At 69.7% G+C, this 57,671-nt stretch carries 38 protein-coding genes, 1 pseudogene and 1 riboswitch (1 of these 40 running past the window's edge); of the genes and pseudogenes, 28 read left to right on the forward strand and 11 right to left on the reverse strand.

Translation table 11 applies throughout. The annotated features are described in order from the left end of the window. Window positions 1-125 precede the first annotated feature (125 nt). Together FNM00_RS00005 and FNM00_RS00010 are read right to left on the reverse strand one after the other, a co-directional pair. On the reverse strand, window positions 126-800 hold the full coding sequence (locus tag FNM00_RS00005; protein WP_143910967.1) for a response regulator: 675 nt from the start codon (window positions 798-800) through the stop codon (window positions 126-128). Continuing rightward, window positions 797-1,945: a sensor histidine kinase gene (locus tag FNM00_RS00010; RefSeq protein ID WP_143910968.1), complete on the reverse strand. Its 1,149-nt coding sequence runs from the start codon at window positions 1,943-1,945 to the stop codon at window positions 797-799. Before FNM00_RS00010 ends, FNM00_RS00005 begins: the two co-directional genes overlap by 4 nt. 196 nt (window positions 1,946-2,141) lie before the next feature. Between FNM00_RS00010 and FNM00_RS00015 the strand changes: the two genes are divergently transcribed. The 5 genes from FNM00_RS00015 to FNM00_RS00035 all read left to right on the forward strand — a co-directional run bounded on the left by FNM00_RS00015 (window position 2,142) and on the right by FNM00_RS00035 (window position 7,246). Then, window positions 2,142-2,843 carry a hypothetical protein gene (locus tag FNM00_RS00015; protein WP_143910969.1) on the forward strand — a complete coding sequence of 234 codons (702 nt, stop codon included), beginning with the start codon at window positions 2,142-2,144 and terminating at the stop codon, window positions 2,841-2,843. A 155-nt stretch (window positions 2,844-2,998) separates the two neighbouring features. Next, a riboswitch (cobalamin riboswitch) is annotated at window positions 2,999-3,110 on the forward strand. Between the two features lie 35 nt (window positions 3,111-3,145). Then, the gene (locus FNM00_RS00020; RefSeq protein ID WP_143910970.1) at window positions 3,146-4,246 is read left to right on the forward strand and encodes an energy-coupling factor transporter transmembrane component T; all 1,101 of its coding nucleotides are present in this window, start codon (window positions 3,146-3,148) and stop codon (window positions 4,244-4,246) included. Beyond that, window positions 4,243-5,835 (forward strand): ABC transporter ATP-binding protein, encoded by a 1,593-nt coding sequence (locus FNM00_RS00025; protein ID WP_143910971.1) that lies wholly within the window; start codon window positions 4,243-4,245, stop codon window positions 5,833-5,835. Before FNM00_RS00020 ends, FNM00_RS00025 begins: the two co-directional genes overlap by 4 nt. Continuing rightward, window positions 5,829-6,623: an ECF transporter S component gene (locus FNM00_RS00030; RefSeq protein ID WP_143910972.1), complete on the forward strand. Its 795-nt coding sequence runs from the start codon at window positions 5,829-5,831 to the stop codon at window positions 6,621-6,623. Before FNM00_RS00025 ends, FNM00_RS00030 begins: the two co-directional genes overlap by 7 nt. Next, on the forward strand, window positions 6,620-7,246 hold the full coding sequence (locus tag FNM00_RS00035; protein ID WP_143910973.1) for a hypothetical protein: 627 nt from the start codon (window positions 6,620-6,622) through the stop codon (window positions 7,244-7,246). Before FNM00_RS00030 ends, FNM00_RS00035 begins: the two co-directional genes overlap by 4 nt. A gap of 555 nt (window positions 7,247-7,801) precedes the next feature. Here the strand turns inward: FNM00_RS00035 and FNM00_RS00040 are convergent. Continuing rightward, window positions 7,802-9,454, reverse strand: a complete 1,653-nt coding sequence (locus FNM00_RS00040; RefSeq protein WP_143910974.1) for a sigma-70 family RNA polymerase sigma factor — start codon at window positions 9,452-9,454, stop codon at window positions 7,802-7,804. 101 nt (window positions 9,455-9,555) lie between these two features. On the opposite strand from FNM00_RS00040, the gene FNM00_RS00045 reads away from it, so the two are divergent. The 4 genes from FNM00_RS00045 (at window position 9,556) to FNM00_RS00060 (ending at window position 22,113) form a co-directional block, all read left to right on the forward strand. Beyond that, window positions 9,556-10,950, forward strand: coding sequence for a LuxR C-terminal-related transcriptional regulator (locus FNM00_RS00045; protein ID WP_143910975.1), 1,395 nt, complete (start codon window positions 9,556-9,558; stop codon window positions 10,948-10,950). Window positions 10,951-11,054: 104 nt separating this feature from the next. Beyond that, entirely contained in the window at window positions 11,055-15,245 is a 4,191-nt protein-coding gene (locus tag FNM00_RS00050) for a DUF5979 domain-containing protein (protein ID WP_143910976.1), read from the forward strand. Window positions 15,246-15,635: 390 nt separating this feature from the next. Beyond that, window positions 15,636-19,649: a vWA domain-containing protein gene (locus tag FNM00_RS00055; RefSeq protein ID WP_143910977.1), complete on the forward strand. Its 4,014-nt coding sequence runs from the start codon at window positions 15,636-15,638 to the stop codon at window positions 19,647-19,649. A 193-nt stretch (window positions 19,650-19,842) separates the two neighbouring features. Then, the gene (locus FNM00_RS00060; protein ID WP_143910978.1) at window positions 19,843-22,113 is read left to right on the forward strand and encodes a LuxR C-terminal-related transcriptional regulator; all 2,271 of its coding nucleotides are present in this window, start codon (window positions 19,843-19,845) and stop codon (window positions 22,111-22,113) included. Here FNM00_RS00060 and FNM00_RS00065 read toward each other — a convergent pair. Continuing rightward, window positions 22,092-23,279, reverse strand: coding sequence for an MFS transporter (locus tag FNM00_RS00065; protein WP_143910979.1), 1,188 nt, complete (start codon window positions 23,277-23,279; stop codon window positions 22,092-22,094). The genes FNM00_RS00060 and FNM00_RS00065 overlap by 22 nt on opposite strands. Before the next feature lie 215 nt (window positions 23,280-23,494). Between FNM00_RS00065 and FNM00_RS00070 the strand changes: the two genes are divergently transcribed. From FNM00_RS00070 to FNM00_RS00115, 10 genes are all read left to right on the forward strand, one after another. Further along, entirely contained in the window at window positions 23,495-25,579 is a 2,085-nt protein-coding gene (locus tag FNM00_RS00070) for a hydantoinase/oxoprolinase family protein (RefSeq protein WP_246065009.1), read from the forward strand. Continuing rightward, a complete protein-coding gene (locus FNM00_RS00075; RefSeq protein ID WP_143910981.1) occupies window positions 25,576-27,531 on the forward strand; it encodes a hydantoinase B/oxoprolinase family protein in 1,956 nt (651 codons plus the stop codon). Before FNM00_RS00070 ends, FNM00_RS00075 begins: the two co-directional genes overlap by 4 nt. A 74-nt stretch (window positions 27,532-27,605) precedes the next feature. Next, window positions 27,606-28,400 carry an SDR family oxidoreductase gene (locus FNM00_RS00080; protein WP_221933522.1) on the forward strand — a complete coding sequence of 265 codons (795 nt, stop codon included), beginning with the start codon at window positions 27,606-27,608 and terminating at the stop codon, window positions 28,398-28,400. Window positions 28,401-28,787: 387 nt separating this feature from the next. Continuing rightward, window positions 28,788-29,723: a carbamate kinase gene (locus FNM00_RS00085; RefSeq protein ID WP_143910983.1), complete on the forward strand. Its 936-nt coding sequence runs from the start codon at window positions 28,788-28,790 to the stop codon at window positions 29,721-29,723. Between the two features lie 49 nt (window positions 29,724-29,772). After that, the gene (bar, locus tag FNM00_RS00090) at window positions 29,773-30,885 is read left to right on the forward strand and encodes a barbiturase (protein ID WP_143910984.1); all 1,113 of its coding nucleotides are present in this window, start codon (window positions 29,773-29,775) and stop codon (window positions 30,883-30,885) included. Continuing rightward, entirely contained in the window at window positions 30,882-32,069 is a 1,188-nt protein-coding gene (locus tag FNM00_RS00095) for a CaiB/BaiF CoA transferase family protein (RefSeq protein ID WP_281281057.1), read from the forward strand. Before bar ends, FNM00_RS00095 begins: the two co-directional genes overlap by 4 nt. A 291-nt stretch (window positions 32,070-32,360) precedes the next feature. Further along, a complete protein-coding gene (locus FNM00_RS00100) occupies window positions 32,361-32,939 on the forward strand; it encodes a nucleotidyltransferase family protein (RefSeq protein WP_143910985.1) in 579 nt (192 codons plus the stop codon). Further along, on the forward strand, window positions 32,936-33,817 hold the full coding sequence (locus tag FNM00_RS00105) for an AAA family ATPase (protein ID WP_143910986.1): 882 nt from the start codon (window positions 32,936-32,938) through the stop codon (window positions 33,815-33,817). Before FNM00_RS00100 ends, FNM00_RS00105 begins: the two co-directional genes overlap by 4 nt. Next, a complete protein-coding gene (locus tag FNM00_RS00110; RefSeq protein ID WP_143910987.1) occupies window positions 33,810-34,931 on the forward strand; it encodes a vWA domain-containing protein in 1,122 nt (373 codons plus the stop codon). The genes FNM00_RS00105 and FNM00_RS00110 overlap by 8 nt, the downstream gene beginning before the upstream one ends. Window positions 34,932-34,967: 36 nt before the next feature. Beyond that, a complete protein-coding gene (locus FNM00_RS00115; RefSeq protein ID WP_143910988.1) occupies window positions 34,968-36,095 on the forward strand; it encodes an XdhC family protein in 1,128 nt (375 codons plus the stop codon). Window positions 36,096-36,174: 79 nt separating this feature from the next. Here the strand turns inward: FNM00_RS00115 and FNM00_RS19600 are convergent. Next, a pseudogene (locus FNM00_RS19600) lies at window positions 36,175-36,900 on the reverse strand (DUF981 family protein). 55 nt (window positions 36,901-36,955) lie between these two features. Here FNM00_RS19600 and FNM00_RS00125 point away from each other — a divergent pair. Beyond that, the gene (locus FNM00_RS00125) at window positions 36,956-37,609 is read left to right on the forward strand and encodes a TetR/AcrR family transcriptional regulator (protein ID WP_185972891.1); all 654 of its coding nucleotides are present in this window, start codon (window positions 36,956-36,958) and stop codon (window positions 37,607-37,609) included. A gap of 246 nt (window positions 37,610-37,855) precedes the next feature. On the opposite strand, the gene FNM00_RS00130 is transcribed toward FNM00_RS00125, so the two are convergent. The 4 genes from FNM00_RS00130 to FNM00_RS00145 all read right to left on the reverse strand — a co-directional run bounded on the left by FNM00_RS00130 (window position 37,856) and on the right by FNM00_RS00145 (window position 43,861). Then, on the reverse strand, window positions 37,856-39,292 hold the full coding sequence (locus FNM00_RS00130) for a carboxyl transferase domain-containing protein (RefSeq protein WP_246065010.1): 1,437 nt from the start codon (window positions 39,290-39,292) through the stop codon (window positions 37,856-37,858). A gap of 704 nt (window positions 39,293-39,996) precedes the next feature. Further along, entirely contained in the window at window positions 39,997-41,400 is a 1,404-nt protein-coding gene (locus tag FNM00_RS00135) for a YlbE family protein (protein ID WP_143910990.1), read from the reverse strand. Next, on the reverse strand, window positions 41,397-42,890 hold the full coding sequence (locus tag FNM00_RS00140; RefSeq protein ID WP_143910991.1) for an AllF/FdrA family protein: 1,494 nt from the start codon (window positions 42,888-42,890) through the stop codon (window positions 41,397-41,399). Before FNM00_RS00140 ends, FNM00_RS00135 begins: the two co-directional genes overlap by 4 nt. After that, on the reverse strand, window positions 42,887-43,861 hold the full coding sequence (locus FNM00_RS00145) for an oxamate carbamoyltransferase subunit AllH family protein (RefSeq protein ID WP_143910992.1): 975 nt from the start codon (window positions 43,859-43,861) through the stop codon (window positions 42,887-42,889). The genes FNM00_RS00140 and FNM00_RS00145 overlap by 4 nt, the downstream gene beginning before the upstream one ends. Before the next feature lie 229 nt (window positions 43,862-44,090). On the opposite strand from FNM00_RS00145, the gene FNM00_RS00150 reads away from it, so the two are divergent. From FNM00_RS00150 to FNM00_RS00185, 8 genes are all read left to right on the forward strand, one after another. Further along, on the forward strand, window positions 44,091-45,815 hold the full coding sequence (locus FNM00_RS00150; RefSeq protein ID WP_221933525.1) for a PucR family transcriptional regulator: 1,725 nt from the start codon (window positions 44,091-44,093) through the stop codon (window positions 45,813-45,815). A gap of 227 nt (window positions 45,816-46,042) precedes the next feature. Beyond that, the gene (locus FNM00_RS00155; protein ID WP_246065011.1) at window positions 46,043-47,419 is read left to right on the forward strand and encodes a uracil-xanthine permease family protein; all 1,377 of its coding nucleotides are present in this window, start codon (window positions 46,043-46,045) and stop codon (window positions 47,417-47,419) included. Then, window positions 47,416-48,300: an FAD binding domain-containing protein gene (locus tag FNM00_RS00160; RefSeq protein WP_143910994.1), complete on the forward strand. Its 885-nt coding sequence runs from the start codon at window positions 47,416-47,418 to the stop codon at window positions 48,298-48,300. Before FNM00_RS00155 ends, FNM00_RS00160 begins: the two co-directional genes overlap by 4 nt. Next, a complete protein-coding gene (locus FNM00_RS00165) occupies window positions 48,297-48,827 on the forward strand; it encodes a (2Fe-2S)-binding protein (protein WP_143910995.1) in 531 nt (176 codons plus the stop codon). Before FNM00_RS00160 ends, FNM00_RS00165 begins: the two co-directional genes overlap by 4 nt. Beyond that, entirely contained in the window at window positions 48,824-51,229 is a 2,406-nt protein-coding gene (gene cutA / locus FNM00_RS00170) for an aerobic carbon-monoxide dehydrogenase large subunit (RefSeq protein ID WP_143910996.1), read from the forward strand. The genes FNM00_RS00165 and cutA overlap by 4 nt, the downstream gene beginning before the upstream one ends. Further along, on the forward strand, window positions 51,226-51,873 hold the full coding sequence (locus tag FNM00_RS00175) for an SRPBCC family protein (protein WP_143910997.1): 648 nt from the start codon (window positions 51,226-51,228) through the stop codon (window positions 51,871-51,873). The genes cutA and FNM00_RS00175 overlap by 4 nt, the downstream gene beginning before the upstream one ends. Window positions 51,874-52,074: 201 nt before the next feature. Further along, window positions 52,075-53,496 (forward strand): amidase, encoded by a 1,422-nt coding sequence (locus FNM00_RS00180; RefSeq protein WP_143910998.1) that lies wholly within the window; start codon window positions 52,075-52,077, stop codon window positions 53,494-53,496. Window positions 53,497-53,674: 178 nt separating this feature from the next. Further along, the gene (locus FNM00_RS00185; RefSeq protein ID WP_143910999.1) at window positions 53,675-54,757 is read left to right on the forward strand and encodes an NADH:flavin oxidoreductase/NADH oxidase; all 1,083 of its coding nucleotides are present in this window, start codon (window positions 53,675-53,677) and stop codon (window positions 54,755-54,757) included. Between the two features lie 112 nt (window positions 54,758-54,869). Here FNM00_RS00185 and FNM00_RS00190 read toward each other — a convergent pair whose 3' ends face one another. Both FNM00_RS00190 and FNM00_RS00195 read right to left on the reverse strand, forming a co-directional pair. After that, window positions 54,870-56,354, reverse strand: a complete 1,485-nt coding sequence (locus tag FNM00_RS00190) for a S1C family serine protease (RefSeq protein WP_246065012.1) — start codon at window positions 56,352-56,354, stop codon at window positions 54,870-54,872. Between the two features lie 72 nt (window positions 56,355-56,426). Next, window positions 56,427-57,671, reverse strand: the 3' portion of a protein-coding gene (locus FNM00_RS00195; RefSeq protein WP_246065013.1) for a sensor histidine kinase. It continues 210 nt past the right edge of the window; the window shows 1,245 of its 1,455 coding nt (coding positions 211-1,455); its start codon lies off the right edge, out of view — the gene reads right to left on this strand; the stop codon is at window positions 56,427-56,429.

Genomic DNA, 57,671 nt, shown 5'->3' on the forward strand with positions numbered 1-57,671 from the left:
TCCATCCAGCCGGCTCGATGGACGCTGACTCACCGCTCGCGATCGAGAACGGACGCGTACGCACCGCCCGGGAGCCCGCGGGGAGGGAAAGGTTGATGACCTACCGCTGTCGGCGGGGGTCGGGTTCAGTGACCGCCGACGAGGTGGGTCTCGTAGGCGAGCACGACCAGCTGCACGCGGTCGCGGGACCGGGTCTTGGCCAGCAGTCGGCTGATGTGGGTCTTGACGGTCGCCTCCGCCACGAACAGCTCACTCGCGATCTCCGAATTCGACAGGCCACGCCCCACCAGCACCAGCACCTCGCGTTCGCGATCGGTGACCTCGGCGAGCCGGTCGTCGGGGGACTCCGTGGCGCCCGCGGGGTCGGGCAATGTCGTCGCGAAGTGATCCAGCAGCCGTCGCGTGGTCGACGGCGCGACCACGGCGTCGCCGCGGTACACCGCCCGGATCGCCCCCAGCAGTTCCGGCGGCGCGGCGTCCTTGAGCAGGAAGGCGGCCGCGCCGGCCTTGATCGCCGCGAAGGCGTACTCGTCCAGATCGAAGGTCGTCAGCACGATCACCCGGGGACCGTCGGCCATCGCGGTGATGGAACGGGTCGCCTCGACCCCGTCGAGGCGTGGCATCCGTACGTCCATCAGCACGACATCGCAGGAGGTCACGCCGATCAGCTGCACCGCTTCGGCCCCGTCGCCCGCCTCGCCGACGACCGTCATGTCGTCCTGGCTGTCGACGAGCATCCGGAACCCGGCCCGCACCATCTGCTGGTCGTCGACGAGGAACACGCGGATCGAATCGCTCACCAGGGAATCCTCGCATCGACCTCGTATCCGCCACCGACGACGGGCCCGACCCGCAGCTCGCCACCGTGGGCAGCCACCCGCTCCCGCATGCCGACGAGTCCGTGCCCGCCGCCGTCGTCGGCCGCGCTGGCCCCGCGACCGTCATCGCGGACCGTCAGCTTCAGCGCGTCACCGTCGCGGCGCAGCGTGACGGTCGTGGTCACCTGGGGTCCGGCGTGCTTGCGGACATTCGTGAGCGACTCCTGGAGCAGGCGATAGGCCGTGAGGGCGACACCCGGCGGAACGCCGACCAGGTCCGCCGAGATCTCGGTGTCGAGCCGCATCGACGCGGCGGCCTCCTCAAGGAGAGCCGGGACATCGTTGAGGTCGGGCTGCGGGGCGGTGCCGGTTCCGTTCTCGCGCAGCAGACCGAGCAGCGACCGCATCTCGGTCAACGCTTGCCGTCCCGTGCTCGCGATGGTCTCCAGCGCGTCGACCGCCGTCTCGGGGCGGGCGGACGCGGCGTAGCGCGCACCGTCGGCCTGCACGATGATGACCGACAGCCCGTGGGCCACGACATCGTGCATCTCGCGGGCGATGCGGTTGCGCTCACCCTGCGCCGCCAGTTGCGCGCGCTGGTCGGCCTCCCGGGCCACCCTCTCGCTGCGTTCGATCAGCGAGTTCACGTACGCCTCGCGGGTGTGCCCGAGCAGTCCGAGGACCCATGCCACGACGACGATGAGCCCGATGCCGAAGGCCTGGGAGGCGACCAGGCTCGTGCTGTAGGAGGGAGTGCCGTAGGACGGCATCCAGTCGATCGCGGCGACGACGGCGGCGATGAGGCTGAGGACCAATACCGGGATGCTCCATCGCAGCCCCCGCCATCGCGCCACCGAGTACACGGCGATGGGGAAGGCCAGCTGCCCGGGGAGCGTGGTGTCGTAGAGGAGCACCTGCGCGGCGTGCGTGACGTAGACCGCGGCGAAGACAGCTACCGGATACGAGCGCCGCCAGAACAACGGGACGATCTGCGCCGCGGTCAGCACCGCTGTGCCCGGGCTGATGCCGACGGCCGCGAGTGGCGCGACGGCGAGCAGCGCACAGGTCAGCGCGATATCGAACCACTGCCTGCCGCGCGGGCTGAGGCGGAACGGTGCCCTGTCCATCGGATCGACGGTAGCCGAATGCGCGAGTCCGCAGATCCGTCCAGGGGTGGATCTTTACCTCATAAAGGTGCTTTTTTGTCTGGAATATCAGACGATCATCCGAAAACAGCCGTTGTGGCGGCCGATGCCGCGCGCGATGCGCCGCTATCTGCTTCCATGAGGTCCAAGGAGTGGCAGACGATCGGAGGAGATCATCGTGGGCGCCACCACCCCGCCGGGGTACGAGGACCTGGAACGCGATCTACGAGAGCGTGGGCTCGACGCCTCCGCGAGCTGGCCGGCCGACGTGCTGGCGAGCCTGGTCGCGAGCGACGCGATGAGCTTCGTCGAGCTCGCCCTCGCGCACGTCCTGGCCGATGCCCTCCGCGACTCTGAGCCGAGGGCCCGGGACCGCGAGCCCTGTGACGTCCGGGGCGCGGTCTTCGCGCACCGGCTGGACGGCACGATCTACGCGACGCTTGCCGAGGCGTTCTCCGCGCTCGCCTGGGCCGGTGATCCGGGCGTGGAGCGATGGCACGTGCTGCTCGCCGAGGTCGACCACGATGCAGTGGACATCCTGCGCTGCCGGATGCTGGCCGCCCCCTCGGCGGACTCCGATACCGCGGTGGAGTGGCTGGTGGCGCATCCGGACTGGTACTCGCTCGGCTGGGGATCGAGCAACTGGCCACCGATGGACGTCGTCGCGGTGCATGCCGATGTGTGCTCGATGGCCACCTATGAGGCGCTCGAACAGGCGATCTTGGAGTTCCTGCCCGCGGTCGAGGAGCCGGCGTGCCGAGGTTTCGGACAGTATGAGCTCCTCGCGGCGCTCGGCGACGGTCATCTCTCGAGCCTGGCGCGCGACCGCCTGGTGGAGCTGCACCATCGATTCGCCGAGATGCCGGTGGCGCGAACCTGAGTCGATGCGGCAGACTGTCGATGCGGCGGCGCGAGCGACGCCCGAGACCGTTCGCGCCGCCGTCTCGTCCTAGGGCCCTCAGCGCTCGGCGTTCCGTGGCGTGACGATGCTCGCGGTGCCGTCCGCCCCGATGCCACCTCCTATACTCGTGGAGTCCACGCCAGTGGACACCTGTTCGTCGCGGGGAAGCCGGTCGGAGTCCGGCACTGTCGCGCAACCGTAGGCCTTCGGGCGAGTCGGGAGACCGGACGGGCGGGTCCATCACGACACACTGTCGCGTCTCGCAGTGGGGGGTCAGGACCATGGTCGTCACCGCCAGCCCCACGCAGCGTCGGCAGCGTCGCGCCCGCGATCTGCATCCGGGCGCCTGGTGGATCTGGGCACTCGGCCTGACCGCCGCCGCGTCCGCCACCACCAATCCCGTCGTCCTGGTCCTCGTGATCGCGGTGGCCTGCCTGGTCGTCGCCAGTCGACGCGGCGACGCCCCCTGGGCCCGTGCCTTCCGCTTCTATCTGTGGTTCGGTGCGGTCATCGTGGTCGTGCGTGTGCTGTACCGGCTGGTGTTCGGCGGCGGATCGGTCGCCGGCGACACGGTACTGATCCATCTGCCCGAGGTCCCTCTTCCCGATGTCATCTCGGGCATCAGGCTGCTGGGCGATGTCACCTCCACGGCCGTGCTCGCCGGACTCTACGACGGCCTGCGGCTCGCGGCGGTCGTCATCTGCGTCGGCGCGGCCAACGCCCTCGCCAATCCCAAGCGGCTGTTGGCCTCGGTGCCGCCCGCGCTGTACGAGGTGGGGACGGCGCTGGTCGTCACGATGTCGGTGTTCCCGCAGCTCGCCGAGAGCGTGCAGCGGGTCCACCGGGCGCGTCGTCTGCGCGGTGAGCCCGGCAAGGGGGTCGGGGCGCTGCGGCGGCTGGTCGTCCCGGTGCTGGAGGACGCGTTGGAGCGGTCGATGACGCTGGCCGCGGGCATGGACGCCCGCGGATACGGTCGTGCCGGCACCGCATCGGTGCGGGCGCGGGCCGTGACCGGCGGGTTCCTGCTCGCCGGCCTGTTCGGTCTGTGCGTCGGCACCTATGCCTTCCTCGACCAGACGGCGCCGAGATGGCTCTCCTGGCCGGTGCTCGCCGTCGGCGTCGGCTGTGCCGCGATCGGCTTCCTGCGCGCGGGCGAGCGGGTGCAGCGCACGCGGTATCGCCCGGACCGTTGGCGGAGTGCGGAGCTGGTGACCGCGTCCTGCGGTCTCATCGCCGCTGTCGGCATGAGGATCGTCGATCCGGTTGCCGCTTTCCCGTCGCTCACGACGGCGCCCGATGTCTCGATCATGGCGCTGGTCGCGGTGCTCGTGGCGGCGGTGCCGGCCTTCGCGACCCCGGAGCCACGGCGGGCGGTCCGATGATCGACGTCACCGGTGTCACCTTCGCCTACGACGGCGCGCCCCTCCCGGTCCTCGTCGGGGTCGACCTGACGATCGGCGAGGGCGAGCTCGCCCTGGTCGCCGGTCGCACGGGATCGGGGAAGTCGACCTTGCTCGGCGTCTTCAACGGACTGGTCCCGCACTTCACTGGCGGGACGCTGAGCGGGGACGTCCGGATCGACGGCGCATCGGTCCTCGGACGACCTCCGCGCGAACTGGCCGATCTCGTCGGCTACGTGCCGCAGGATCCGCTGGACGGCTTCGTGACCGACACCGTCGAGGAGGAGCTCGCCTACGGCATGGAGCAGCTGGGGCTGGCGCCGTCGACGATGCGGCGCCGCGTCGAGGAGACCCTCGACCTGCTCGGGCTGGCGGATCTGCGCGACCGCGCGCTGCGCACGCTCTCCGGCGGACAGCAGCAGCGGGTGGCGATCGGCTCGGTCCTGACGATGCACCCGCGCGTCCTCGTGCTCGACGAGCCGACCTCCGCGCTGGACCCCACGGCCGCCGAGGATGTGCTCGCCACCGTCGCCCGGCTCGTCGACGATCTCGCGCTGACCGTGGTGGTCGCGGAGCACCGGATGGAGCGGGTGATCCCGTTCGCCGACCAGCTCGTCGTGGTCGAGAACGGTACGGTCCGCAGCGGGCATCCGGCGGAGCTGTTGCGCGACTCGCCGGTCGCTCCGCCGATCGTGGATCTCGGGCGGCTCGCCGGCTGGGACCCCCTGCCGCTCTCGGTGCGCGAGGCGCGCAAGCGGGTGCGCAGCGAGCCCTTCGTGCTCACCGAGCCCGAACCGCGACCGGTGCCGAACGGGCCGGTGGAGCTGACCGCTCGCGACATCACCGTCGCCTACGGCCCGGTCGTCGCCGTCGACGCGGTGGACCTGGAGGTGCGCGGCGGCGAGGTCTGCGTGCTGATGGGCCGCAACGGGTCCGGGAAGTCTTCACTGCTGTGGGCATTGCAGGGCACCGGTCGCCGGGACGCGGGCAGCGTCGCGATCGGCCCGGACGGGACCGACTCGATGAGCGTCCCCGCCGATGAGGCGCGGATGCTCGTCGGCCTCGTGCCGCAGACCGCGAGCGACCTGCTCTATCTCGAGGACGTCGACGAGGAGTGCGCCGCCGCCGATCAGCAGGCGGGTGAGCCGCCCGGCACCTGCCGGGAGCTACTCGACCGGCTCGCCCCGGGCATTGACGGCACCCGCCATCCGCGTGACCTCTCCGAGGGTCAGCGTCTCGCGCTCGTGCTGGCGATCGTCCTCACTGCCCGGCCTCGGGTGCTCGCACTCGATGAACCCACCCGGGGCCTGGACTACCCGGCCAAGGCCGAGCTCTCGCGGGTGCTTCGCGAGCTTGCCGATGACGGTCACGCAGTGGTGCTGTCGACCCACGATGTCGAATTCGTCGCGCAGGTCGCCGACACGGTCGCGGTGCTGGCGGACGGTCAGGTGGTGTCGGCGGGCCCGGTCCGTGACGTGCTGGCGGAGTCGCCGGCGTTCGCGCCACAGGTCGCCAAGGTGCTCGGACCGCAGTGGCTGACCGTGGCGCAGGTGGAGCGGACGCGATGGTGAGCCCCACCGTGCCCGTCGGCCGTCGGTCCGCGGCCGTCCTGGCACTCGCCTCGCTCGCCGGGATCGTCATGTTCTGTTGGCCGCTGATCATGCAGCCGGCCGACGATGCGACCCGCGTCGACCAGCCCTTCCTGCTCATGGCGCTGTTGCCGATCGTCGCGCTGGTCGTGCTCGCGGAGCTGTCCGAGGGCGGTATCGACTCGCGCGCGCTGGCGATCCTCGGCGTGCTGACGGCCGTCAACGCCGCGCTGCGCACCCTCGGGGCCGGGACCGCCGGTATCGAGCTGGTGTTCTTCCTGCTGATCCTGGCCGGCCGGGTGTTCGGTCCGGGCTTCGGCTTCGTCTTCGGATGCACGACGGTGTTCGCCTCGGCGCTGTTGACGGCCGGTGTGGGACCGTGGCTGCCGTTCCAGATGATGTGCTCGGCGTGGATCGGCATGGGGGCGGGGCTGCTGTCACGCCGCGTCGCCGGGAAGGCCGAGATCGCGATGCTCGTGGTCTACGGCGTGGTCTGCGCCTATCTCTTCGGCCTGCTCATGAACCTGTCCACCTGGCCCTTCGTGATCGGCATCGACTCGGGGTCGTTGTCCTTCGTGCCGGGGGACCCGCTGCTGGAGAACCTCCGCCGCTTCGGGGTCTTCTTCCTGCTGACCTCCACCGGCTGGGACACCGGGCGGGCGATCACCAATACCGTGCTGATCGTCGTCCTCGGACCCGCCCTCCTGCTCACCTTGCGCCGGGCGGCCCGCCGGGCGCGCATCATCCCCATCGAAAGGAACTCCCTATGAAGCGACTGCTCGCAGCCGCCGCCCTCGGCCTGCCCGGCCTCGTCGCCGTCGCCGCGCCGGCCTCGGCACACGGCGAGTGCGAGGATCCGGCCGATATCCCGATCCTCGTCGACTACGGCGCGCTCGAGGCGGAGCAGCAGGTCGTGTGCGCGCAGGACGCGGCCCAGATGACGGCGCTCGCCGCGATCACCGGTGCCGGGCTGGAGCTGGAAGGCACGACCGAGTACGGCGACAGCGTGGTGTGCCGGGTCGAGGGTCGCCCCGGCGCTGATGTCGAGTCCTGCGACTCGATGCCGGCCGGCGACAGCTTCTGGGGCTTCTACATCGGCTCGGACGGTGCGTGGGAGTTCGCTCAGCAGGGCGTGGACCAGCAGATTCTCGCCGAGGGCGACTTCGTCGCGCTGGCCTATGGCGACGGCACGGCGGCACCGGCCACCGCGCCCGATGAGGAACTGCGCCAGCAGGCGCAGGAGGCGGGCGGTGAGTCCACGCCCGCCGACGATGCCGCGGCCGAGGATGCCGAGGACGAGGGCAGCAACACCGGCCTCATCGCCGGCTCGATCGTGGTGCTCCTGGTCGTCGTGGCCGCGGTCGTGATCGTGCTGCGCCGCCGCCGCGCCTAGGGAACCGCTGATTCGCCATCGCGATCGTCGGCGCCGTCCCTCGGTGCCGCTCTCCGGGGGCCGACACAGGATGTGTTTCTGCGGTTGCCCTAGCAGCCCCGGAATCACATCCTCCGTCCCCGCGGGACGAAAGCGGCGACACGCCAGCGGCTTCACCGATCCCCGGTGAAGCGAAGAACACGCCGCAGTGGTGTCCGATGAAGCCCTCCTGTGGGTATCATCCCCGCGTGTGGGGGGACCCTTCAGGTGTTCCCTTGCTGACACCGCCAACATCAAAGACGCCGTCCCCGTCTGCGCGGATTCCCCCAAGCACTCCGCTGCGCTCCGTGCAGGGAGGTACCCCCACCACCGACAGATCCACGCCGGACACGGGAAATACCGCATCAACCCAACAGACGCCATCCCCGGATTCCGACGACCCGGCACCCCCATGGAAACGCAACCACCGATGGCGACCCCAGAGGGTGATGGCCTGACGGCGGCGAGCACGAATCGTCGCGAGCAGGGTGTGCGCGTCGACCCCTTCCCCGCCTGCGGCGGCCCGGAGGGCGGCGATCAGAAGCTGGTTGTCACCGGGTCGACACCTTCACCGCTGAGGTCCACGATCCCGCTGGGCGGCTCACCGATGGTCACGGGCTGGAGCTGGAACACGAGGGGCGCCAGGGTGGTGCTGGTGTCCCAGTCCACGGTGCAGATCAGCGGCGGGCTCCCCGGGCCGAGGAACGGTGTGTCGACCGGATCCGGTACGAAGGCTGGTCCGCCAGGGGCTGCCTCGGCATCGCAGGTCCACCCGCGGGCGTCGATATCGATGAATCCCGTGGTCTGATCCGGGAAGGTGAAGACGGCGGTGATCGGGATCGTCGAGGCGTCTTCGCCGCTCACCGTCGGCACTGGGGCGAAGGGGGTCGACCAGATGCCGAGTTCCTCGGAGATCTGCTGGGAGACGATCGGTTCCCAGGCCAAGCCGGTCAGCACCATCGGCTGGGGTTCCTCGTGGGGCTCCTCCGGCTCGGGTTCCGGATCGGGACCGGGCCCCGTCTCGGGGTCCACGGCGGGCGGGTTCGTGGGCCGGGTCTCCCAGGGGATGAGCGGCAGCGTCACCTCGGCGGTGTCATCCGACGCAGGTGTCGGCTCGCCCGCCGGGGAGGACGCTGCCGGTCGAACGTGCTCGGCGGGATCGCTCGCCGGCCGTGGGGGTTGGTCTGCCGGCGTTTCACCCGGGTCACCGTCGTCCGCCAGCGTGGAGGAACTGCCCGGTGGACTCGCCGCCTCGGCATCGCTGGGCGCGGCCGTCGGGGAGAGCACGACGAGCGCCGCGACGAGCGCGGCGACGCCGGCGACACCGACCGCACCGGCGACCACGGGCCCGGAGACCGCGGACGACGCGGAGCCCGTCGACGAACCCTGGTCGCGACGCAGGCCGCCGGGCCATGCGGCGGCGGGGAGGCCGGCGAAGCCGCACAGGACGACCGGCCAGATCCAGGCGCCGAGGCGGTCGTTGATGTCGTCGAGCACCGCGTGCTGTGCCGCGCAGTCAGGACACTCATCGAGGTGGCGCATCACCTTGGCATGGGCCGAGGGACTGAGCCCATCGCGCACGAGGACGCTGAGCCGCTCCCGCGTCCACCGGCACGGAAGACGTTCGGCGGGAGCGACATGACTGCGCAGGTAGCCCCGCCGTAACGCCTCACGGGCTCGGTAGGCCCACGTCGAGACCCGGGGCGCGGGGACGTCGAGGCGCTCGGCGACCTCGGCGACGGACATGTCCTCGACATCGAGGCACCAGAGCACCTCGCGCCAGCGCTTCGGCAACCCGTTCAGAGCCTCCGCGGCCCGCCGTTCATCGACCGGATCGAGGAGATCGTGGGTGTGCGGCCGGTCCAGCAGCCAGTCGCGATCCGAGCTCGGTGTCTCGTGGTTGCCGGTGCGCTGATGATCCAGATGCAGTCGCCGGACGGTGGTGGCGAGATAGCCGAGCAGATTGCGGTCCGGCCCGCGACCGGAGCGCAGGGCGGTGAAGACCCGGGTGAACGCCTCGGAGACGAGATCGTCGGCGCGTCCGGGGTCGAGGGCCAGGGCCACGCGCCGCACGGCGGGTGAATGCTGCCGGTAGAGGGTGTCCATGGCGTCGGCGTCGCCGCTGCGGGCGGCGTCGAGCAGGACTTGATCGTCGAAGGCGAGAACCACGAGTACTCCCAGCGTGGACATGACAGGGCCAGCGCTCCCGATCGCTGGTCTCACTATAGAATGTGATGTAGATCACTTCGAAAGCGGCGTCAGATCCGCGCCCATCGACCGTCTTGTTGGCGATGAGTTCCTACGGTGATCGCCCCCTGGTCCTGGTGATCGACGACCCCTCCTCCCTGCCGGACCAGATATGGCAGGCATTGGACGCAGCCGGGGTGCGCGCCGACACGCGGCTCGTGCGGGCGCTGCGCGAGGGAGACCTCGCCGCGGCGGAGCGCGTGCTGGCCGCTTCCGGCCCCCGGCTCATCGCGGACCACCCGGGCATCCTCGCCCCCTGGTACCGCGATCCTCGGCTCCGGGAGACGGCCGGCCCTCGTCTGCGGTGGGCGCTGTGGCTCGACGGGGGAGTCGTGCCGCGGTCGCTCGGTGCCGAACGCGGAACCGAGCGGGTCCTCCTGCGCGCTCTGCGTTGCGAGATCACCGCCGCTCGCGGCCACGGCTCCGACATCGTCGACGCCCACGCGGTCGCGGCCGCGGTGCGCGACGCTCCGCCGACGGTGCGGGAGGCGCTCGGCCCCTGGCGTCCGGTGGTCCACGCCGCGTGCGCACGCCGTCTCGTCGCCGCCGGCGATACCCATGGAGCGCTGGTGACCCTCGCCGAGGGTATGGCCTCCGCGACGGACGACGATGCTCGGCGTGAGATCGGCGGGCTGGCCGTCTTCGCCGCCGCGGTGCACGGGGACATGATGGAGGCCCGTCGGCTCCGTCAGACGATCCCCTCGGTCTCCGGCGTCCATCGCGTCGACCCCACCCTGGCCGCCGCCGACGCGTTGATCGCCCTCGAGCAGGGGAACGCGCGTGAGGCCCGCCGGATCCTCGACCGCGCAGGCAACGAGCACCGTGACCTGCGAGCCGTGGACGCCTTCGTCCTCGTCGCCGAGGGGCATCTGGACGACGCGGCGACCACACGATCGCCGATGGACGGTGGCCATCCACTGCTGCGGGCCCTCGACGACGCGCTGATGTCCGCCGGGACCGCACCGCCGCGACGTCTCGTGGATCTCGCCCTCGCCCAGGACGCGCCGCGTCCCCGGTTGCACGCGGCCGTCCGTGACTTCGCGGCGGCTCGCCGGTTCGCCGGCCCGACGACGGTCGCGGTGCTGGCGCAGCGCGTCACCGACCTGGTCGCGTCACATGGGATGACCTGGCCGCTCGGACTGCTGAGTGCGGAGGACGGGGAGGCCCTGGCGGCGTTGACCGGTCGGCTTCCCCTCTCCTTCGCGCCGCCGGCGCGGGGCGTGGACCTCACCGAGGCCGAGATCTCCGTGCTGCGCGAGCTCGCCGTCGGCGGCACCGAGGCCCAGATCGCGCGTCGGCTGTTCCGCTCGATCAACACGATCAAGACCCAGCGCCGGTCCGTGTATCGCAAGCTCGGCGTCTCCACCCGCGCCGACGCGGTCGCCATCGCGCTGGAGCACGGCCTCATCCCGGCGGAGCGCGGGGTGAACCGAGGGTGAAATCCGGCTCGAAGTCACCACGCGACCGACGTTCAGACCGAGGATGGCCCTCGGATTCCGGCACGACACGTTATCCAATCACTCCGACAGGAAGTACTTTCTCGATGAGATCGCCGCACGGCATGTTGAAGGCCATCGAGGCGCGCCTGCGCTCGAATCCTGCCTCGCACCGCACGCCCGGACCGATGAGCCGGGTCTTGATGATGCTCCTGGCCGCCCTGATGGCGGTCGCCGGCATCGTGACCGTCACGAGCCCCGCAAGCGCGGCTCCGAATCCCCGTATCGTCGTCGACAACATCGAACTGAGCTGGGAGGGCGACGGCCAGGTCGAGATCGGTGACACGCTCGGTGTGACTGGTACCTGGGACGCCGGCGAAGCTGAGCCGGTGTCGGGTGACACCTTCTATGTCGGCCTGCCGCCGGAGCTGCGCTTCGACGCCGCCGTGCCCTTCGATCTGGTCGGCGAGGACGGCGCGGTCTGGGGCAGCTGCCTCACCGATCCGGCCAGCGCCCAGGCTCTGTGCACCCTCAACGACCGGGTCGAGGAGTGGGATGGCGCCCGCGGCACCTTCTGGTTCGAGGTCACCGCGAATGAGCGCACCGATGCCGACGAGGTGATCTTCGACGGTAACGGTGAAGACCGTCCGGTCGTGCTGCCCGGCGAGGGCGGCATCGGCGATGGCATCGAGCTGCCCGGCGAGGTCTCGAAGTCGGGCGTGATGAACGGCAACAACTGGTCGATGACGTGGACCGTCGACGTCCCGGGCGCCAACATGGCCGGCCAGGACACCGTCACCATCACCGACACCCTGGGTGCGGGCCATGTGCTGTGCGATCCGACCGGGTTCACGGTTCAGACCGTTCGCGGCGAGACCGTGAACGACGTCACCGGCATCGCCACCCTCAATGGTGGGCCCGGCGACGCCGAGTTCGGCATCGTGCTCACGGCGCCCGAGGGTGGTTTCTCCTCTGACGTGATCTACCGCATCACCTACCGGACCTGCACGCCCGATGGTCAGATCGACCCGGCCGGCACCGTCTACGACAACACCGCCGAGGTCGAGGGCTGGGGCGAGGCCGGGATCGGCATCGGTCGGGTAGAGAACCGTCCCTGGCACCTAGGCACCACCAAGTCCGGCAGCGTCCTCGGCGGCGCCGAGCGCAATGGCAAGATCCGCTGGAGCATCCAGGTCCCCGGCAGCGAGCTGGTCGGCGAGAACGGTTTCTCCCTGGCCGACACGCTCGGTGGTGAGCACGAGCTGTGCGAGGACACCGTCTCGGGCATCCGGATCTACGAGCGTTATGGTCCGAGCAACGATCGGCGGACCGAGATCACCGGTGACCTCGTCGCGACGCCTGTCGGCACGCCCACCGACACCTCGTTCGCGGTCGACTTCGCGATCGCGGATGACTCCGACTTCGCATTCAAGGACTCGGACTGGCGCTACATCATCGAATACACCACCTGCGCCACCGCCGAGGGACTGCCCGAGGCCGGCACGCAGTTCACCAACGAGGCGAGCATCAATGGTGCTGTGGTGACCGGCGGAACACGGGTTCCGGACCGCGCACAGGGCAAGGGCGGCGCGATCAACGGCGGCGCGGTCACCATCGGTGACGAGGACTACCTGCCGCAGACCACCATCAACTGGAACGTCCGGATCCCCGGCGAGCTGGTGGACGGCGAGGACACGCTGACGATCACCGACACGCTGAGCAGCACCCATCAGGTCTGCGATGGCGGCGAGAGCGTGGCCGAGTCGCTGCGTCTGAGGGTCAGAGCTATCGACCAGATCGACAACGGCGGACTGGGAACGGTGGAGCTGACCGACTCGACCGAGGTCGACTACGATCCGGAGACCGGCCAGATCACCTTCACCCTCGATCCGGCGGACGGCTTCAGCCGCGAGTACCAGTACTACATCGAGTACACGACCTGCACCACCAGCGGCGGCATGGACGCCCCGGGCACCGAGTACAGCAATGACGTCGAGTTCGGCACCACGAGCTGGAACCGGACGGTGACCCAGAACAACCGGGCCGGTGGCACCGGCGAGGGCGTGACCCGCGGCTCGGTCGCGATCTCGAAGGATCTGGCCGACACCCCCGGTGCTCAGTTCGTGCCCGACGGCACGATGTTCACGGTGCACGTGGCCGAGGTCGATCCCACCGGCGTCACGCAGAACGAGTACGACCTCCAGGTGCCGTTGAACGGCGATCCGGTCAGCGGCTTCACGCCGCGAGGCCATGGCTGGACCTTCGAGCTGTCGGAGCCGACGTTCCCGTCGGTGCCGGGTGTCGTCTTCGGTGCCCCGGTGTTCGCCGCCACCGACGGTGTCACGCCGTCTGCCGATGGCACCACCGCGGTCGTCGAGATCACGCCGCGGACGAATATCGCGGTGCAGCTGACCAACGCCGCACAGCTGGGCAGCCTGGAGATTCTCAAGGAGATCGAGGGTGGTGCCGTCGATCTGGTCGATGCTGATCAGGAGTTCATGATCAACGCCTCGATCGACGTCAGCGGCCTGGGCGACAACATTCCCGCCCAGGTGGATCGTCAGCTCGCGGTCACCGCGGGTGAGCCGGTCGTCCTGGACGATCTGCCGATCGGCGCAGAGGTCACCTTCTCGGAGAATCTGCCCGCCGATGACGATGTGCTGACCTGGGGCCCGGTGCAGATCAGCCCCGAGAGCATCGTGGTGACGGCTGAGCACGCCACCGAGCCGGCGACGATCACCGTGACCAACACGGTCGAGCGCACGGTCGGCACCTTCGCTCTCGCGAAGGAGGTCACCGGCGACCAGGCCGGCAACCCGGCGGTCCCCGGCGAGGTCGAGGTCACCGCGACCTGGACAGAGGAGGGCGGCACCGAGCAGAGCAAGGTGCTGAACCTGCCGACCGACGGCACTCCGGTGCCCTTCGGTGAGCAGCTGCTCATCGGCACTCAGGTCACCTTGACCGAGACGCCGCTGGAGGACGGCTCGAGCATCGCCTGGGGTGCGCCGGTGTGGTCCGGTGACGGGGTCAGCGTCGACGGTGGATCGGCCGTCGTCACGGTGAGCCGTGACGCCGAGGCCCTGGTCACGGTCGAGAACCATGCTGCGACGTCCACGGCGGGCCTGAGTCTGCTCAAGGGCATCGCCGGTGAGGCGGCCGGTGAGGTCGGTGACGACGCGGAGTTCCCGGTCACGGTGTCGTGGACCGATGCCGACGGCGAGGAGCAGACCCGTGAGCTGATGATCAACGCCCACCAGCCGATCGAGCTGGGTGAGGACCTGCCCGCCGGCACCGTGGTGACGATCACCGAGGGCGATGCCCCCGCGATCGACACGGTCATCTGGGACGCCATCACCATCGACGGCGATGACGTCACCGACAACGGCGACGGCAGTGCCACGGTGGTGGTCTCCGACCAGCAGAGCGAGGTCACACTGGTGACGATCACCAATGAGGCCACCTGGGCACCGGGCACGTTCTCGGTGAGCAAGCAGCTCACCGGTGTCTCGCCCGAGCACGGTGATGTGCCCGAGACCTTCACGGTGATCGCCAGCTGGCTCGACGAGGAGGGCGCCGAGCAGGTCAAGGAGCTGACGGTTCCGGTCGACGGCACCACCGTCTCGCTCGGCGAGGATCTTCCGCACGGCACCGAGGTCGCGCTCAGCGAGGTCCGACCGGACGACTCGGCCAGCTTCACCTGGAATCGTCCGGTGTGGGCCGGGGACCGGGTCACCACGCATGACGATGGCACTGCGGTGGTCGTCATCGGGGCGGCCGATGATGTCGCGGTCGATCTGGCGAACTCGGTGACTGCCCTGACCGGCAGCGTGGAGTTGGTCAAGGCGCTCGATGGTAAGGGCGCGGAGGATGTGCCGGCCGGCGCCTCGTTCCCCGTGCGGGTCTCCTGGACCGATCTCCACGGCGAGGAGCAGCACCAGGACACCGAGATCACCGCCGGCACGCCGGTCGTCATCGACGGGGTCCTGCTGGGCACCGAGGTCACGTTGACGGAGTCGGCGACCGAGGCCGATCTGCCGGGCAATGTGCTCTGGTCGGGTGTGCAGTGGAGCTCCGATGACGTCACCGTGACGGTCGACGACGATGCGAAGTCGTCCTCGATCACGATCGTCGGCGAGAACGGCGCACAGGCGGAGGTCACGCTGACCAATACCTTCGACGACCTCGGCACGATCCCGAATGCCGGCGCTCCGGACGGTGCCCTGTGGCTCGTCCTGGCCGGACTCGTGGCGCTGGCGGCCGGCGGCGGGCTGATGGCCCAGCGTTCACGCCGGCACTGAAAGACCCCCACGGCGCGGGCTTAGCTCCCGAGGCGCCCGCGTCGTGGGCCTTCACATGAACCGAGCATGTGAGGGAGGGGCGACCGCCGCGGTGGATCCATCCATCCACCGCGGCGGTCGCCACATGGTGCCGCCCTGAGCCCGGAACCACTGCCGTCTCCCAGAGGAGTCAGCCGGGTACCACCGCAAGTGACTAGGACCCCTCCTCTGGTATGACCGGACGCACCTATTCGTTAGGGCTAACCCGGGGTGAAAGGCGGGGTGAAGTCCGACGATTCCCGGCCGGATCGCCTCCGTCAGGACGAAAGATCACCTCGTGGCATCAGTCCCGCTGAGCCGGCCGTGGTACGTCCGCGGCACATCACCGCCCCGTGCAAGGAGAGCAGCACCGTGACGTCCCCTCGTCGGCGAAAGCCGACTCTCGACACCCACCGACGGCATCGTCGCCGGCCGCGCCGAGTCATCGCCCTGGTACTGGCGATGCTCGTCGCGGTCATGGGCGGTATGACCGCCGCGAGTGCCGTCCAGTCCACCGTGCCCCCGGCACCGAACCCGGCTCTGCCGGACAGCTGCGAGCTGGATCTGGCGATGCAGCTTGATCTCTCGACCTCGGTCCAGAACAGCCAGGTCGCCCAGATGAAGCAGGAGATCGCCGCGCTCGCGGAGAACCTGCAGGGTTATCCGGTGCGGCTGGCGATCTACAACTTCGGGACGAACTCGCCGGTCGGTGCGCAGCCCGCCAACCAGCCACTCCCGCTGACCGCGCTCGATGCGCAGGGTGTGCAGGCCATCGGCGCCTACCTGGACGGGCTCACGCGCTCGGGAACGCAGTACACCAACTGGGACGCCGCCTTCCAGGTCGTCGACCAATCGCCTGAGCAGTACGACGGGCTCCTCCTGGTGACCGATGGCGATCCCACCCGCTACGGCTACCCCGCCACCCAGGGCAGCGGATCGTCCACGACGACACAGATGATCACCGCGGCCGTGCAGAGCGCCAATGCGCTCAAGGCCACCGGCACGCGCATCATCGGCATCGGAATCACCGACAATATCAACGATATGAACCGGTTCCGCGAGCACATGTCGCAGATCTCCGGGCCGGTGAACGGCAGCGACTACTATGAGGCCGGATTCTCCGGACTGCAGTCCACGCTCGTCGACGTCATCAACACCAACTGCGTCTCCATCGACCTGGCGAAGGACGGCAAGCTCGCCGACGGCGCGCTGGGGCTCCCAGGTGACACGGTCGAGTACGAGTTCACCATCACCAATACCGGCAGCCTGCCGCTGACCGATGTCACGCTCGCCGACCCCAAGCCGGGCCTGTCGGACATCACCTTCGGCACCTGGCCCGGAACCCCCGGCACGCTGAATCCGACGCAGTCCGTCACCGCGACCGCGACCTACCAGTTGACCGCCGCCGATATCGCGGCCGGCAATGTCCACAATCTCGCGACCGCGACCGGGCAGCCGCCCGCCGGCTCGCCGGTCTCCGATGAGGACCCGGCCGATGTCCCGCTGCCGGAGCTCACCCCGGGTATCGAGCTGGTCAAGAGCGGTGCCCTGGTCGATGGTGCCGAGGGCAAGGCCGGTGACACGGTCGAGTACGAGTTCACGGTCACCAATACCGGCAATGTGACGTTGACCGGTGTGACGCTGAACGATCCGTTGCCGGGTCTGTCGGACATCGCCTTCGGTACGTGGCCGGGTGCGGCCGGGGTGCTGAATCCGACGCAGTCGGTGACCGCCACGGCGACCTATGAGCTGACCCAGGCCGATGTGAACGCCGGGGGCGTGGACAACACGGCGACCACGACCGGCACGCCGCCCGTGGGCGACCCGGTGAACGACAGCGATGACGAGCGGGTCGACCTCGCGTCCGCCCCCGCGATCAATGTCGTCAAGAGCGGTGCGCTGGTCGATGGTGCCGAGGGCAAGGCCGGTGACACGGTCGAGTACGAGTTCACGGTCACCAATACCGGCAATGTGACGTTGGCCGGTGTGACGCTGGACGATCCGTTGCCGGGTCTGTCGGACATCGCCTTCGGTACGTGGCCGGGTGCGGCCGGGGTGCTGGAGCCGACGCAGTCGGTGACCGCCACGGCGACCTATGAGCTGACCCAAGCCGATGTGAACGCCGGCTCGGTGGAGAACACCGTGACGGCGACCGGTACTCCGCCCTCGGGTGATCCGGTCGACAATGAGGACACCGAGATCGTCGAGGTGACAGCCGGTCCGTCGATCGACGTCGTCAAGTCCGGCGCCATCGCGGCCGATGCGAAGGCCGGTGACACGGTCGAGTACGAGTTCACGGTCACCAATACCGGCAATGTGACGTTGACCGGTGTGACGCTGGACGATCCGTTGCCGGGTCTGTCGGACATCGCCTTCGGCACCTGGCCCGGTGAGTCGGGCGTCTTGGAGCCGACGCAGTCCGTCACGGCGACCGCGACCTATGAGCTGACCCAGGCCGATGTCAACAACGGCCGGGTGGAGAACACCGTGACGGCGACCGGTACTCCGCCCGTGGGTGATCCGGTCGACAATGAGGACACCGAGATCGTCGAGGTGCCCCAGCAGTCCACCATCCAGATCGTCAAGAGCGGCAGCATCGCCGACGACGCCGAGGCCGGTGACACGGTCGAGTACGAGTTCACGGTCACCAATACCGGCAATGTGACGTTGGCCGGTGTGACGCTGGACGATCCGTTGCCGGGTCTGTCGGACATCGCCTTCGGTACGTGGCCGGGTGCGGCCGGGGTGCTGGAGCCGACGCAGTCGGTGACCGCCACGGCCACCTACACGCTGACGCAGAGCGATGTCGACAACGGCTCGGTCGAGAACACCGCCACCACCACGGGCGTCCCGCCGACCGGCGAACCGCCCACGGATGAGGACACCGAGATCGTCGACGTCCCGCAGGTGCCGGCCATCGGCATCGTCAAGTCCGGCGGTCTGGCCGCTGACGCGACGGGCGTTCCCGGTGACACCGTCGAGTACTCCTTCGAGGTGACCAATACCGGCAATGTGACCCTGCGCGAGGTCGTCATCGCCGATCCGATGGAGGGTCTGTCCGAGCTGGCGATCAGCTGGCCCGGTGAGTCCGGTGTCCTCGCTCCCGGCGACACGGCGACCGCGACGGCCACCTACACGCTGACGCAGGCCGATGTGGACGCCGGCGGTGTTGAGAACACCGCGACCACCACGGGTGTCCCGCCGACCGGCGAGCCGCCTACGGATGAGGACACCGAGATCGTCGAGGTGCCCGAGCTGGGTGCCATCGAGCTGGTCAAGTCCGGGGCCCTGGCCGAGGGTGCGGAGGGCCGCGCCGGTGACCGGGTGGACTACACCTTCACCATCACGAATGCCGGCAATGTCACGCTGACCTCGGTCACCCTGGTCGACGAGCTCGAGGGCCTGTCGGATATCGAGTTCGGCGAATGGCCGACGACCCCGGGCGTCCTGCACTACGGCGAATCGGTCACGGCGAGCGCGAGCTACACGCTGACGCAGGCCGATGTCGATGCCGGACAGGTCGACAACACCGCGACCACGACCGGTGTCACGCCGACCGACCGGACCGTGACCGATGAGGACGACGCGACCGTTCCGGTGACCCCGGGCCCCGCCCTCGACCTCGTCAAGACCGGCGGCCTCGACCGCGGCGCGCTGTCGGTCGCGGGTGACCAGCTCACCTACGATTTCGAGGCGACCAATACCGGCAATGTCACCCTGCACGATGTGGTGATCGAGGACGAACTCGAGGGTCTGTCTGACCTGGCCTACACCTGGCCCGGTGAGCCCGGTGTCCTCACTCCGGGCGAGTCGGTGACGGCGACGGCGACCTACACGGTCACGCAGGCCGATGTCGACGACGGCACGGTCCACAACCTCGCCACGGCGACCGGCACGCCGCCCACCGGACCGCCGGTCGGCGACGAGGACGAGCACGATCAGCCGCTGCCGCAGTCGTCCTCGATCGACCTGGTCAAGACCGGGAAGCTCGACGGCTCGCGCATCGTCTACTCCTTCACGGTGACCAATACCGGCTCGGTGACGCTCGAGGACGTGACGATCACCGATCGCCTCGAAGGGCTGTCGAAGCTGACCTACAGCTGGCCGGGCGAGCCCGGTGTGCTGGCCCCGGGTGAGAAGGCGACCGCGACGGCCACCTACTCGCCCACGGCAGCGGACCGCACCCGTGGCCATGTCGACAACCACGCGACGGCCACCGGCACGCCACCGAACGGCGAGGACGTCGAGGGTGAGGACGATGCACGGGTCCTCGTCGGCGACCTCCCGGCCGCCGGTGCCCCGGACGGACTCGTGTGGATGGCGCTGGCCGGTCTGACGGCCCTGGCAGGAGGTGGGCTGATGGCGCAGCGCCTGCGGAGGCGCTGACCGAGACCCCCACGGCGCGGGCTTAGCTCCCGAGGCGCCCGCGTCGTGGGCCCCTCACCTGTACCGAGCGGGTGAGGGAGAGACGACCGCCGCGGTGGATCCATCCACCGCGGCGGTCGTCGCATTCGCGGGCGGCGCGATGGCGTGACCGCCACTGCGGTCCGGTGAGACGGGAGCGCTCTAATCTGAACACATGTCGCGACCTGACCCGCAGTGCCTCGAGCGTGTCGAGTGTGAGCGGGTGTTGTCCGGACCGGCGGCGATCGTCGCCGTCGTGGGACCTGAAGGGGCAGGCAAGACGACGCTCCTCGAGGTCTGGGCTCGCGATCGCGCGGATGTGCGGTGGTTCGACCCCGAGCAGGTCGATCTCCCGGCGGGGACGGTCGTCATCGTGGACGAGGCGGAGCATGTCGGCATCGATGACTGGAAGCTGCTGACGGACGCGGCCGCCTCCGTGCCGCGTCTGCGGATCCGGGTGGCAACTCGCTCGCTGTCGGCGTTGCCCGAGACCTGGTCCGCCGAGACCGTCTCGTCCTATTTCGACGAAGAAGAGGTGGCCCGGTCGTTGCGGGCCTTCGGGTCCGCTGCCGATCCGCGAGTCGTCTTCGCGCTGACCGGGGGCCACCCGGCCTCCGTCATCGAGATGGCGCGGAGCGGTGCGACCGCTCCCCGGGAGCTGACCGCGATGCTGGCTGCGGGGACGATCGCGCGCCTTCCCTCAGCCCTCGCGGAACTCGCGGTCCCAGACCATCTCAGCAGGAAGGTCGTCACCGCCCTGGGTCACGACGCGGTCGTCCTCGACGAGATGGAGCGGGCCGGCTGGGGTGGCTGGCTCCCCGGCGCGCAGCCGATGATCTTCTCCTTGACGCCGCGACGCCGCGCCTCCACACAACGGAACTCTCCGATAGTGACCGAGCGCCGACAAGAACTGCACCGGACGGCCGCTGAGACACTTCTGGCGGAGGGGGCGAACTTCCCGGCATTGGTCGAGGCGCTGCACGCCGATCGACTCGATCTCGCCGACGTGGCTCTCAAGAGAGCGGGTCTCCCCCTGCTGACGGAACACGGCTATGAGCTGCTGTTGCTCCTCGATCCCATCCCGGCCCTCAGATTTCGGCGCCATCCGGCATTGGCCATGGTGCTCGCGCTGTTGTACAACTCCCGGGAGAGGACTCGGCTGAAGGCCATCGAGATGGTGGGGATCGCGGTCGCCGGAGCGCGTCTCGGCTCGCGGTCACCGGCCGACCGAGCCCTCATGCGGGTGGTTGAGAGCGTCGGCCTGCGGATCACCGGCACCGCCGACGGCGGCCTCCGGGCGGCTCGTGCGGCATCTCGGATGCTCGCGGAACTGCCGGTGGAGGAGCGGGGGGCCTTGGGATCCCTGGAACCCGACCTGCATGTGCATATCGCGATCAGCCTGCTCTACGGCGGTGCGCCGGACGAGGCAGCGACCGAGTTCGAGCATGCGTGGAGTGTCCACGCCCGGGCGAGTGCCCAGCTTCAGGCGCTCGGTGGCCGTGCGCTCATCAGCGCCCTGCACGGGCGGATGACAGACGCGGGAATACGCACGGCGGAGGCGGAATCGAGGACCTGGTCGCCTGAGCTCGTCGATGGCTACGCGGGCAGTCTGTTGCGTATCGCGCAGGCCATCGCGGCGGTCGAGAGGTTCGACTTCGTCTCGGCCCGTGAACGGATCGAGGCGGTATGGCCGCACGCCGAGACGATCGAACACTGGCCGTTGCTCCTGTGGGTGCGAGCCCTCGTGGACATCGGGTCCGGCGATGCCGAGGCAGGCCTCGAACGATTTCGAGAGCTGAGAGAGCGACGGAGTGCCCGGCGGGGGGCGACCGCCGCAACCCAGCGCCGGCTCGATGTGACGGAGAGTCTGCTAGCGGCGGCGATCGGAGACCTGGTGGCGGCCTCGTCACTGCGGCCGGCCGCCCGGGACAGGTCCGATGTGCTCCTCGCGGCCGGTCGTATCTCGCTGCTGAGGGGAGACCTCGAGCGGGCCACTCGTCTCGTGGCCCGCTGCGACGTGCATACGCCGGTGGATCGGTTGACACGGACCACCCTGGAGATGATGCTGGCTCGTCGTCTCGGTCGTGAGGAGGCGGCTCTCGCTGCCGGACGCCGTGCCCGCGCTCTGGTCGAGTCCTTCGGGGTCCGCTCACCGCTGCTCTTCGTCCCCGGACAGGATCGGGACCTGCTCGGTGTGGACGATCTGGCGCAAGCCCCCGTCATCCTCCATCGATCCCCGGTCACCACCGTGTCGTTGACCGCCCGCGAGAAGGTGGTGCTCCGAGAGCTCGTCACGACCCCCAATGCCGATCTCATCGCGGCGCGGCTGCAGGTCTCCGTCAACACGGTCAAGTCACAGCGACGCTCGCTCTATCGCAAGCTCGGCGCCGCCTCCCGCGAGGAGGCCGTCGCCGCGGCGATCGCTCACGGCGTGCTCGACGGCTGAACTGCGACCCGGGCGATGCAGAGGGCCGACAGCGCGACCCCGGTGATGGCCAGTGCGAACAGCGCATCGTAGGTATTCCCGGTCACGACGAGGGTGAGCCCGGCTATCACGGGGGCCAGGGTCTGCGGGATGATCGACGCCAGGCCGAGGACGCCGAGGTCACGTCCGTGGTCTCCGCTCGAGGGCAACACATCGAGCATCAAGGCGAGGTCCGCTGTCAGGTACAGGCCACGGCCCGCGCCGGCCACGACCGCATAGATGATGAGGCCCTCGAGGCCCGGCCACGCGAACGCTCCGGCGAGGCCCGTCGCGATGACCGCGGTCGCCCCAAGGACCCACCGGACGCGGTGCTGGCGGACCCGGCGTCCGGCGACTACAGCCCCCGCGACCACGGCGGCGATGTGCACCCCGACGAGGAGAGTCACGAGTCGGCCCGCCTCCTCGGCATCCCGACCGGTCCGGTCCATGACGATGTACAGCAGATACCCCATGACGAGTTGATGTCCGAGGACGAGCAGGAAGCGCCCGCCGAACACCAGCCGGAAGTCGCGATCGGACCAGGCCACCCGTGGCGCGCGGCTCGTACGCGGTGCCGCGGGGAGGTGTTCGGGGTTCAGTAGAACGAAGCCGGACATGACCACGATCAGGACGATCGCCAGCACGGTGTAGGCAGTGCCGATCCGGGAGACGGCCATCCCGGCGGCCCCGGCGCCGATGGCGAGTCCGAGGGCGGCGCCGCCGCCGTAGAAGGCAGAGGCTCGCGGTCGCTGCGAGGCGGGAACCCGGTCGGCCATCACCGCGTCCAAGGGCGCTTCGACCACATTGAGGAGCGGTTGCACGATCAGCCAGCCGAGAGCGATCATCAGCACCGACTGCGCCTGCCCGAGCGCGAGCAGGGCCGCGCCCGAGCCCATCGCCCCCGCGAGGATCCACGGCCCTCTCGGTCCCCACCGTGAGTGCGTGCGGTCCGAGAGCGCCCCCGCCCACGGGTGGATCACTATCGTCAGCAGCGAGGACGCCGCCATCACGACCGCCAGAAGGATCTCCTTGTCCTGCGGTGAGGCCGCGGCGATCTGTGCCGGGACGAGCACACCGGCCACTGCCGCGTACATGGCGTTCAGGGCGATACTCGCGAGCAGCAGCGACCACGGTAACCGGCGATTCATTGTGCGCAGTATCTCGCACAGTGTCCGGATGTCGTCCGAGCATCGGACGTTAGCTCACGCCGCCGGATCCCGAGTGTCGCGGCCAGGCGAGGCGCCGCCGACGGCCGTCAGTAAAGTATGACAAGGAACAAGCCCTTCCTCGTCATGAGTTGACATGGCATCGGTGACCCCGAACGCGATGGAATGTGACGGCAACGACAACAGGAGGTCCGCAGGTGCCCACAGACAGCCACATCCGGATCGGTATCGACACCGGAGGCACGTTCACCGACGTCGTCGCCTTCGACGAGTCGACCGGGACGATGGTCACGACGAAGACACCGTCGACGCCCAGCGACCCCGCCGAGGGATTCCTCGCCGGCGTGTCCAAGGTGCTCGACCTGATGGGCGAGCAGGGCACCGCGCTCAGCGCGATCAGCCACGGCACCACCGTCGCCACGAACCAGCTCCTCGAGGGCAAGGTCGAGCAGCTCGGCTTCATCACCAATGCCGGCTACGAGTCGGTCCTCGAGATCGCTCGCCAGTCCGTGCCCGACGGCTACGGCAACTCCTACTTCTGGGTCAAGCCCGACCGCATCGTCTCGCGCGAGTACGTCAAGGGCGTCGAGGGACGGCTGGACTTCGAAGGCAACGAGATCCGCCCGTTGGACGAGGACGGCGCCCGCCGCGTCGCGCGCTGGTTCCGCGAGCAGGGCATCGACACCCTCGGCGTCTGCCTCCTGCATGCCTACGCCAATCCCTCGCACGAGCAGCGCCTGCTCGAGATCATCGCCGAGGAGCACCCTGAGGCCGTCGTCTCGGTCTCCTCGGAGGTGCTGCGTGAGTACCGCGAGTACGAGCGCTCGATGACGACCCTCGTCGACGCGGCCGTCAAGCCGAAGCTCTCGCGCTATGTCAACAACATCGTGCGCCGCCTCGAGGAGATCGGCGAGAACATCCCGTTCTACGTCATGAAGTCCAATGGCGGCGTGCTCAGCGCCGGCGAGGTCGTGCACCAGCCCATCACCACGGTGCTGTCCGGTCCCGCCGCCGGCGCCCTCGGTGCCGCGATGGTCGGCAAGATCGCCGGCTTCGATCGCATCCTCACCTGTGACGGCGGCGGCACCTCCACCGATGTCTCGGTCGTCATCGACGGCGAGCCCACCCTCACCACCGAGGGCTCGGTCGGCGCCTTCCCGAGCAAGATCCCGATGATCGACGTCGTGACCGTCGGCGCGGGCGGCGGCTCGATCGCCTGGTTGTCGAATGAGGGCACCCTCAAGGTCGGCCCGCACTCGGCCGGCGCCGATCCGGGCCCGGTCTGCTACGCCCGCGGCGGCAAGGACGTCACCATCACCGACGCCCACGTCGTGCTCGGTCGCATTCCCGCGCACCTGCTCGGCGGCGAGATCGGCCTCGACGCCGACGGAGCCCGCAAGGCCCTCGAGGAGCTCGCCGGCAAGCTCGGCATGTCCGTCGAGGAGTGCGCCACCGGCATCCTGGAGATCTCCGCCTGGAACCAGGCCAACGCCCTCCGCCAGGTCACTGTCAAGCGCGGCCTCGACGTCCGCGACTTCACGCTGACCACCTTCGGCGGATCCGGCTCGCTGCTGCTGTGCCGCCTGATGGACATCCTGGACATCAAGACGACGCTCGTGCCGCTCAACCCCGGCAACCTCTCGGCCTTCGGCCTGCTGACCGTGGACGTCAAGAACGACTACGTCCAGACCCAGGTCAGCCTCCACGACAAGCTCGACGTCGAGGGCACGGGCCGTCTCTACGAGAAGCTCACCGAGCAGGCCGCCGAGGCGCTCAGCCACGAAGGCTTCGCGACCGAGACCCACCAGTTCCAGCGCACCGCCGATCTGCGGTACTTCGGCCAGGCCTTCGAGGTCCGGGTCGCGGTCGACGAGGGGCCCTTCGACGCCGCTGCCGCCGAGGCCGTCGCGGAGCGCTTCCACGACGAGCACCGCGCGCTCTACGGCTACGACTTCCGGGGCAATGACGACCAGCAGGTCGAGTGGGTCAACCTGCGCGTCTCGGGTATCGGCCCGATCGAGCGGCCGCAGGTCCGCGCCGAGGAGGTCGTCGAGAACCCGGCGATCACGGAGACCTCGCGCCGCCCCGTGTGCTTCGATCCCGAGACCGGCTCGGTGGACACCCCCGTCTACTGGCGCCCCGATCTGACGCCCGGCACGCAGCTCGTCGGCCCGGCGATCATCGAGGAGTTCGGATCCACCGTGCCGCTGCACCCCGGGTTCTCCGCACGCATCGACGCTTACCGCAACATCATCGTGACTCGTGAAGGAGCCGACTCGTGACCACGACCCCAGAAACCACCTCGCGCCGCGCGCCGACGCAGTTCCCCTTCGAGTCGCTGACCGCCGATGCCGGCGCGAGCGCCGACCCGGTGCTCGTCGAGATCGTCCAGGGCAGCCTGGCGTCGGTCGAGATGGAGGTCGAGACCGCCATCGGCCGCACTTCCCGCTCGCCGATGATCCGCGACGCGCACGACTTCCGCGCGGGCATCCACGACCGCAAGATGCGCAAGCTCACCGGACGTTCCTATAGCGCCCTCGTGCATCCCGTCGCGCGGGACTTCCCGCTCGAGGAGATGGTGCCCGGGGACGTCTTCTTCCACAACGACGTCTACGAGTCCGAGGGCGGCATCGGCCACCTCCCGGATCTCTGCGTGACCGTCCCGGTGTTCCACACGAATCCCGAGACCGGCAAGCCCGAGGTCGTCGCCTTCGTGCAGGCCTTCGGCCACCATGACGATATCGGCGGTGCCGTGCCGGGCTCGATGCCCAGCAACGCCACCTCGGTGTACGAGGAGGGCCTGGCGGTCCCGCCGATCAAGCTCTGGGACGCCGGCGTGCCGGTGCGCTCGGCGCTGCGCATCATGACCCGTAACTCGCGGACCCCCGAGGCGCTCGCGGCCGACCTCGACGCCGAGTGCTCCGCGTGCCTGATGGGCGCCCAGCGCCTGGGTGAGCTCTTCGACCGTTACGGTCGCGAGTCGGTCGAGGCCGCCTTCGACGCGATCATCGACAACTCCACGCGCACCTACCGCCGTGAGATCCTGTCGAAGATCCCCGTGGGCACCTGGGTCTGGGAGGACTACGCCGAGCACGACGGTGTCGAGGACCCGAAGCTGCACACGCAGCGGATCACCCTGACCCGCACCGCGGCCGACGACCCCGAGGGCGAGCGGCTGATCCTCGACTTCGCCGGCACCTCGCCGCAGGCCAAGGGACCGATCAACCACTGCGGTGACTACTCCGACGGCGTCTTCCTCAAGAAGTGGCTCGCGCCGATCCTGCGCAACCTGGCGGACACGCCCGAGCGCATGGCCGAGCTGGACGTCAACGAGGGCGTCGTGCCGCTCATCGAGATGCGGTTCCCGCCGAAGGGCACGCTGCTGACACCGGAGTTCCCGGCGCCGACCAACGCCCGTACCTTCGTCATCCTGCGTCTGCTCGGCGTGCTGGCGGGCGTCATCGCCAAGGCCGTCGACGGACGCATGCCCGCCGACCAGGAGACGATCCGGTACACCGGCGTCTACGGCGAGGACATGGAGGGCCGCTCGTACCTCATGCGCGAGGTGCTCGGCGGCGGTGCCGGCGGTCGCTACTATGCCGACGGCGAGGACACCATCCACGTCGTGCCGGACTCGCGGAACCTGCCGACCGAGTTCACCGAGTCGCGCTTCCCGTTCATCGTCGAGGGCCTCGGCCTGGCGAAGGACTCCGGCGGCGCGGGTGAGTTCCGCGGTGGTCTCGGCTACGAGAAGCGCATCCGGATGCTCAAGGACGCCAACTTCATGTCGATCGCCGACCGCTCGATCCTGGCCTGCTGGGGAGTCAAGGGCGGCAAGGCGGGCTCGCCGTTCCGTGTCGTGGTCAACCCCGGCACGCCGGAGGAGCGCGAGATCGACGCACTGGCCGATGCCGAGCCGATCAAGGCCGGCGAGACGATCTGCATCCAGACCACCGGCGGTGGCGGCTGGGGCGATCCGCTCGACCGCGACCCGGAGCTGGTCGCCCGCGACGTGCGCTGGAACAAGGTCTCGGAGCGTTCAGCGCTCGAGGACTACGGTGTCGTGCTGACCGGTGCGGTGGAAAGCGACGACCTCGCGGTCGACGTCGAGGCCACCGCGTCCGAGCGGCAGAGCCGCCGCGACGCCCGCGGCGAGGAGCCCTTCTTCGACCGCGGACCCGGCTACGCCCGACTGAGCGGCGGCGCCACCGTCGCCGACGTCGACTGGGTCTGAGCCAACCAACCCGTTGAGTGTGGGGGCACCTCCCACACTCAACGGGTTCTGGACGTGAAGGGGAAGGAACGATGATGGGGAACGGCACACGGATCGCGATTGTGGGGGGCCGGGGCAAGACCGGTCGTGCGGTCGCCACGGCGCTGGAAGCGGCCGGCGCGGAGACCGTGCCCGTGGGCCGGGCCGAGTTCGAGGACCTCGCGGCCGCTCTGCGCGGTGGCGATGCGGTCTATCTCATCGCTCCCAATCTGCACCCGGATGAACCCGCCTTCGTCACCACGGTCCTCGAGGCGATGCGCGAGGCGGGAGTCGGCCGGATCGGCTATCACTCGGTCTGCGCGCCCTATGTGCCCTCGATGCCGCACCACCTGGCGAAGGCGGCGAGCGAGGATCTCGTCCGGCGTAGCGGGCTGGACTGGACGATCCTGCAGCCCTGCGCCTATGTCGACAACTTCCTGCCCGGTCTGCGGGCGGCGGCGCCTCGGCTCGAGGTCCCCTATGACGCCGACCGACCGTTCGGGCTCGTCGGACTGGAGGACCTGGGCGCCGTAGCGGCCCGCGTGCTGCTCGACCCGTCCCACATCGGGGCGACCTACGAGGTCGGCGGTCGGAGCCTGGTGACGGTCCGCGACGTGGCGGTCGCCGCGCAGCGGGTCTTGGGCGTCGAGGTCGAGCTCGTCGTCACCTCCCCGGACGAGTGGGCTGCCGGCCCCGGCGCCACCCTCGACCCGCGTGAGCGCGACTGGCTGCACGCGATGTTCAGCTACTACGAGGGTCACGGTCTGCCATGCGGATCGGCGACCGTCCCGGCCATCGTCGGCCGCCCCGCGCACGATCTCGACACGCTCCTGCGCCACGCCCTCGTCTGACCCCTCCCCAGTGGGCGGTGACCTACGCACGTCTCGATCGTGTGGGCGGTGACCTACGCACCTCTCGATCGTGTGGGCGGTGACCTACGCACCTCTCGATCATCTCGAGGGGTGCGCAGGTCACCGCTCCGTCGGTTCGGGTGTGGGCGGTGGGTTAGGCACCTTTCGATCGTCTCGAGGGGTGCGTAAGTCACCGCCCCGGCCCTGCCCCGGCCGTGAGGGGTGCGTAAGTCACCGCCCCGGGCCTGCCCCTGCCGTGAGGGGTGCGTAAGTCACCGCTCCTGGGCGAGAGGGGCCTGTGACTTGTCACACCTTGCCCGAATCCGACGAAATCATCGGACTTTGTTGACCATGCATGCCAATGGGATGCTCCCCTAGCCTCAATGCATGCGCATCGTGATCGCCCTCGGTGGCAACGCCATGACGTCCAGCGACGGCAGTGCCCGTCCTGAACACCAGCGTGACGCCATCCGTCTGGCCGCCCGTCCCATCGCCGATCTGGTGGCCGCCGGACACGAGGTCCTCCTCACCCACGGCAACGGACCTCAGGTCGGCAACCTGCTGACCAAGAACGAGCTCACCGCCTCGCAGGTGCCGCCGGTCCCGCTCGACTGGTGCGGGGCCCAGACCCAGGCCACCATCGGCATGCTCATGCTCAATGCCCTCGACGCCGAACTGGCCGAGCGCGGTGTCGATCGACGCTGTGCCGCCGTCGTGTCGCGCACGCTCGTCGACATCGACGATCCGCGCTTCGCCCATCCCACCAAGCCGATCGGTCGCTACCTCAGCGCCGAGGACGCCCAGCCGCTCATCGATTCCGGCCAGGAGTTCGTCGAGGTACCGGGCCGTGGCTGGCGACGGGTCGTCGCCTCTCCCGAGCCTCTGCGCTGTCTCGACGGCGCCACCGCCGAGACCCTCATGGAGGCGGGCTACGTCGTCGTGTGCTCCGGTGGCGGGGGCATTCCCACGGTGCAGGATCTCAACGGCGGCTACCGCGGCGTCGATGCGGTCATCGACAAGGACCTCACCGCCTCGCTCATCGCCCAGGAGCTGAAGGCCGACATGTTGATCATCGCCACCGATGTCGACGCGGTCGTCTGCGACTGGGGCACCGACTACGCCAAGCCGGTCGGCGAGGTCACCGCCGTCGAGATGCGCTCGATCGCCGCGGATCAGGATTTCGCCGCAGGGTCCATGGGCCCCAAGGTCGAGGCCGTGACGGCCTTCGCCGAGAGCGGCACCGGAACCGGTGTCATCACGTCGCTGGCGCGCATCGGCGCGGCAGCTGAAGGTCAGATCGGAACGCGGGTCGTTCCGGCCTGATGAACCACAACCCCCAGTAAGACCCACCCCTCAGGAAAGGAAGCGCCGTATGCCCTCAGCAATCGAGGTTCGCAAGGTCCCGATCCACTCCGTCGCCGACGCCAGCGAGCTCGCCAAGCTCATCGACGACGGCATCATGGAGGCCGACCGCGTCATCGCCATCATCGGCAAGACCGAGGGTAATGGCGGGGTCAACGACTACACCCGCATCATCGCCGACCGAGCCTTCCGTGAAGTGCTGGTCGAGAAGGGCTCGCGGCCGGTCGAGGAGGTCCGTCAGATCCCGATCGTGTGGTCCGGCGGTACCGACGGTGTCATCAGCCCCCACGCCACGATCTTCGCGACGCTCCCCGAGGACAAGGCCCCCAAGACCGATGAGCCGCGCCTCAGCGTCGGCTTCGCGATGAGCGAGCAGCTGCTGCCCGAGGAGATCGGCCGCACGCCGATGATCGAGAAGGTCGCCGACGCCGTCAAGGTCGCCATGGAGCGCGCGGGCATCACCGATCCGGCCGATGTCCACTACGTCCAGACCAAGACGCCGCTGCTCACCATCCACACCATCCGCGACGCCAAGAGCCGTGGCAAGACGGTCTGGACCGAGCACACGCACGAGTCGATGGACCTGTCGAACGGCGTCACCGCCCTCGGCATCGCCGTCGCGCTCGGCGAGATCGACATGCCGACCGATGAGGACGTCATGCACAGCCGTGAGCTCTACTCGGCCGTGGCCTCCTGCTCCTCGGGCGTCGAGCTCGACCAGGCGCAGGTCGTCGTGGTCGGCAACGCTCGTGGCGTCGGCGGGCGCTACCGCATCGGCCACTCGGTCATGGAGGACGCGCTCGATCAGGACGGCATCTGGAATGCCATCCGCGACGCGGGTCTCGAACTGCCCGAGCGTCCGCACTACACCGATCTCGACGGTCGCCTGGTCAACGTGTTCCTCAAGTGCGAAGCCAGCCAGGACGGCGAGGTCCGTGGACGCCGCAACGCCATGCTCGACGACTCCGATGTGCACTGGCACCGTCAGATCAAGGCGACCGTGGGCGGCGTGACCGCCGCGGTCACCGGCGACCCGGCCGTGTTCGTCTCCGTCTCGGCGGCGCACCAGGGCCCCGAGGGCGGCGGCCCGGTCGCCGCGATCGTCGACCTGGGCGACCAGTGACGGACGAGCAGGACACCGCGGTGCAGGGCCCGCTGGCGGGGACGCTCGTCCTCGACATGACGCGGGCCCTGGCCGGGCCGCATGCGGCCATGATGCTGGGCGACCTCGGCGCGCGCGTCATCAAGATCGAGACCCCCACCGGCGACGACAGTCGCGGGTGGGGGCCTCCCTTCCTCGGCGAGGGTGAGGAGCGAGAGTCGACGTATTTCATGTCGGCGAACCGCAACAAGGAGTCGATCACCCTCAACCTGAAGACCGAGGACGACAAGGACGTCCTTCGTCGTCTGGTCAAGCGCGCCGACGTGCTCATGGAGAACTTCCGGGTCGGCGTGCTGGACCGGCTGGGCTTCAGCGTCGAGGAGCTGCACCGGCTCAACCCGGGTCTGGTGATCCTCTCGATCACGGGCTTCGGCCACGATGGCCCGGAGGCGAGCCGTGCGGGCTACGACCAGATCGCGCAGGGCGAGGCCGGCCTGATGAGCATCACCGGCAGCGAGGAGCCCACCAAGGTGGGCGTCCCGATCGCCGATCTGCTGGCGGGCATGAACGGCGCCTATGGCACGGTCGCGGCGCTCTACGAGCGCGAGCGCACCGGCAAGGGCCGGGTCGTGCGCACCTCGCTCATCGCGAGTGTCGTGGGCGTGCATGCTTTCCAGGGCACGCGTTGGACGGTCGCGGGGGAGGTGCCGGGCCTGTCCGGCGCGCATCATCCGTCGATCGCCCCGTACGGGCTGTTCCACACGCAGACGGCACCGATCCAGCTCTCGTGCGGCTCGGAGTCGCTGTGGACCGCGTTCGCGGCAGCGCTCGATCTCGACGCGACCGACCCACGGTTCGCCACCAACGGTGATCGGGTCGCGCATCGTGACGAGCTGATCGCGATCATCGAGGAGAAGTTCGCCACGGCACCGGCTGAGCACTGGCTGGAGCTGTTGTCCGCGGCGGGCCTCCCGTCTGGCAAGGTCCGCACGATCGACGAGGTCTACGAGTGGGAGCAGGCGCGTTCGCAGGGCCTGGTCATCGAGGTCGATCACGCCACCAAGGGACGGCTCACGCTGCCCGGGCCGGTCATCCGCTTGGACGACCAGCCGTACGCGGGCTCGCGCGAGACCAATATCGCGCCGCCTACCCTCGGGCAGCACAACGAATCGGTCCGTCGCTGGTTGGACGAGACCGAGGAGTGATCCGAGCCTCGGCGGTCGAGCAGTGCCCTCACCTGCTCGACCGCCGGGGTGAACTCGGTGGTTGAGTAGGAAGCTCGCTCTGCGAGCGACCGTATCGAAACCACCTCCCCGGCGTGGCGTCGTTACGCCACTCGTCCCGGTTCCTGAGTAGCGGCTGGGGGCACCTCCCGCTTGTGGGGGAGGAACGAGCCGCGATGGAGCCACCGCCAGGCCGCCGAGGGTTGAGATCGAAACCCATCCACGTGTGCTCTCGATGCCCCGGGCTGGCGCGTGGTGGGAGAATGGAGGGTGATGGGAGACGTCACCGGACTGCTGCTGGCCGCCGGCGCCGGGCGGCGCATGGGCGGTCCTAAGGCTCTGCTGCGCCGCGACGACGGCACCCCCTGGGTGGTGGCGGCACGCCAGACCCTCCTCGACGGCGGCCTCGATGACGTCCTCGTCGTGCTCGGAGCGGCGGCCGATGAAGCGCGCTCCCTGCTCGGCGATGCCCGCAGCGTCGTTGCCAAGGACTGGGACCGGGGCATGGGTGCCTCGCTCGAGACCGGCCTGAGGGAGCTCGCTGCCGATTCCGCGCAGGTGGTCCTCGTCCATCTCGTCGATCTCCCCGATGTCGACGCCGAGGTGGTGCGCCGCGTCCTCTCCCATGCCGACGGCCCCGAGACGCTGGCCCGCGCTGTGTACGCCGGAGCCCCCGGCCACCCCGTCCTGATCGGCCGCGACCACTGGTCCGCGATCGCCGACGGCACCGACGACGAGGGCGCACGGGCGTACCTGGCCATCCACGGCGCCGTGACCGTCGAATGCGGTGATCTCGCCAGCGGAACCGATCGCGACCGGCCTCAGGACCTCGATCCCAGGAGTGACATATGACCCACGTCGACAGCGCGCAAGCACTCGCGGACCGGCTCGGCTCGGTCGGCTACATCGCGGGCGAGGGGCTCTCCACCGTCGGTTATCTCGCCCTGCGGATGCAGCGGCCGCTGCTGCTGGAGGGCGAACCTGGCACCGGCAAGACCGCCCTCGCGGGCGCGCTCGCCGAGTCCTTCGGTCTCCCTCTCATCCGGCTGCAGTGCTATGAGGGCATCGATGCCCGGCAGGCCCTGTACGACTGGGACTTCCCGCGGCAGATCCTGCACCTGCGGGCGCTAGAGGCCGCCGACGCCGCCGATGATGTCCGCGCCGTGGAGGACTCCCTCTACGAGGAGCGTTTTCTACTCCCGCGACCGGTGGTGCGGGCGCTGCGGGAGGCTCCCGCGGTGTTGCTGATCGACGAGATCGACCGCGCCGATGACGAGTTCGAGGCGCTGCTACTGGAGGTGTTGTCGACCTATCAGGTGTCGATTCCCGAGCTCGGCACCATCTCCGCGACCGAACCGCCGATCGTGGTCCTGACGTCCAATCGCACGCGTGAACTCCACGACGCCCTCAAGCGGCGCTGCCTCTACCACTGGCTCGATCACCCTGATCTCGCTCAGGAGATCGCCATCGTGCGGGCCCGTCTGCCCGAGGTCGGCGAGGCGCTCGCCGAGCGCATGGTCGAGCTCGTGCAGAAGCTGCGAGCCGACGGCGGCCTGGTCCGACCGCCCGGCGTGGCCGAGACCCTCGACTGGGTCCGCGCGCTCCAGGCCCTCGGTCTGCGCGAGCCTGAGCTCGGTGCCCTTTCGGCGACCGTCGGGGCGGTCTGTAAGCAGCGCGAGGACGCCGAGCGGGTCCGCTCGCTCGTGAGGGCGGCGTTCGGCGATGACTAGCCTGCTGCACGATCCCACCCCCGACGCTCCGGTCGCCGAGCTCATCGGCTTCGTGCAGGCGCTGCGGGCGGCGGGGATCGGCGCCTGGGCCTCGGAGGACTTCCTTGCCGCCACCGCGCTGCTCGAGCTCGGCAGCGCCGAGGATGTCTACTGGGCCGGTCGGGCGACGTTGTGCGGATCGCCCGATGACGTCCCCCTCTACGACGAGGTCTTCGGGTCGTGGTTCCGGGTACCGGCGCCGGGCGTCGGTCATCCTCCGCCCTTCGAGCTGACCCAGAACCGTCCGCGTTCACGGACCGGTGTCGAGAACGAGGGCGGACCCGGTGATGACACCGAGGTCGTGCCGATCGCCGCATCGGTCGCTGAACGTCTCGCCCACCGCGATATCGCCGATCTCGATGCTGCCGAGGCCCAGGCGGTCGCCTCGGCCTTCGCCGCCCTGCGCCCCCGGCCCCCGATGCGCACCACGCGCCGCCACCGCCCGTCGCGGCGCGGCGACATCGACATGGGCCGCAGCGCGCGCGAGCAGCTGCGTCATGGCGGCGAGCCCGCGCTGCTGCGCTACCACGAGCGGGCCTCCAAGCCCCGCCGCGTCGTCTGGCTCATCGACGTCTCCGGTTCGATGAAGGTCTACGCCGACAGCTACCTGCGCCTGGCGCATCGCGGCTTCGCCGGCGCTCCGCGCACGACCGAGGTCTTCACCTTCGGCACGCGGCTGACGCGGGTGACCCCTGCCTTCGCCCACCCGGACGCGGAGACCGCGCTGCGTACCGCCGGTGAGATCGTGCCGGACTGGTCGGGCGGTACTCGACTGGGCGAGATGATGCGTGCGTTCTGCGACCGCTGGGGTCAGCGGGGGCCGGCGCGTGGAGCGGTCGTCGTCGTGTGCAGCGACGGATGGGAGCGGGGGGACCCCGCGTTGCTCGGCGAGCAGATGGCCCGGCTGCGGCGGATCGCCCATCGCCTCGTATGGGTCAATCCGCACCGGGAGAAGCCCGACTACGCTCCGGTGCAGTCGGGGATCGTGAGCGCCTTGCCGGCGATCGACGAGCTCATCGGCGGACACTCGTTCGCGACCCTCGCACGGGTGCACGACGTGGTGGCGGAGCAATGACCGGCGGACCACGGGGGACGAAGGGAGGAACGGACGATGCGTGATGTGCTGGAGCCGTTGATCGACGCCTGGGAGAGCGGCGACCGGATCGGGCTGGGGACGGTGATCGGGACCCAGAAATCGGCGCCACGCCCGCCGGGTGCCGCGATGCTGGTGCTCGGCGACGGCTCGGTCGTCGGTTCCGTCTCGGGCGGCTGCGTCGAGGGTGATGTGTACGAGCTCGCTCAGCGAGTCGTCGCCGAGGATGCTCCGGAGCTGCGCCGTTACGGGTACTCCGATGACGAGGCCTTCGCCGTCGGGCTGACCTGCGGGGGCATCGTCGATGTCTTCGTCGAGCCGGTCGATCGCACGACCTTCCCCGAGCTCGGCACGATTGCCGAGGATGTGCGGGCCGGGCGGCCGGTGGCGGTGGCGACGGTCATCGAGCATCCCGACGCCTCATGGGTCGGCCGGCATCTGGTGCTGCGCACCGATGAGGTGCTGGGCGGGCTCGGCTCGCAGCGGGCCGACCACGCGGTCGCGGACGACGCGCGGGGTCTGCTGGCGGTCGGACGCTCGCAGGTGCTCGAGTTCGGGCCCGATGGCGAGCGCATGGACACGGGGATGAAGGTCTTCGTCAACGCCTTCCAGCCTCGTCCACGGATGATCGTCTTCGGGGCGATCGACTACGCGGCGGCGGTCGCGCGGCAGGCTGAGCTGCTGGGCTACCGGGTGACGGTGTGCGATGCGCGGCCCGTCTTCGCCACCCCCGAGCGGTTCCCGGCCGCTGACGAGGTCGTGGTCTCGTGGCCGCATCGCTATCTCCGCGCCGAGGTGGAGGCCGGACGCGTCGACCAGCGCACGGTCATCTGTGTGCTGACCCACGACCCCAAGTTCGACGTCCCGGTGCTGGATCTCGCCCTGCGCCTGGAGGGCGAGCAGCAGCCCTTCTACATCGGGGCGATGGGCTCGCGGCGCACGCACGACGAACGCTTGGAGCGGTTGCGCGAGGCGGGTCTCGGTGAGAAGCAGCTGCGCCGCCTGCACAGTCCCATCGGCCTGGATCTACGCGGGCGTACCCCCGAGGAGACCGCCGTGGCGGTGGCGGCGGAGCTGGTGGCGTTGCGGTGGGGCGGTAGCGGCCGTCCTCTCCACGAGACCGATACCGCCATCCACGCCGACTGATCCTCGGACCGATAACGATGCGTAATGGTTGCTAGGGCGACCGCAATGCATCGTCATCGGTCCCGGGAGGGTGGGACCGTCAGCCCATCGTGTTGACGATGAGCCCGATGTGCGTGAAGAAGTTCAACGCGCCGAAGGCGATGAACACCACACCGGCGATGCCCCACAGCCAGCCGATCGCGGTCCACAGCCCGTTGCGGATCGAGCGCAGCGCGAAGGGGAAGAGGATCGCGCCGAGGCCGACGATGGCGATGAGCCCGGACATGAAGATCGCCTCGACGAGCGGCCACTCGGCGAACTCACCGGAGATCGGCTCCTCGGGCGGAGCGGCGAACAGCTGGTACTTCACTCCCGCGACGGCGATGCCGATCAGGCCGAGGCCCATGCCGAGCACGAAGACCGACACGGGTCGGGCGACCTTGCGCAGATGCTCCAGGGCTCCGGGGGTCGCGAGCACCGCGGCGCCTCGGAACCAGATGTAGAGGGCGGCCGCGAGCAGCAGCACGCCGAAGGCGAGTGACGTCTCGCCGAAGATGATGTTGTCGAAGGGGAAGCCACCGGCGGCCAGCGGTCATGTGAGGGTCATGTGCAGTCCGGTCGCGGTGAGCACCAGGCCCAGCACGCCGAAGGACAGCGCCCATCCCTCCGGAACGACGTCGCCGGGGGAGCGCAGCAGCTCCCGTCCGAGCCAGACCAGTCCCACCAGACCGGCGCCGACGGCGACGGCCATGATCGTGTTGTACGTGGGCATCTCGGCCCAATCGATGACGAGTCCTTCGCTCGCGAGCGAGTTCACGTCGATCATCTCCTCTGCGGTCAGGTGCCGAGATCACGGCACATCAAGAAAACCATACGCAGGTATGAATTATTCCTCGCGGGTACAGCACGCCCGTAGGCTGGTGGTCGTGGCGGGTGAGGGCGGAGGACGTGACGGCGAGCGCGCCATGGTGCAGGGGCGAGGGGTCGACCGACAGCAGCGGATGATCGACGCGGCCGCCACCTTGCTGATCGACGAGGGCTTCGATGCGATCACCCACCGGCGCGTCGCCGACGCCGCCGGGGTCCCCCGCGGTTCGGCGAGCTACTACTTTCCGACACGTGCCGGCCTGATCGCCACCGCCGTGCGGGCCGCCGAGGACCTGCGGCTGGCCTCGGCGACCGCCTACGCGGAGGCGCTCCCCGAGCGTCGGCGGGCGTCGCGCGAGACGGCGCGAGAGCTCATCGCGACGGCCTTCGCGCCGCATGTGGACGACACCGTGGCGGTGGCACGACTGGATCCGATGACGGTGGCGCTACGCGACCCCGAGCTCGCGCCGATCATGCGGGAGCACCGGCCGGGGATCCTCGCCGCCCTCGGAGTCGTGCTGGAGCGGTCGGGACGCGGAGACGTGACCGATATCGATCTGCTCGCCCATCTCGTCGATGCCGCGTTGATCACCGCTGCCTCCGGCCCTGCGGAGGGCGTCATCGATCGCGCCGCCGACCTCGTCGGCCGCTTCCTCGACCACTACTGAGTCGCCCCGGCCGTGGCCGGTGAGTGGTCAACCACCGAAGCCCGGCCTTGCTGGTTGATGGTGCACCGCGATGTGGCCGGGTTGGAAAGCGGTGTGTGGTGAACGATGAGGTGATGGGTAGTGGTTGACAGCGCACCGCGATCGGTCGAGGGCGGAGAGCGGTGAGAGGTCAACCACGGGGAGCCCCGGTCGGTGGTTGGCCACTCACCGCCCAGGCGGACGGGATAACTCACCGCCAGGCGAACGTCAGCTGGTGAGCTCGCGCAGTTGAGCGGCGATCTCGGCGGCCATCGCGCGGACGAAGTCCTCGGCCGGCTCCCCGGGAACCTCGGCGACGAGCGCCTGCACGGTGCCCTCGGCGAGGAGATGGGCCGAGGACACCTTCTGCTGCTCGGCCATCTGGGGCGCGTGGTCGATATCGCGGTGGACGATCGCGCTGGCGCCCTCGGGAGGGAGAGGCGACAGCCAGGCGTTCTCGGCCGCGATCGTGACATCGGCAGGCAGCATGGCCAGAGCGCCGCCGCCACAGCCCTGTCCCAGGATCACGCTCACAGTCGGCACCTTCAGGGAGGACTGCATCGCGATGCAGCGGGCGATCTCACCGGCGATCGCTCCCTCCTCGGCCTCCTTCGACAGCGCCGCACCGGGTGTGTCGATCACCGACACCAGCGGCAGGCCCAGCTGCTCGGCCAGGGACATGCCACGACGCGCCTCGCGCAGCGCCGCCGGTCCCATCGGATGCTCGTCGGTCTGCCGCTTGCGGTCCTGGCCGATGACGACACAGGGGACGCCGTCGAGACGCGTCAGGGCGAGCATCATCGCCGAATCGCGCTGGCCGTCCTGCGTGCCGCGCAGCGGCACCACGATGTCGCTGCCGTAGCGGATCAGCTCGCGCACGCCGGCGCGGTCGGGCTGGCGGGTGATCTGGATCGACTCCCAGGCCGACCGCTCGCCCACCACCGGCGCCGTCCGTCGTGTCTGCACGGGCTCGGTGGGGCCGTCGGTCAGCAGAGCCAGCGTCTGGTCGAGGATCGCGCTGAGGTCCTCGTGCGGTACGACGGCGTCGATGATGCCGTGCTCGGCGAGATTCTCGCTCGTCTGCACGCCCGCGGGGAAGGGCTCGCCGTAGAGCGCCTCATAGACCTTCGGCCCGAGGAATCCCAGCAACGCACCGGGCTCGCCGACGGTCATATGCGCGAGCGACCCCCAAGAGGCGAAGACGCCGCCCGTCGTCGGGTGGCGCAGATGCGCGAGGTAGGGGAGTCCCGCGGCGCGGTGGTCGCCGATCGCCCGGGAGATCTCGATCATGTGCACGAAGGCGGTGGTGCCCTCCTGCATGCGCGTGCCACCCGAGCAGGTGGACGCGACGAGCGGCAGTCCCTCGGCGGTCGCCCGGCGGACCGCGGCGGTGATACGCCGCGCGGCGGCGACGCCGATCGATCCGGCGAGGAAGCCGAACTCATTGGCGATGACGGCGATCGGACGGCCGTGCACCGTGGCGCGGCCGGTGATCACCGACTCGTCGGTTCCTGCCCGCTCGGCGGCTCGCTCGAGGGTGGCGCGGTACTCGGCGTCCACGCCGGTGAGATCGACCGGCTCGTCCCAGGAGGTGAAGGACCCTTCGTCCAAGACGAGGTCGAGCAGCTCGTGAACCGGCATGATGGTGGGCTTGCGCTCGCTCATGACCGCACGTTACCGAGGATTTCAGGCCGACCCGGCCGGGAAGCGCGTCTGAGCACGATTTGGTCAGAACTCGCTCGGATGACAGGAAAGAACTGTCACGACTCGACCTGGACGCGAGGCGAATCCAACGGCGGATTCCGCCACATGGGAGGTGCCGCTGCTCCGGGCGGTGGGTAGGCGTCCGTTCGTGGTCGTCGTCGGTGCGACAGCGTCCGTCGCGGGCTGCTGAATGGACGCTATCGCACCGCTCCCGGGGTCATCGCTTCGGCACGGGGCCCGACGCGCTCCGGCGGCGGTGTACGTGGTTAATGACTCACCGCCACGTGATTGGGTCGTATCGCGGTGGCTGGTCAACGATGGGGTGGGCTGGCTGGGTGATGGTCCACCGCGACCGTGTGCGTTTCGATGGCGGTGAGTGATCAACGAGCGTCGTCGAGTGGTCCCGGGAGGCCGTGTCGTCCGCTGCTCCGGGCGGTGGGTAGGCGTCCGTTCGTGCTCGTCGTCGGTGGCTGGCGTGCCATGTCGACGAGTTCGACAGCCTCCACGCGGGCTCGGCCACCGTCCGGCGTCGGCACGGCAGTAGAGAGCTCGCTCGGCGATGTGGGTGGTTGATGGCTCACCGCCTCACAGGGGAGCGAGATCGGAAAGACGACGCGGAGGGACGGTCGGTACCGTCCCTCCGCGTCGTGGTGGATGCGAAGTGCTCAGCGGCGTGCGCGGGTCCTCTCGGCGAGCGCCGACAGCGCTGCCGGGAAGATATTCGCCGGAGGCGTCACCAGGCCGGCGCCGACCTGCCCGACACCCGCCACGCGACCGGCCATGCCGGTGTTGATCTGCGGCAGGATGCCGGTCCGGCAGACCCGCGAGACGTCGATACCGGTCGGCGTGCCCATGAAGTCCAGTACGGGGATGGACCAGCGCGGGTTCTCGCCGATGGTGATCTCACGCATCCGTCGCGAGGTCGCCAGCGCATCTGGGACCGAGCCGCCGACGAAGCGCACGATCGCCGGAGCGGTCGCCATCGCGAAGCCGCCGATGCCGGCCGTCTCGGTGATGGCCGAGTCGCCGATATCGGGGTTGGCATCGTCCGGCCCGTAGTCGCCCAGGTACAGACCCTCGGCGACCTGCGCCGGACCGGTGAACCACTGGTCGCCGGTGCCGGCGGTCTGGATGCCGAACTCCGTGCCGTTGCGGGCCATCGCGACCACCATCGTCGAGCCCTCGATGCCGCGCGCCGCGTCGAGCGCGAGCTTGCAGGCGGGCATCGCGATGTTGAGGAAGAAGTGGTCGTTGCCGCCGACGAAGGAGAACACCTCGGCGATGTCCTTGGCGTCGGCACCGGACTGCGCGAGAGCGGGAGCGATGTCGCGCAACAGCATCAGCGTGCCCGCGCGATTGCGATTGTGCGCCTCGTCGCCCATCTGCAGCATCTGCGTGAGGATGCCGGTCGCATCGATCGGTCCGGTCGCGCGGACCGCCTGACCGAGCAACGGGCCGAGCACATCGGACATCCAGCGCAGCCGCTGCAGCACCTCGGGCGAGTAGGCGCCGTAGCGCAGCACCTTGCCGAGGCCCTCGTTGAGGGTGCAGTACGTCCGGCGGCCGTCGGTCTGATCCTCCAGCACCCACATCCACATCGAGGGCGACACGACGCCGGCCATCGGGCCGACGGCGCTGTGGTGGTGGCAGGGCTCGAGGGAGACCGAGTCGCCGGACTCGAAGAGCGCCACGGCGTCCTCGGGATCGTCGACCAGACCCTCGAGCGCGGCCGCGCCCTGGAGCGCGCCGCGCATCGGGCCGGACGCGTTCTCCCACTTCAGCGGGGGACCGGCGTGCAGGAACTGGCCGCGCTCGAGGCCGAGCAGCTGGCTCGCGGGCGCCACATCGACGACCATCGCCTGGGTCGAGGTCATGGCATCCACGGCGCGACGGTTGGCATCGAGACGCAGCGGATCGGTGGCGACCGTGACGAGGTCGTCCTCGGTGCCCTCCATCGGGGGACGCCAGTCGACGCGGTTCACGCCGACGGCCTGGGCGTCGAGCGCGTCGGCGAAGAGGCCGACGCCGCTGGTGACGACTCCGTCGGAGGGTCGGTGGGTGCTCGTCATCGTGCGGCTCCGATCAGCGAAAGGGCCCGGCGGGTCGCCTGGGCATTGGACAAGAACACTTCGGCGCCGGCCGCGGCGAGGGCCTCGGCCTGGCGATCGGTCTGCTGGGGGTCGTCCTGGGTGCCCACGCAGGCGACCACCACGGCCAGCTCGCGACCGCCCGCCTTCGCGGTCTCGACGGCCGAGGAGATGGCCGGCGCCAGCGAACCGGCGGGATCGTCCTCGGCACCATGTCCGAGCACGACATCCATCAGCACGACAGAGGCGTCGCCGTCGCGGGCGGTGCGGGCGAGGTCCTCCAGGCGGAGGGTCGGGTCGATCATCGGGTGGGCGCGGCCGGCCGTCATGCCGTCATCGCCGAAGTCGATCATGACGGTGCCGTCGGCGCGCCGGTCGGCCCCGAGCTCCAGTCGCGGCTCCAGCGGGATATTGCTGTAGACATCGCCCACGGCGTCGGCGGCGATGAGCATCGCCTCGTCGCAGAGCGTGCCGCCGACGAAGAGGCCACGCAGGCGCCCGCCCTCGACCTGCGCCGTCTCGCCCTGGTGGGGCCACTCGGGCACCGGGCGGCCAAGGGTCTCCAGCACGGCCTCGGCCGTGGTGGTGAGATCCGGCTGGCCGGAGCCGAGGAGCGCGAACTGGACGGGAGTCGTCAGCGTCGCGGCGTACTCGCGCAGCTCCTCGGCGACCTTCGCCGCCGGAGGCTTGGAGACCACGACGATCAGCTCGGTCGAGGCGTCCTCGTCGAGGCGGCGCATGGCCTCGCGGGTGGACAGCGCGGACACGGCCTCGCTGAGGTCGCGGCCACCCACACCGAGCGCAGCGCTGACGCCGACACCCGCGTGGTCGAGCAGGCACAGCAGCTGCTGGCAGCCGGTGCCCGAGGCGGCGACGATGCCGACCGGTCCGGGGCGCACGGCATTGGCGAAGCCGAGCCCGATCCCGTCGATGACCGCCGTGCCGCAGTCGGGACCCATCACCAGCAGGCCGCGCTCGGTGGCCAGCTGCTTGAGGGCGATCTCGTGCTCGACCGGCACGTTGTCGCTGAAGATCATCACGTCGCGGCCCGCGTCGAGGGCGTCGGCCGCCTCGACGGCGGCGGAGGCGCCGGGCACCGACACGAGGGCCAGGCCGGCGTCGGTCCGGTCGAAGGCCGACAACGTGGTGCGCGGGGGCTCGATCTCGCTGGACGCGCCGTCGTCGCTGCGCCGCGAGGCGCGGGCGAGGGCCGCGTCGACCGCCTCGAGGGCGGCCGGCAGGGTTCCCTCGTCGTCGAGCCGCACCGCCACGATCATGTCGTTCGGTGTGGACTCGGGCAGCGTGAAGCCCATCTGCGCGATGACATCGCGGTTCAGGTCGGTCGCCATCGCGACCTGGGCCGCGGTGACACCGTCGACGGCGGCGACATCCTTGCTCACTTGCAGCAAGGCCACCGAGTCGGCATACGCCCCGCGGCGTAGCTCGACGTGCTCGAAGCCGGTCGTGGTCATGGGCAACTCCTCGTGACAGATGGGGTGGACGTGTGCGAGTCGGTGGTCGGGTGGTGGAGCTCGCGAGCAGCAGGCGGTGAGCTATCACGCACCCGAGGAAGGGTCGGTGAGCTATCACGCACCCGAGGAAGGGTCGGTGAGTTATCACGCACCTGAGCACCGAAAGTGCGGGATAACTCACCGCCCAGCGGAGGGTGGGCGGCGAGGTGGTCCAGGGCCAGGGTCAGGCCCAGGACGAGTCCGGCGCCGGAGGTGTGACCGACGCGCAGCATGGTCGCGGCCGCGTCGGCAGGCTCGATACGGGACTGCGCCGCCCGCAGCGAGTCGAGCAGCTGCGCGAACTCGGGGATGACGAAGCCCTCGAGAGCGCAGCGGACGAGTGTCGCGGACAGTGAGGTGGTGCGGGCGAGCAGCGGGGCGTCGATCGCCTCGAGCACCGGACTCTGCGCGAGGCGTCCGGCGGCGACCATCGTCGCGATCCAGCCGCAGAGGACGTCGTCGCCGAGCGGAGTCAGGCCGCTGCCCAGGCCGGCGAGGGCCAGGGGTGCGGTGGGGTCGGCTGCCCGCAACCCGTCCAGCGCGTCGGCAGGCAGCTCGGCCGCGATCGCGGCGGGCACGGCGTCGCCGAGGCGATCGCGTGCCGAGGCCGCCGAGGCGGGATCGAGGGACGGGACGTGCTGGTCGACCGTGCGGGCGATGCGGACCTCGCCACCGGCGAAGACCATCCGGCCGTCGCCCACGGTGACCGTCGATCCCGCGCCGGTGAGCCCCTCCAGCGAGGAGAGGGTGGTCTGGGCCGCGCAGGGCACGCGGACCCCCGCGGCCCCGACGACCGCGAGCACATCGGTGCCGTCGTCGAGGTAGACGGCGTGACCGCCGCGGTGGACGATCTCGGCCGGACGGCTCGGGCGGGCGATCCGCTCGCGGACCCACGTGGTGGCCGCCGCGGCCACCGAGCTCCGCTCGCTCATGCCGCCACCGCCTGGGGGAAGAGCACGATAGGCAGGTGGCGGCATGAGGTGGTCCTCATGGTTCGCTCGCTGCGCTCGCTCATGCCGCCACCGCCTGGGGGAAGAGCACGATAGGCAGGCGGCGGCATGAGGTGGTCCTCATGGTTCGCTCGCTCCGCTCGCTCATGGATCTCCCAGGGTAGAAATGAGGCGTCTTTCGGACCCTAATCGCTGCTGTTACGCTGAGCCGATGTCAGAAGTTGCCAAGGATCAGCCCAGGGGTGCCCAGACTTTGATGAAACATGCCTATCGCGTCCCCCTGCGTGAGGTGCTCAAGGTGGACGCCCTCGCTGGAACGACGGTCCTGGCGGGCAGTCGCGGTCTCGATCGCGTCGTGACGCGTCTCAACGTCATGGAGGTGCCCGACATCGTCGAATGGGTGCGTCCGCACGCTTTGCTCGTGACGAGCGGCTACCCGCTGGTCGATCTCGACGCGCACGACGACGAACGGCACTCGCGCTTCGTCGACCTGGTGCGCCGGCTCGACGAGCTCGATGTCGCCGCCCTCGGCATCAAGGTCGGCCGCTTCCTCGCCGATGTCCCCGACGAAGTGCTGGAGTTCGCCGACCGGCGAGGCTTCCCCATCCTGGGGCTGGCGCCGCACGCGGCCTTCGACGACCTGCTCGAGGAGGTGCACGTACGCCTCACCGACGTCCAGGCGGATGTCCTGCACCGCACCGACGCCCTGCACGCCGCCCTGGAAGGACTCGTGCTCGAGGGGGCCGGGCTCCAGGACGTCGCGAGTCGGATCGCCGACGTGCTCGGCATCGGCGTCCTCATCACCTCGATCGACGGGCGGGAGAAGGTCGGCGCCCTCGACGACCGGATGCGCCAGGCGCTGCACGATGCCGAGTTATTCGACCCCACCGGGCGGTTCCGGGTCGAACGCCCACGGTTGCAGCCCATGGATCTGGGCGACGGGCAGGTGCTGGTGCAATCGATCGTCGCCGGCAGCAGCGATCTGGCCCGCCTCGTGGCCTATCACCCGACCCGCAAGATCGCTCAGGACGATCTGAACGCCCTCCAGCGCGCCTCGACGGTCGCCGCGCTGCTCGTCACTCAGCAGCAGGCGCTCAACGCGGTCGAGAGCAAGTACCGCGGCGACTTCCTGCGCGATGTGCTCGCCGGGCGGGCCGGGGACGTCGAGCACGTGCTGGACCACGCCTCGACCCTCGGCTGGCGCATCGACTTCCCGGCGATCGTCGTGACCGCCGAGCTCGATCCGCCCGGCGAGCGCCAGGAACGGCCCCCGGCGCGTGTGCGACGCTCCTGGCAGGAACGCTTCTTCGCCGCCTGGGAGCAGGTGCTCGGCGGCTACGTGCCGATGGCCCCCACCGCGGACTTCTCCGAGGAGGTCGTCACGATCGTCCCGGCGCCGGAGAGCCTGCGCGACGACCCGGAGGCGGCGGTCGCCGCTCTGCGGGAGCTGGTCGCGCGGCTGGTGCGCGCGGTCGCGGGGGATCGCGGCGGCGGCCGGCGTCCCTTCTCGGTCGGTACGAGCCGCCTCGTACATGGCGTCGAGGGGTTCCCCGATGCCTACCAGCAGGCGCGACGGGCGACGGAGGTCGGCCGTCGCTTCACCGGCGGCAGCAGCACCTTCCACTTCGACGATCTCGGCGTGCACCGCCTGATCGGCCTGATCCCGGACCGGAGCGAGCTGACGGGCTTCGCCCAGGACGTGCTCGGCGAGCTCAACGACGAGACCCCGGACGCCGAGGAGCTCCGCGAGACCCTGCGGGTGCTGCTGGAGAACAATCTCAACGTGGCCGAGGCCTCCCGGGTGCAGTTCGTGCACTACAACACGATGCGCTATCGGATCGGCAAGCTCGAGCAGATCCTCGGACCGTTCACCGGGGACGCGAATCTCCGGCTGAACCTGGCCGTCGCCCTGCAGGTCCGCGAGATCAAGCGCTGAGCGCCACAGCGGCGGGCGCGCCGGTGATTCGGCCCGGTGTCGCAGGTGTTACCGATAGATGACACCGCCGGGTGGTAACACGATGCTGCGCGAGAGGGGCACAATCAAGTGACAGTGATCCGGGTGATTGTTCGGCACATGTCGCTCATGAGCTCCTGTGATGCAGCGCACTAGGATCGCTCAATCGGGGCATCACCGGGTGGTATCGACGGGTGTGAGGAGAACACATGTCGGGCATGTTCAGTTGGAAGGTCGTCTACGACGGCAAAACACCACCGCCGGGCAAGGCGGTAGGACCACATGAGCGGATGAGTTGGGGCCGTACCGCGGGTATCGGCATCCAGCACGTCGTCGCCATGTTCGGTGCGACCTTCGTGTTCCCGGTGGTCATGGGACTCGATCCCAACCTCGCGATTCTCTTCTCGGGCATCTGCACGATGCTCTTCCTGGTCATCGTCAAGAACTGGGTGCCGAGCTATCTCGGCACCTCCGCGGCCTTCGTGGGCGCGGTCGCGGCGATCCGCGGCCAGGGCGGCGACTCCGCCGATGTCACCGGCGCGATCCTGGTCGCCGGCCTCGTGCTGCTGGCCGTGGGCGTCGGCGTGCACTTCGCCGGTCCGGGCATGCTCAAGAAGGTGCTGCCGCCCGCCGTCACCGGCGCGGTCGTCATGCTCATCGGCTTCAACCTGGCCCCCGTGGTGGCGGGCATCTACTGGCCTCAGGATCAGTGGGTCGCGCTCGCGACCGCGGCATTCCTCATGCTGGGCGCCGTGCTGCTGCCCGGCTTCTGGGCCCGTATCGCGGTCTTCCTCGCTCTGGTCTTCGGCTTCCTGCTGTCCTGGGTCCTCGATATGACCGCCGGCGGCATCGCCAATGCGGAGACCGGTGAGGTCGCCGACCGCGTCAACTTCTCCGGCATCGGCGACGCTGCCTGGTTCGGTCTGCCGAGCGGCACGCTGGCCGACGGTGTGTCCGCGGTGCACGGGCCCAGCTTCTCGCTGACCTTCACGCTGCTGGTGCTGCCGGGCGTCATCGCGCTCATCGCGGAGAACACCGGCCACGTCCGCGGCATCGCCGATATGACCGGGGCGGACCTCGACCCGTACATGGGCCGCGCGCTCGGTGCCGACGGCTTCGCCACGGCCCTCGCCAGCTCCTTCGGCGGCTCGCCGACCACCACCTACGCCGAGAACATGGGCGTCATGTCCGCGACGCGGATCTACTCGACGGCGGCCTACTGGTTCGCGGCGGGATTCGCGATCATCCTCGGCCTGTGCCCCAAGTTCGGTGTGATCATCAACGCGATCCCCGGCGGCGTGCTGGGCGGCGTGACCGTGGTGCTCTACGGCATGATCGGCCTCATCGGCGCCAAGATCTGGGTGGACAACGGAGTCAACTTCGGCAACCCGGTCAACATGGTGCCGTTGGCTGCCGGCCTCGTGGCGGGCATCGGTGACGTGACCTTGAAGATCACCGATGACTTCCAGCTCAGCGGCATCGCCTTCGGCACCCTGCTGCTCGTGGTCATGTACCACCTGGTCAAGGGCAAGGAAAAGTCCCTCGAGAACACCGACGACGACAAGACGGATCCGACTTTCACGTGAAACCTGCTGCATTCACCTTCCAGCGACCAGCCGAGCTCTCCGAGGCACTCGCGGCGTACGCCGCGAACCCCGGGGCGAAGATCCTCGCCGGAGGACAGAGCCTCATCCCGTTGATGTCGATGCGGTTGACCACCGTGTCCGAGCTCATCGACATCAACGGGATCGGGGAGCTCTCGTTCATCGACGTGAGCGAGGCGGGGGTGCGCTTCGGCGCCCTCGCCCGCCACGCCGAACTCCACGCGCACGAGGAGGCGCGGCGAGTCCAGCCCATGTTGCACGCGGCACTGAGCCACGTCGCACACGCCACCATCCGCAACCGCGGCACCACCGTGGGCTCCATCGTCCACGCGGATGCCTCGGGCGAGATGCCGGTCGTCCTGACGCTGCTCGGCGGCACCCTCACGGTGGCGTCCACGGAAGGCCGGCGCGAGATCGCCGCGGACGACCTGTTCATCGGGCCGCTCGAGACGGCGCTGGAGAGCGGTGAGATCGCGGTCGAGGCCTTCGTCCCCGCCCTCCCGGCGCGACACGGCATCGCCTTCGACGAGATCGCCCGCCGCCACGGCGATTACGCGCTGTGCGGACTCGGCGTGGTCCTCGGTCTCGCTGAGGACGGTGGGATCGAGAGCGTCCGCGCCGGATACCTCTCGGTCACCGAGACGCCGATCGTCGTCGACCTCACCGATTGCTTCGCCGACGGGATCGACGCCTCGTCGCTCGTCGCCGCGGGCGAGAAGGCGCTCGAACAGCTGGAGCCCGAGGGCGACATCCACGCCAGCGCGGAGTACCGGGCGCAACTCGCCCGCACGCTCACGGCACGCGTCATCACCGCGGCGCACGCCGATGCGAAGGCCCGACTCGACCAGGAGGCGAAGGCATGACTACTTCCCCCACGTCCGCCGAACCCGTGGAGACCGTCCGCCTTCGGGTGAACGGCGTCACGCACGAGACCCAGGTGCCGCCGCGCCGGCTGCTCAGCGACGCGCTGCGTCATGATCTCGGCCTCACCGGCACGCATGTGGGCTGCGAGCATGGCGTCTGCGGCGCCTGCACGATCCTCGTCGACGGCCAGCCGATGCGCTCGTGCCTGATGTTCGCCGTCTCGGCGCAGGACTACGAGCTCACCACCGTCGAGGGACTCACCCGCCCGGACGGCTCGCTCGGTCCGGTCCAGCAGGCCTTCAAGGACTGCCATGGTTTGCAGTGCGGCTTCTGCACTCCCGGCTTCCTCACCACGATCACCGCCGGAATCGCTGAGAACCCCGACCCGGACCGTGCCGAGGCACTCGACATGATCTCGGGCAATCTCTGCCGATGCACCGGCTACCAGAACATCGTGGCCTCGGTGCTGCGCGCCGCGGAGATCCAGCGCGAGGACGCCCAGGACGAGGAGGGCCAGAACCGATGACCACCAAGATGATGGGCGAGCCGGTCGCCCGCGTCGAGGACGATCGGCTCGTCACCGGACACGGACGCTACTCCGACGACCTCGCCCCCGAGGCCCTGGAGATGGCGGTGCTGCGCAGCCCGCACGCCCACGCCCGCATCGTCTCCATCGATGTCGACGCCGTGCTCGATGTCGCGGGCGTCCACGCCGTCTACACCTACGAGGATCTCGAAGGTCCGCTGGCCGAACCGCTGCCGCTGCTCATCCCGCACCCCAATCTGACCCACGGCCGCACGCAGTACGCCCTGGCCAAGGACGAGGTCAACTATGTCGGCGAGGCGATCGCGATCGTCGTCGCCGACAACCGTTACCTCGCCGAGGACGCCGTCGGCCTGATCGAGGTGCAGTACGAGTTCCTCGCTCCCGTCGTCGGCATCGACGCCGCGCGCGCCGCCGACCATCTCGTGCACGAGGACGTTCCCGGCAATGTGGCCGCCACGATGGAGCAGTCCTTCGGCGATCCCGAGGCCGATATCGGCGGTGCGCCGCACCGGCTGACCTTCGACCTCGAGATCGAGCGCAGCGCCTCCATGCCGATGGAGGGCCGCGGAACCGTCGCGCGCTGGGACGAGGACCTCAAGCGCATGAGCGTGTGGTCGTCGACCCAGACCTCCACGGGTGTCCGCGCCGCGGTCGCCACCAAGCTCAGCCTCGATCTGAGCCAGGTCGACGTCATCACCCCCGATGTCGGCGGCGGCTTCGGTGCCAAGATCGTGCACCCCTGGCCCGAGGAGGTCCTGGTGCCGATGGCCGCCAAGGTCCTCGGCCGGCCGGTGAAGTTCACCGAGGACCGTCGCGAGCACTTCATCTCCTCGGCCCACGAGCGCGGCCAGCAGCAGCACATCGACGTCGGCTTCGACGACGACGGACGCATCCTGGGCCTGTCCGTGCAGTTCTGGCACGACAACGGCGCCTACACCCCCTATGGCCTGATCGTGCCGATCATCACCTCGACCCAGCTCATCGGACCGTACAAGCTGCCCAGCTACCGCGTGGTGTTCCAGAGCCTCTACACCAACACGGTCATCGTGACGCCGTACCGCGGCGCTGGACGTCCGCAGGGTGTCTTCGCGATGGAGCGCACGATGGACGCCATCGCCGCGTATCTCGGCAAGGACCGCACCGAGGTGCGCGAGGCGAACTTCATCCAGCCCGATGAGTTCCCTTACGCGCACGGCGAGCTGTCCTTCCAGGACGGCCGCCCGCTCATCTACGACTCGGGCAACTATCCCGAGATGATGCGCAAGGCCAAGGCACTCGTGGACTGGGACGAGTTCGAGAAGATCCGCGACGAAGCACGCGCCGAGGGCCGCAAGGTCGGCATCGGCATCGCCTGCTATGTCGAGGGCACCGGCGTGGGCCCCTATGAGGGCGGCCACGTGCAGATCGAGACGAGCGGCAAGGTCAAGGTCTCGACCGGCCTCACCACGCAGGGTCAGGGCCATGAGACCGCGTTCGCGCAGATCGTGGCCGACGAGCTCGGCGTGCGCTTCGAGGACATCCAGGTCGTCACCGGCGACACCCGGCGTTCGCCGTACTCGGTGGGCACCTTCGCGTCGCGTGCCGCCGTCATGAGCGGCTCGGCCGTCGCGCTCGCTGCGCGGGCGGCGAAGGCGAAGGCTCTGCGCCTGGCGGCAGATGCGCTGGAGGTCGATGTCGACGATCTGGAGATCGTCGACGGCATCGTCCGCGTCAAGGGCGCGCCCGCCAGCCAGATCGCGCTCGGCACACTCGCCGTGCTCTCCAATCCGCTGCGGTACGCCTTCGACGAGGCATCGCGCGCCGCCACCCAGTTCGCGGTCGGCGATCCCACCAAGCCCCCGGTCGCCGAGGACGACGAGCCCGGTCTGGAGGGCAAGGACTACTACTCGCCGATGCGCTCCACCTTCGCCAGCGGCATCCACGTGGTGATCGTGGAGACCGATCCGGAGACCGCGGAGATCTCGATCCTCAAGTACGCGGTGGTGCACGACTGCGGCACCCTCATCAACCCGCGGATTGTCGAGGGACAGGTGCACGGCGGTGTGGCGCAGGGAGTCGGCGGCGCGCTCTACGAGCGGATGGCCTACGACGAGACCGGCCAGCTGCAGAACGCCTCGTTCATGGACTTCCTCATGCCCTATGTGACGGAGGTCCCCGAGAGTATCGAGATCGACCATCTGGAGACCCCCTCGCCCTTGAACCCGCTCGGGCTCAAGGGCGCGGGTGAGGCCGGGGTCATCCCCACGGCGGCTGCGTTCGCGGCCGCCATCGAGGACGCCGAGGGCTTCACCATCACCTCGATGCCGATCTCGCCTTCGGAGCTGTATGCCCTGCGGCTCGAGAAGGCCACTGACACAGCGACCGAAAGGACGAACACATGAAGGTAGCGGGAACCGCCACGCTGGACGCAGGAGTCGAGAAGGTCTGGGACGCCCTGCTCTCGCCCGAGGTGCTCGTCCGCACGATCCCCGGGTGCGAGCGCCTCGAGGAGACCGGAGAGAACAGCTACTCTGCGGTGATCACCGCCGGTGTGGCGTCCATCAAGGGCACGTACAAGGGAGCCGTCCAGCTCTCGGACCTCAAGCCGCACGAGTCGCTGCGCATGCACGCCGAGGGATCGGGCGCGCCCGGCACCATCTCGGTCGATGTCGACGTGCGCTTCGAGCCGGCGGAGGACGGCACGACGCAGATCAGCTACGAGGCGGACGCGGTCGTCGGCGGCATGATCGGCGGCGTCGGCCAGCGGATGCTCACCTCGGTCAGCAAGCGGATGGCCAAGGAGTTCTTCGGCTCGGTCAACAAGGTGCTGGCCGGTGAGCCGGTCGCTGCTGCTGCCGCCCCGGAGACCGCGGCCGAGGGCCAGCCGGCTGCCGCGACGGCCACCACCGCGCAGCCTGCAGCCGCGGGTGTTGTGACGGCCGCTCCGGCGGCGAGCCCCGATGCCTTCCTCAAGGGCGTCGTGACCGGTGCCGCGATCGCGCTGCTCGGTGTCGCCGTGGGCGCCATCGCTTCCCGTCGCCGCTGACGGTCACCGCCTCGGGAGTCTGGCTGCGGCCGGCGCTCCCCTCCCGCGAGTGGTGCATTTTCGCCCCAGGAACGCCGTTTCCGGGGCGGATTTGCGCCACTCGCGGACGGATTTGCACCACTCGCGGACCTCTGTGCTCCGCGCAGGGAGGTGCCCCCACACTTGCGGGCCTCGACGAGGGCGCGCAGCGAAGGAGACGACATGACGAGCGCTGAGATCGACCACTACTCGACCGCGCGGGAGATGCGCGACGCGGTGCGCTCCAAGCAGATCTCCGCACGCGAACTGCTCGAGCTGCACCTCGGCCGCATCGACGCCACGAACGGCACGATCAATGCCATCGTGAGCCTCGACCCCGAGCGGGCCCGCGAGGCCGCCGCCCGCGCCGACGAGCAGTTGGCGCGCGGCGAGGAGGTCGGTCCGCTGCACGGGCTGCCCTTCGCGTTCAAGGACACCCACGCGGTCGGCGGCTGGCGGAGCACCTCGGGCTCGGTCCTGCGCGCCGATCACATCCCGGAGCGCGACGAGCTCGTCGTCGAGCGCGTGCGCAAGGCGGGAGCCGTCACGGTCGGCAAGACCAATGTCCCGGAGTGGGCGGCCGGATCGCACACCTTCAACCCGATCTTCGGCACCACCGTGAATCCCTACGATCCGACCCGTTCGGCCGGTGGCTCCAGCGGCGGATCGGCTGCGGCCCTCGCGAGTGGCATGGTGCCGCTGGCCGATGGCAGCGACATGGGCGGCTCGCTGCGCAATCCCGCGTCCTTCTGCAATGTCGTCGGCCTGCGGCCCTCCTTCGCGCGCGTGCCGCAGTGGCCGACCGGCAATGCCTGGGAGACCACCTCGGTGCAGGGCCCGATGGCTCGCAATGTCGACGATCTCGCCCTGCTGCTCTCGGTACAGGCCGGTCCTGACGGCCGCTCGCCGGTGGGCCAGGAGACGCCTGGATCGGCCTTCGAGCAGGTCCAGCGGATCGGGCTCGCTGGCTTGAAGGTCGCGGTCTCGGTGGATCTGGACGGGGCCTTCGAGGTCGACCACCAGGTGCGTGATGTCGTCGAGGCGCAGGCTCGCGCGCTCGCGGATGCCGGTGCCCAGGTCATCCAGCGTGCCCCCTCGCTCACCGAGGCCGAGGACACCTTCCGCACCTTGCGAGCCTGGCATTTCCAGGCCAGCTACGGTGCGATGCTCGCCGAGCATCCGGACAGCTTCAAAGCCTCGCTCGCGGACAATATCCGTCTCGGCGCGGATCTCACGGGTGCGGATGTCGCCCGGGCCTATCACCAGCGCACGGAGCTCTCCCTGCGCATGCGGGAGTTCTTCGACGAGATCGACGTGCTCGTCATGCCGGTCAGCCAGGTGCCGCCGTTCAGCGCGGACCAGGAGTACCCGGCCGAGATCAACGGCCAGGCGCAGCAGACCTATCTGGACTGGATGCGGTCGGCCTACTTCATCACCGTCACAGGTTGCCCGGCGCTGTCGATCCCGGCGGGTTTCACCCGCGAGGGATGGCCGGTCGGCATCCAGCTGGTCACCGCCCCCAACACCGAACGGCGTCTGCTGGAGATCGGGCGCGCTGTCGAGGAGATGACCGGCGCATCGGCACGTCGTCCCTCCCTCGCCTGACCGCCCCGGGGCGGTGAGTTACACACCTCTCGGGCCGATGAGCGGTGGTTTACGCACCTCTCAGCACGGTTGAGACGTGCGCAAGTCACCGCTCCCGCGGGTGAGGGGTGCGTAGGTCACCGCCCCGGGCCGGGGGAACGACGGAATGCGAGGCGCTCGTCGGAGGTTGACCCTCGATATGAGCGCTGCCCTGTTCGAGCCCATCACCGTCCGATCCGTCACCGCCCGCAATCGCATCTGGCTGGCGCCGATGTGCCAGTACTCGTGCTTCGCGCGCGATGGCGTGCCGACCGACTGGCATCTCGTCCACCTCGGCTCGCATGCCATCGGCGGGTTCGGCCTGCTCATCACCGAGGCGACCGCCGTGGTCCCGGAGGGTCGCATCAGCCCCGAGGACACCGGCCTGTGGAATGACGACCAGACCCGCGCCTGGACTCGGGTCGTCGACTTCGTACACCAGCAGAGTGCGGCGATCGGCGTCCAGCTGGCGCATGCCGGGCGGAAAGCCTCGACCTATGCCCCGTTCGCCGAGGCGAGCGGCACGGTTCCACCCGAGGCCGGCGGCTGGCAGACGGTCGCTCCCTCGGCGGCCGCCTATCCGGGGCTCGCGGAACCGTGCGCGCTGACCCGCGACGAGGTGGCGGCGATCCCCGCGGCCTTCGCCGACGCCGCGACCCGCGCCGACGCGGCGGGCTTCGATCTGGTGGAGATCCACGCGGCGCACGGCTATCTGCTGCACCAGTTCCTGTCGCCCCTGTCGAACCAGCGTGAGGACGAGTACGGCGGCGACTTCGACGGACGGACACGGCTCGTGCGGGAGGTCGTGACCGCCGTGCGCGAGGTGTGGCCCGCCGACAAGCCCCTGGCGATCCGCTTCTCGGGCACCGACTGGCTCGACGACGGATGGACGCTGGACGAGACGGCGCGCCTGTCGGCCGAGCTGCGCGAACTGGGCGTGGACATCGTCGACGTCTCGTCCGGGGCGCTGCTTCCGGCGGACATTCCGGTGGGGCCGGGTTATCAGGTGCCTCTCGCTCAGGAGGTGCGCCGGGTCTCGGGCCTCACGACCGGCGCTGTCGGCCTGATCACCGAGCCGGGGCAGGCCGAGAAGATCCTCGAGGCCGGTGAGGCCGATCTCGTGCTGCTGGCTCGAGCGGCGCTGCGCGACCCCGCCTGGCCGCTGCGGGCGGCGCATGAGCTCGGCGTCAGCCGCGAGGACGCGCCCTATACCCCGCAGTACGAGCGCGGCGCCTGGCGCTGATCCCGTGGGCGGTGAGTCATCCCGTACTCGTGACGGTAGGCGGTGAGCTGTCCCGCACTTCGAGCGCAGAAGTGCGGGACAGCTCACCGCCCGCGGGCGATGCTGATGCGGATCAGCGCTGGAGATCGCCGGCGTCGGAGCCGAGGGTCACCTTGACGTCCTCCTGCTTGCCATCGCGTTGGATGGTCAGCGTCACCTCGTCGCCCGGCTGGTAGCTGCGGACCGTGGCGATGAGGGCCTGGTTGGTCGCGACCGGATGATCGTTGACCGCGGTGACGATATCGCCCTCGCGCAGACCGGCCTCGTCACCGGGGCCACCGGACTCCACCTCGGCGACACGCGCGCCGATACCGGTGATCTGGTCGTCGCCGGTGGCGCTCTGCACGGTGATGCCGATGCGAGCGTGCTCGACCGTCTTGCCGTCGAGGATCTGCGCGCTGACATTGCGTGCGAGGTCAGAGGGGATCGCGAAGCCGAGACCGATGGAGCCACCCTCGACGCCGCCGGAGGACCGGATCGCCGAGTTGATGCCGATCACGCGGCCTTCGAGGTCGACCAGCGGCCCTCCGGAGTTGCCCGGGTTGATGGCCGCGTCCGTCTGGATGGCGGGGAAGGTCGTCAGAGTGTCCGAGCTGCTGCTCTGATCGCCCGGCGAGACCGGCCGGTTCAGCGCCGAGACGATGCCCTGCGTGACCGTCGACTCGAGGCCGAAGGGCGAGCCGATCGCGACGACCTCCTGGCCGACTCTCACGTCGGACGAGCTGCCGAACTGGGCCGTCTCCAAACCGGACACGTCCTCGGCCTGGATCACGGCGATGTCGGTGGCCGGGTCGGTGCCGATGATGGTCGCGCGGGCATTGGTGCCGTCATTGAAGCCCACCGTGAGCGTGCCACCGTCCGCGGCTGCCTCGACCACGTGATTGTTGGTCACGATCTTGCCGTCCTCGCTGATGATGACCCCCGACCCGGAACCGCCTTCGCCGCCTCCGGAGAAGTTGATCTGGACGACGGACGGCATGATCTTCTGGGCGACCTGCTCGACCGTGCCCGCGGGCAGATCCGAGGAGGCCGGGGCATCGATCGAGGTGCCGGTGCTGGTCGAGGTCGAGTTGCCGCCATCGGAGAACTGATTGCCCAGGATCCCACCGGTGAAGCCGGCGATGAGCGCCAGCGCGACGATACCGATCGCCGCCGCGATGGGTCGGCCGCGGCGGGGGCGTCCAGCGGGCGGGACCTGCCCGGAGCCCGGGGGAGTCGGACCGTGGGGCGGCGGGGGCGGCGCCAGCACCGAGGTGTGCTCAGCGGGACCGTGGCCCGGGGTGATGCCCGGTCCGGCCGGCTGCGCACCGGGGTGAGGGGCTCCCGGAGGGGGCGCCGACGCGTGGGGCGCGTGTGCTTCACGCGGCTCGTCGGGAGAGGGCGCGGACGAGCCGGAGGCCGGACCCGTCGGGACGGGACCCGTCGGGGCCGGACCCATCGGGATGGGGCCGCGTTCCTCGGTCGTGTCCTCGCCGGTCTCACCGGCCGGCGGCTGCGGCTGACGCTGCGCGGGCGGCGTGTACGGACGCTCGGCGAAGGGATCGTGCGAATCGGTCATGTCAAGACATTCTCTCGCATAGCTGAGACGGTGATGAAAGGTCGGTGTGAGCGGGCGAAGACCTCCACTGTGTCAGGGCCCGCCGGACGGCGCGAGCGGGAGATGCAGGGTGAAGGTCGATCCGGAGCCGAGGATCGAAGCCACCTCGACCCGCCCGCCGTGGCGCTCCGCGGCTCTCTGGACGATCGACAGGCCCAGCCCCGATCCGGGGAGGGAGCGGGCGGCCGTCGAACGGTAGAAGCGCTGGAAGACGTGCGGCAGATCCTCCTCGGCGATGCCGGGTCCTTCGTCGCTGATCGACAAGACGCCCTCGGTCAGGCGGACGGTGATGGTGCCGTCCGGAGGACTCCACTTCGCCGCATTGTCGAGCAGGTTGGTGACGGCGCGCTCGAGAGACTGACTCTCGCCGACGACCTGCGAGTCGTCGAGCGCCACATCCCAGGTGACGCCCGGAGCGCGCAGGCGCACACGGGTCAGCGACTGCTCCACGATGTCGTCGAGGGCGAGCGGCTCGGGATCACGGTGCAACGGCTCGTCCCTGGCGAGCTCGACGAGGTCGCCGATGAGGGAGGTGAGCTCGTCGAGCTGGGCGCGCACGTCGTCCATCAGCTCGCCTTGTGCCTCGGCGTCGAGCCGACGGTCAGGATCGCTCGTGGCCTGACGTAGCAGCTCGATATTGGTGCGCAGGCTCGTGAGCGGGGTGCGAAGCTCGTGGCCGGCATCGGCGATGAGCTGTCGTTCGCGGGTCTGTGACTCGCCGAGGGCTCGGAGCATCGTGTTGAAGGAACGCGTGAGCCGGGCGAGCTCGTCGTTGCGGGTGCCCCAGACATCGATGGGCTCCATCTCACCCGTCGAGGCGATGCGCTCGGTCGCGGCGGTGAGGCGGCGCACCGGTCGCAGACCGTTGCTCGCCACCGCCCAGCCGGCCATGGCGGACATCGCGACGCCGGCGGCGCTCGCCAGCACCAGGACCACCGCGAGCCGGTCCAGCGCGCGCTGGGTGGACTCCATCGACTGGGCGAGCACGAAGGCCTGGCCCGGCTGCGTCTGGATCGAGACGATGCGGAACGGCTCCCCGCCCGCGTCCACCGTGCGCGCGGACTGCGACCGGGTGCCGAGCGCGACCTCCTGCTCGGGGATGCCGTACGGGACGCTGCTGACCTTCTGGGTGAGCAGATCGCCGCCGTTCACGAAGACCACGCGGATGCCCATCGCATTGAGCATCTGCTGCACCGATCCGGCGTTGGTCGAGTTGAGCGACGAGGCGGTGACGCCGGCGTCGACCGCGTCGTTGGCCCGCTTGACGAGGGTCTGATC

The organism is Aeromicrobium piscarium (assembly GCF_007421815.1).
In the GTDB taxonomy this organism is placed as follows: domain Bacteria; phylum Actinomycetota; class Actinomycetes; order Propionibacteriales; family Nocardioidaceae; genus Aeromicrobium; species Aeromicrobium piscarium.

Excerpts from the sequence above, each read along its gene's own strand:
- FNM00_RS00020 (WP_143910970.1), top strand. The coding sequence starts at position 3,146 with ATGGTCGTCACCGCCAGCCCCACGCAGCGTCGGCAGCGTCGCGCCCGC.
- FNM00_RS00130 (WP_246065010.1), bottom strand. The coding sequence starts at position 39,292 with ATGAGCGAGCGCAAGCCCACCATCATGCCGGTTCACGAGCTGCTCGAC.
- FNM00_RS00140 (WP_143910991.1), bottom strand. The coding sequence starts at position 42,890 with ATGACCACGACCGGCTTCGAGCACGTCGAGCTACGCCGCGGGGCGTAT.
- FNM00_RS00125 (WP_185972891.1), top strand. The coding sequence starts at position 36,956 with ATGAATTATTCCTCGCGGGTACAGCACGCCCGTAGGCTGGTGGTCGTG.
- FNM00_RS00045 (WP_143910975.1), top strand. The coding sequence starts at position 9,556 with ATGAGTTCCTACGGTGATCGCCCCCTGGTCCTGGTGATCGACGACCCC.
- cutA (WP_143910996.1), top strand. The coding sequence starts at position 48,824 with ATGACCACCAAGATGATGGGCGAGCCGGTCGCCCGCGTCGAGGACGAT.
- FNM00_RS00030 (WP_143910972.1), top strand. The coding sequence starts at position 5,829 with ATGGTGAGCCCCACCGTGCCCGTCGGCCGTCGGTCCGCGGCCGTCCTG.
- FNM00_RS00065 (WP_143910979.1), bottom strand. The coding sequence starts at position 23,279 with ATGAATCGCCGGTTACCGTGGTCGCTGCTGCTCGCGAGTATCGCCCTG.
- FNM00_RS00100 (WP_143910985.1), top strand. The coding sequence starts at position 32,361 with ATGGGAGACGTCACCGGACTGCTGCTGGCCGCCGGCGCCGGGCGGCGC.
- FNM00_RS00040 (WP_143910974.1), bottom strand. The coding sequence starts at position 9,454 with ATGTCCACGCTGGGAGTACTCGTGGTTCTCGCCTTCGACGATCAAGTC.
- FNM00_RS00085 (WP_143910983.1), top strand. The coding sequence starts at position 28,788 with ATGCGCATCGTGATCGCCCTCGGTGGCAACGCCATGACGTCCAGCGAC.
- FNM00_RS00180 (WP_143910998.1), top strand. The coding sequence starts at position 52,075 with ATGACGAGCGCTGAGATCGACCACTACTCGACCGCGCGGGAGATGCGC.
- FNM00_RS00050 (WP_143910976.1), top strand. The coding sequence starts at position 11,055 with ATGAGATCGCCGCACGGCATGTTGAAGGCCATCGAGGCGCGCCTGCGC.
- FNM00_RS00135 (WP_143910990.1), bottom strand. The coding sequence starts at position 41,400 with ATGACGAGCACCCACCGACCCTCCGACGGAGTCGTCACCAGCGGCGTC.
- FNM00_RS00010 (WP_143910968.1), bottom strand. The coding sequence starts at position 1,945 with ATGGACAGGGCACCGTTCCGCCTCAGCCCGCGCGGCAGGCAGTGGTTC.
- FNM00_RS00190 (WP_246065012.1), bottom strand. The coding sequence starts at position 56,354 with ATGACCGATTCGCACGATCCCTTCGCCGAGCGTCCGTACACGCCGCCC.
- bar (WP_143910984.1), top strand. The coding sequence starts at position 29,773 with ATGCCCTCAGCAATCGAGGTTCGCAAGGTCCCGATCCACTCCGTCGCC.
- FNM00_RS00145 (WP_143910992.1), bottom strand. The coding sequence starts at position 43,861 with ATGAGCGAGCGGAGCTCGGTGGCCGCGGCGGCCACCACGTGGGTCCGC.
- FNM00_RS00115 (WP_143910988.1), top strand. The coding sequence starts at position 34,968 with ATGCGTGATGTGCTGGAGCCGTTGATCGACGCCTGGGAGAGCGGCGAC.
- FNM00_RS00110 (WP_143910987.1), top strand. The coding sequence starts at position 33,810 with ATGACTAGCCTGCTGCACGATCCCACCCCCGACGCTCCGGTCGCCGAG.
- FNM00_RS00165 (WP_143910995.1), top strand. The coding sequence starts at position 48,297 with ATGACTACTTCCCCCACGTCCGCCGAACCCGTGGAGACCGTCCGCCTT.
- FNM00_RS00035 (WP_143910973.1), top strand. The coding sequence starts at position 6,620 with ATGAAGCGACTGCTCGCAGCCGCCGCCCTCGGCCTGCCCGGCCTCGTC.
- FNM00_RS00185 (WP_143910999.1), top strand. The coding sequence starts at position 53,675 with ATGAGCGCTGCCCTGTTCGAGCCCATCACCGTCCGATCCGTCACCGCC.
- FNM00_RS00105 (WP_143910986.1), top strand. The coding sequence starts at position 32,936 with ATGACCCACGTCGACAGCGCGCAAGCACTCGCGGACCGGCTCGGCTCG.
- FNM00_RS00025 (WP_143910971.1), top strand. The coding sequence starts at position 4,243 with ATGATCGACGTCACCGGTGTCACCTTCGCCTACGACGGCGCGCCCCTC.
- FNM00_RS00155 (WP_246065011.1), top strand. The coding sequence starts at position 46,043 with ATGTCGGGCATGTTCAGTTGGAAGGTCGTCTACGACGGCAAAACACCA.
- FNM00_RS00150 (WP_221933525.1), top strand. The coding sequence starts at position 44,091 with ATGTCAGAAGTTGCCAAGGATCAGCCCAGGGGTGCCCAGACTTTGATG.
- FNM00_RS00080 (WP_221933522.1), top strand. The coding sequence starts at position 27,606 with ATGGGGAACGGCACACGGATCGCGATTGTGGGGGGCCGGGGCAAGACC.
- FNM00_RS00175 (WP_143910997.1), top strand. The coding sequence starts at position 51,226 with ATGAAGGTAGCGGGAACCGCCACGCTGGACGCAGGAGTCGAGAAGGTC.
- FNM00_RS00060 (WP_143910978.1), top strand. The coding sequence starts at position 19,843 with ATGTCGCGACCTGACCCGCAGTGCCTCGAGCGTGTCGAGTGTGAGCGG.